Source organism: Flavobacterium sp. CS20, from assembly GCF_018080005.1.
Classification (GTDB): Bacteria; Bacteroidota; Bacteroidia; order Flavobacteriales; family Flavobacteriaceae; genus Psychroflexus.
Map to the genome: position 1 here is coordinate 2,012,501 of NZ_CP073015.1, position 57,671 is coordinate 2,070,171.

Sequence of the window (57,671 nt, forward strand, 5' to 3'; positions counted from 1 at the left end):
CACCGGGCAGGTGTCAGGCTCTATACTGCATCTCTCGATTTAGCAGAGCCCTGTGTTTTTGATAAACAGTCGCCTGGACCTCTTCACTGCGTCCTGACGTGTGCAAGCACACTCAGGAGACCCTTCTCCCGAAGTTACGGGTCTATTTTGCCTAGTTCCTTAGCCATGAATCTCTCGAGCACCTTAGAATTCTCATCCCAACTACCTGTGTCGGTTTACGGTACGGGTTGCTTTAATTGATTTTCTTGGATGTATATACGCTAGATTATCAACGCCACCGAAGCTTTGTTGTACTATCTCACAATCTCTTGTGATTCAACCTCCTATTCCGTCAGGAGGCACTAACATCTATACACCGTCTCGTTTAACTTAAAGCAAGTAGCAGAATATTAACTGCTTGTCCATCGACTTCCCCTTTCGGGTGCGCCTTAGGTCCCGACTAACCCTCAGCTGATTAGCATAGCTGAGGAATCCTTGGTCTTTCGGTGTGCGGGTTTCTCGCCCGCATTATCGTTACTTATGCCTACATTTTCTTTTGTAATTAGTCCAACAACCCTTACAGATCATCTTCTACCCAAATTACAATGCTCCCCTACCTACTGACGAAAGTAATCTTTGTCAGTACCATAGCTTCGGTAATATACTTATGCCCGATTATTATCCATGCCGAACCGCTCGACTAGTGAGCTGTTACGCACTCTTTAAATGAATGGTCGCTTCCAAGCCAACATCCTAGCTGTCTAAGCAGTTCAACCTCGTTTGGTCAACTTAGTATATATTTGGGGACCTTAGCTGATGGTCTGGGTTCTTTCCCTCTCGGACATGGACATTAGCACCCATGCCCTCACTGATTAAAAATATTTTATAGCATTCGGAGTTTGTCAGGAATTGGTAGGCGGTGAAGCCCCCGCATCCAATCAGTAGCTCTACCTCTATAAAACTATTTAATCGTCGCACCTAAATGCATTTCGGGAGCATGCGAGCTATTTCCGTGTTTGATTGGTATTTCACCCCTACCCTCAGGTCATCCCAAGACTTTTCAACGTCAACGGGTGCGGTCCTCCACTTTGGATTAGCAAAGCTTCAACCTGCCCAAGGGTAGATCACACGGTTTCGCGTCTATTGTTAATGACTATAATCGCCCTGTTAAAACTCGCTTTCGCTACGGATCCGTAACTGAATTACTTAGCCTGGCCATTAACAATAACTCGTAGGCTCATTATGCAAAAGGCACGCCGTCATACTGACACAATCGTCAATACTCCGACCGCTTGTAAGCGTATGGTTTCAGGTTCTATTTCACTCCTTTATTCAAGGTTCTTTTCACCTTTCCCTCACGGTACTAGTCCACTATCGGTCTCTCAGGAGTATTTAGCCTTACCGGATGGTCCCGGCTGATTCACGCAAGATTCCTCGTGCCCCGCGCTACTCAGGATACTACTATCCTATACACTAACTACCTATAAGGGACTATCACCCGCTATGGCCAATCTTTCCAAATTGTTCTAGTTATAATGCACAGAAATGTTGTAGTCCTACTACCCCAATATTGCCGAAACAATATTGGTTTGGGCTGTTTCACGTTCGCTCGCCGCTACTAGCAAAATCACTGTTGTTTTCTCTTCCTCTAGTTACTTAGATGTTTCAGTTCACTAGGTTTGCTTGATGAATAAATCCATCATGACATATCTTCAATATGCCAGGTTGCCCCATTCGGAGATTTGCGGATCATTTCACATGTGCTGATCCCCGCAACTTTTCGCGACTTATCACGTCCTTCTTCGCCTCTGAGAGCCTAGGCATCCACCATACGCCCTTTACAAACTTTTTAATACCTTCTGTATTTCTACTCTTTATTATTACAATATGTCAATGAACTTTTTGTAGTATAAATTAATGTTAGATTAACTTATGCTGAATATTATTATATTAAATTGACAAGTAAAGATAAACGAGTATAGACTATACTCAGCCGTATTTGCATTTAAGCAAAATACTCTAAAAAAGGAGATATTCCAGCCGCACCTTCCGGTACGGCTACCTTGTTACGACTTAGCCCCAGTTACTAGTTTTACCCTAGGTCGCTCCTTGCGGTGACGAACTTCAGGCACTCCCAGCTTCCATGGCTTGACGGGCGGTGTGTAAAGGCCTAGGAACGTATTCACCGCACCATGGCTGATGTGCGATTACTAGCGATTCCAGCTTCACGGAGTCGAGTTGCAGACTCCGATCCGAACTGTGATATGCTTTTGAGATTTGCGCCTACTCGCGTAGTGGTCGCTCATTGTACATACCATTGTAGCACGTGTGTAGCCCAGGACGTAAGCGCCGTGATGATTTGACGTCATCCCCACCTTCCTCGCGGTTTACACCGGCAGTCTGGCTAGAGTTCTCAGCTTAACCTGTTAGCAACTAACCATAGGGGTTGCGCTCGTTATAGGACTTAACCTGACACCTCACGGCACGAGCTGACGACAACCATGCGACACCTTGCTAATTGTCCGAAGAAAAATCTATTTCTAGACCTGTCAATTTGCATTTAAGCCCTGGTAAGGTTCCTCGCGTATCATCGAATTAAACCACATGCTCCACCGCTTGTGCGGGCCCCCGTCAATTCCTTTGAGTTTCATTCTTGCGAACGTACATCCCAGGTGGGTTACTTATCACTTTCGCTTAGCCACTCATCTCTCAATTGAGACAAACAGCTAGTAACCATCGTTTACTGCGTAGACTACCAGGGTATCTAATCCTGTTCGCTACCTACGCTTTCGTCCATCAGCGTCAGTGCATTGTTAGTGATCTGCCTTCGCAATTGGTATTCTGTGTAATATCTATGCATTTCACCGCTACACTACACATTCTAACCACTTCACAATAACTCAAGAATAACAGTATCAATGGCAATTTTATGGTTGAGCCACAAACTTTCACCACTGACTTATTATCCCGCCTACGGACCCTTTAAACCCAATAATTCCGGATAACGCTCGGATCCTCCGTATTACCGCGTACGCTGGCACGGAGTTAGCCGATCCTTATTCATACAGTACCGTCAACACCCGACTCGTCGGGCTTTTTCTTCCTGTATAAAAGCAGTTTACAATCCATAGGACCGTCTTCCTGCACGCGGCATGGCTGGATCAGGATTGCTCCCATTGTCCAATATTCCTCACTGTCGCCTCCCGTAGGAGTCTGGTCCGTGTCTCAGTACCAGTGTGGGGGATCTCCCTCTCAGAACCCCTACCTATCATTGCCTATGTAGGCCGTTACCCTACATAATAGCTAATAGGACGCATACTCATCCTTTACCGCAATCTTTAACCCAGACGCTCATGCGAGGTCTGCGTACTATAAGGCATTAATCCACGTTTCCATGGGCTATTCCTTAGTAAAGGGTAGATTGTATACGCGTTACGCACCCGTGCGCCGGTCGTCGCCTGAGTGCAAGCACTCAGCGTTACCCCTCGACTTGCATGTGTTAGGCCTGCCGCTAGCGTTCATCCTGAGCCAGGATCAAACTCTTCATTGTTGTTTCTGTTTATAAGTATAACTTTTCTAATCTATACTTTTAAAAACACCAAAATCTGTTGACTCGGGTATGTTTGTTTTTTTCGCTTATCTTTACGCGTTGCTGATTATCTCTAATCAGCTTGTCAATTCAATATGTCAATGTACTTTTTTAATCTTTTTGTTTCGCCCGAAAGCGGGTGCAAATGTAATACCTTTTTTCTTTTCAACAAATACTTTTTCAAAAAAAAACCATATTTTTTTTAATTATGTAAAACATTATTTTAAAACGCTGACTGTGAGGTTTTTATTTTTTTTAAAAAAACTAAAAAAATTTACATCATTAAATATATTTGTAGTCTGTAATAAAAATTTAATTTTGTCAATTATGAAAACTAAAGATATTCATACTTATAAAGAACAAATTGACAACTTAAACAAAAAGTATGCTCAATTAAGTTTAGACCAAAGAATACAGGAGATTTACAAAGATTTCTCAAGCGAAGAAATGCTTGTCACATCTTCATTTGCGGCTAACTCTTCTTTTCTTTTGCATCTATTTAGTCAAAATGCGCCCGTAAAGCCTAAAGTTTACTTTATAGATACATTTTATCATTTTGAAGAAACAATTGAATATAAAAGAGAGCTTTCTAAAAAATATAATTTGGAAGTCTATAATATTATACCAGACTATGAGGAACATTTTAAAACAAGAGATGAGAAGTTGTGGAAAAAAAACCCAGATCAGTGTTGTTATATCAATAAGGTAAAACCTATAGAAAAAATTAAAAAGCATTTTAATGTTTGGGCTTCAGGATTGATGCGGTCTCAAAATAGTCATCGGAAAAATCTTAACATTTTTGAGTTTAAAGATGATATCATTAGGTTTTATCCTATCATAGATGTTGAAATTGAAGAGAGAAACGAATACATCAAAACACATCAACTTGACACTAACCCATTGGTTTTAAAAGGCTACAATTCTATTGGGTGTAAACACTGCACAAAAAAAGGAGCTGAGAGAGAAGGAAGATGGGTTGGTCTTGCTAAAACCGAATGTGGACTACACATCTAATTTAATGTATATAAAATGAAAAACATTAGTATTAAACATATTATAAGTGAAGGTAGAATTTCTGAAGAATATCAAGTTAAGGCTTGGGTGAAATCTTTTAGAAATAATATGTTTTTAGCCTTGAATGATGGATCTTGCTTAAGCAATATTCAATGCGTTTTACCAACTGATGAATATGGTGATGAGTTTATTAAAAAATTAAATGTTGGATGTGCTGTAACAGTTGAAGGCACTTTGGTAGAAAGCCAAGGTCAGGGTCAGCGTGTGGAGATTGACGTCAAAAACATTAAAATACTTGGAGAAGCTAATAGTGAAGATGTTAGAAAAACGATTTTATCTCCAAAAAATCACAGTTTAGAAAAGCTTAGAGAACAAGCTCATCTTAGAGTGAGAACAAATACTTTTGGTGCTGTGATGCGTTTAAGGTCTAAATTATCTTTTGCGGTTCACGCCTATTTTCAAAAGGAAGATTTTCAATATGTTACTACACCTATAATTACTAATTCTGACGCCGAAGGTGCTGGAGAAACATTTAAGGTGACTAATTTTGATTTAAAATCTATTCCTAAAACGGTAAACGGCGAGGTTGATTTTAAACAAGATTTTTTTGGTAAACCTGCAAACCTTACTGTTAGCGGTCAGCTTGAAGCTGAAACTTATGCTTTAGGTCTTGGTAAAGTCTATACGTTTGGTCCTACTTTTAGGGCTGAAAACTCTAATACAACTCGTCATCTTTCTGAATTTTGGATGATTGAGCCTGAGGTGGCGTTTTGTGATCTTGAAGGTGATATGGACTTGGCTGAAGATTTTATAAAATATGTTATTGACTATGTTCTGGAACATTGCATGGAAGATTTAGATTTTTTAGAGCAACGTTTGACCAAGGAGGAAGCTAAATTGCCCAAGCTACAACGCAGTGAAATGTCGCTTATAGAAAAGCTTCAATTTATTACGAATAACAACTTTAAACGCGTAAGTTATACTGAAGCTATTGATATTTTAAAAAATTCTAAGCCTAATAAGAAAAAGAAATTTGATTACATTATAGAAGAATGGGGTGCAGATTTACAAAGTGAGCACGAACGGTTTTTAGTGGAAAAACACTTTAAATGTCCCGTTATTTTATACGATTATCCAGCTAATATTAAGGCATTTTATATGCGCTTGAACGACGACAAAAAAACAGTGAGAGCTATGGATGTTTTATTTCCTGGCATTGGTGAAATTGTCGGCGGCTCTCAGCGTGAAGAAAGACTTGAGGTTTTGGTTGAAAAAATGAAAGCTTTAGACATTAGTGAGGAGGAATTATGGTGGTACATTGATACAAGACGTTTTGGTACTTGTGAGCACAGTGGTTTTGGTTTAGGCTTTGAGCGCTTGGTTCAGTTTGTTACAGGAATGCCTAACATTAGAGATGTTATTCCTTATCCACGATCGCCTAAAAATTTAGACTTTTAATTCACTTTATTTTTTAATCATTTTGCTGTAAGCTTGTGTTCTTGGCTTAGGGATTCTTGAAAAAATATTTATCTTGACCAAGATACGTGGCATCTCCAACACGAGCTTAAATATAGCAGATAGCCTGTCTTTGCCACTAGGCAGGTTCGATTGAAGCCCTAAATTATTTTTTGAAAAGCTTTGTTAAATAGAGTATTGAATAAGCTTTTTTTGTATTTTTATAATAAACTATTTTAGATGTTAAAGCAACAACTCAGTCAAAAATTATCTCAAAAGTTGTCTCCACAACAGATTCAGCTGATGAAGTTAATTCAACTACCAACTTTGGCTTTTGAGCAGAAAATCAAACAAGAGCTTGAGGAAAATCCCGCACTTGAAAGTGGAAAAGAGGAAGAAGATAACTTTGAAGATATGGATAATAGTCAAGATGATGAGCACGAAGTTATTGAGACTGAGTTTGATGTGGATGAGTATTTGAGTGATGATGAAATACCGAGTTATAAAACTTATTCTAACAACTACAGTGCTGACGATGATGATAATAAAGTGCCTTATGCTTCGGGAAAATCGTTTTTTGATCATTTAAAATCTCAAATTCATACATTTAGGCTTGATGAGGAAGAAGAACAGATTGCGGATTTTTTGATTGGTAGTATTGATCAAGCGGGCTACATCAGAAGAGATATTGAAGATATTATTGATGATTTGGACTTTACACAAAGCCTTTATGTGACTAAGGAAAAGGTTTTGAGGGTTTTGAAAATTGTTCAAAGATTGGATCCAGCTGGCGTTGGTGCTAAGGATTTGAAGGAATGTCTTATTATTCAACTCAAAAGAAAACCAGAAAATAAAGATGTGAAAATTGCTATAGATATTCTAGAAAACGCATTTGATATGTTTTCTAAGAAGCATTATGAAAAGCTGAAGCATAAATTTAAACTTTCGGATGAGGAATTAAAAGCGGCTATTGAGCAAATTGAACATCTTAATCCTAAGCCTGGGGCATCTTATTCGTCAAGGTCAAAACCAGTAGATCAGGTTACGCCTGACTTTACGATTAGAATTAAAAATGACGAGCTGGAGTTAACTCTAAATTCAAGAAATGTTCCGCATATGCATATTTCAAGGGATTATAACAATATGCTCAAGAGCTATAAAGAGAATGCACTAAAGACCAAAGATCAAAAAAAGGCTTTGCTTTTTATCAAGCAAAAATTGGATTCGGCTAAATGGTTTATCGATGCGATTAAACAGCGACAAAATACGTTGATATCAACAATGTCTTGCATTATGGATATTCAGCGTGAGTATTTTTTAACCGGTGACGGAAGAAATCTTAAACCTATGATTCTTAAAGATGTTGCTGAAAAAATCGATATGGATATCAGTACGGTTTCAAGGGTTGCCAACAGTAAGTATGTAGATACGCCTTATGGCACTATACTGATAAAAGATTTTTTCTCAGAATCAATGAAAAACGATAAAGGCGATGACGTCTCTACTCGAGAAATAAAAAATATTTTGCAAAACATTATTGACAATGAAGATAAACAAAACCCTTACACAGATTCTAAACTTGTTGAAGCCTTGAAGGAAAAAGGTTATCCTATTGCTCGCCGAACGGTAGCCAAATACAGAGAGGTTTTGGATATTCCTGTAGCGAGACTTCGAAAAGAGTTGTAATGAAAACTTTTCTTGATTTAGGGTCTTATATCTTCCATCCTTTATGGCTCTCTACATATGCCATGTGTTTTTATTTTTATCACGTTAATTTTATGTTTACTTATGAGAATATGATAGCTAAAATTCTATCGGTGATTTTGCTGACGGTTTTTATTCCAATTTTCTTTTTAATATTATTGAAACCTTTGAGAATTATTGATAGTTTTCATCTTAAAAAAATCAAACAAAGGCGACTTCCGCTTTTGTTTTATACAACTATGAGTGCCATTATAATCAACTATATTTTTGACCCTGTGCATTATAAGGTTCCGTTTTATTTTTTTTCGGCTGTATTTTTTAGTGGTTTAGTCTGCGTAATTCTGTCTTTTTTGAATTATAAAATCAGCCTTCACACCACTGCTATATCAAGTTTTTCCTACTTTATTATCAGCTTTAGTCTTTATTATCAAATTGACAAATTATGGATAATAAGTTTGAGTGTGTTTGCTGTTGGTTGGGTGATGAGCTCAAGATTGTCAATGAAATCTCACAAATTGCACGAATTGGTATCAGGTTTAATACTTGGGGTCGTGTCTCAATTGATATTTTTGAAATTCTGGTTTATTTAAAGAATATAGAAAACCACACCAGTTTTGATGACATTGAGTTTTAGGTCTTCTTGTGTATCTGATAATTTAGCATCAAAAATAGAATTAAGATTATATCTAAAAAAGAAATTGATTTTACTTTTACCAAATGAAAAGTAATAATCAAATCTGGCTCTGTTAAGTTCGTCTAAATCTGTTTGGTTAACGGTATTGTTTGGCTGTTCAAAAGTAGATTTGAAATGATACATATAACCAATATTAAATCCGGTATTGTTTCTCCAAAAAGCAGAATCATCACCAATTGCTGAAGTACGCCATCTAAAATGAATTGGCATTTCGATGACTTGAGTTGAAAATCTATTGGTATTAAATTCAACCCCACTATCAATCACGTCAAAAATACTTTGGTCTGTATCGGTTTCTCCTATAAAAAGGTTATGTGAATATGTGTCAAAAGAAAAACCTAACCCGATGCCTATGGCAATATTTCTTTCTTGATTTAATGGCATATCTCTGATATACCCAAAATGTAAACCGCCAGAGAATCCAGACTGAGACATATCTTTCGGTTTATTGACTAAAATATCTATCCCCAAACCAACATAAAATTGATCTTCACGGTATAGGCTATCGACTTCAGCAAAGTTTTTATCAATTAAGTTTTGGCTTACAGAAGTTAGAAATATAAAAAAGGTAAAAAATGTTAATAATCTCTTCATCAAAACAAATATACACTGAATAAAAAAAAGCACCTACATTTAGGTGCTTTTCTGAAAATTTATAAAAACTAATTATTTACTCTAAATTTTTAAATGCAGATCCTTTTCGCGTGATATACGTAATTTTTAGAGCTTCGGCTTCTCTCAATTCAGTTTTGATATCTGAAACTAAACCCATATTGGTTTCTTTATCTACTTTAAGACCAGCAATTAAAGCTTGTTTCAATTCTTCACGTGTATCTTGACGTTCTTCAAAAACAAATTGTTTGATATCTTTTAAGCTCGCATATTTATCATTAAGCTGAATACGAGCCTCTGTACCAGCAATGGATTGATAGCGTTCAGAAGGTTCGCCTGCATAGATATACATAATTAAATCTTTTTTCTCAAGTTTCTCGACCTGATCAGCATAAGGTAATCTATTTTTCACCTTAATTGAAGTATCTCTCATTACAGTTACCACCATAAAGAAAAACAAAAGCATAAAAACTATATCGGGTAATGATGCAGTAGAAATAGCTGGTAAATCACCACTTTTTTTCTTTTTAAATTTAGACATAATTAAATCTTTAAATGTTTAATTTGAAGTACGTTTAGGTTCGGCTTCAGACAATTTTTGAGGATACATATCTTTAATTTGCTCAATTCGTTCTTTCAATTTATCCTTGTCAACAGTATAGCTTTCACTCTTGAATGCCTCTTCCATTTCTCGGAAAGTTACACCAAATAATCGTTTTGCTTCTCTATCTCTTAACTCATTGTAAGCGACAACTAATTCATTTTGAACAGCAATATAATCCGAATATTTTGTCAACCTATTATTTTGTAGTGAGATAACAGCTTTTACTGGATTGTCAGATGAATTCGGATTACCAGGACCTTGACAGTAATTGCATGCTTCGTCGCCTTTTCCTCCACCATTATCTAAAAACTGAATGGCGACTGTTTTGAGATTTTTTAAATCCATAGGTTCATCTTCAACTAATAAATCTCCATTTGAATTTATCAAAACTATAAAGATGTTTTTTTCTTTCAATGGTGGTGGATCTTGTTGATCTTCGATAGGTGGTAGTTTTCTATTAATACCACTATCAGTTTCTATAGTTGTTGTTACTAAGAAGAAAATGAGGAGCAAAAAAGCAATATCTGCCATTGATCCTGCATTGACTTCTGGTGAGCTTCTTCTTGCCATAATTTAAGAGATAATTGCTTTTTTAACTGTTGAAACAAACATAGTTGCAATGGCTACTAATGCAAGTATATAAAATGTGTAAAGCCCTGCACCAACCCATAAAGCACCGTTTTCAGACAATGTATTGGTATCACTAACCGCAAAACCCGTACCATAATCTCCTGAAAGTCCAAAATAAGATATTAGAACAACTAATACAAATAAACCAACAGAAATGAGTGTTTTCTTAACATTACCTCGTAAGATGTCTTTTAAGGTAAATATAAGAACCAATAAGATCGTTATTCCTAAAACGATATAAGCAAGGTAAAGATCTGGGCTAATCAAGCTAGTTTGCAGACTGGCTTGTTCTTTAATCGCATCATCAGATTCTATCATAATTCTCGCAAAGAAAAATGTCTTAAGAACTCCGATAACTATTTTGAAAATATTTAAAAATCTTGTCATTATTTATTTTTTATTATTGTGAGCAACTAATATATCAACTAATGTAATTGAAGCATCTTCCATATCATTTACAATACTATCAATTTTAGCAACTATAAAGTTATAAAATACTTGTAATATAATTGCAACAATCAATCCAAATACAGTTGTCAATAAGGCGACTTTAATACCTCCTGCAACAAGTGAAGGTTGCATATCACCTGCGGCTTCAATTTTATCAAAAGCATTAATCATACCGATTACAGTTCCCATAAAACCAAGCATCGGAGCTAAGGCAATAAATAAAGAAACCCAAGAGACGTTTTTCTCTAATTGTCCCATTTGAACACCTCCGTAGGCTACAATAGATTTTTCAGCGACATCAATACCTTCGTTTACGCGATCTAAACCTTGATAGTAAATTGAAGCCACAGGACCGCTTGTATTTCTACAAACCTCTTTTGCAAGATCTACACCACCGCTTTCAAGAGCATCTTCAACTTTTTGAGCTAATTTTTTAGAGTTTGTTGTAGAGGCATTGAGAAAAATAATTCTTTCAATGGCAATAGCAAGACCAAGGATTAAACATAAAAGTACAATTCCCATAAAAGTTGGTCCTCCTTCTATAAAACGTTTTTTAAGTTCTTGATGGAAACCTAAATCTTCTTCTGCAGTTGTTTCTCCTTCTGGCTCTTCTTGAATTACAGGGTTTTCTCCAACTACAGCAGTAGTCTCTAATTCTACAGCTGATTCATCTGTTAGAATAAATGCTGGCAAGTTGTCATAGTTTGAGTTTGAAGCGTTTACATTTGTCGCGTAAATACCAAAAACCATAAAAAACAGAATGGTTAAAGTTGAAAATAATCTTTTCATTGTTGTTTGTCTTAGAGTTAATATTTGATTTTATAAATTTTGGTTAAATATAGAAAAAATATATATCCCACAAAAAAAAAATTAAAATGCTTCTCTTTTTATGATTTTAGATTTAGCATTTTATATAGTATATAGTCATTTAAATTACTGTATATGTAATAGGTATAGAAATAAAGTCTATAATAAAAATCCTATTAATTTTTTTGGTATTTTCTCACTTAAAGTTTTAAATAGACTTTAAAATACTTGCATTTGTCTATTTAACCTCCAACAGCAACCGCAATACAAAGTCAAACAACACAACACTCTTATACAATTAGATTCTTTTTAATAAACAAAATCAAGTTGTCACTCATTTGTTCATTTTCAAAAGTCAGGTCATTTAAACCAAGTATTCTTTACATATAGATAAGTCCTTTTACACTTTAGGAGTCTAAAATCAGTCTTCAAAATATGCATCCAATAAATCTTGAGCTTTTTTCTCATCTTTTTTTTTCACATAAAATTCAATATCACCAAACACGGAAGCATAAGACGAATCGGTTTTATCTATCACCTCATAATATTGATTGTTTGCTGTAAAATAATTTTGTAAGCCCATAGATTCTACCGAAGATTTTGTACTAAAAATTCTAACTTTTGACATGGTTTTATTTTTGTACTAAGATAATGCTTTTTATACTAATTTGAATAAACAATATCGCTAATAAAAAAATGTAGAAATAATACCGACGTATATTGTAAGGCTTCCTTATATACAGGAGATATCTAAAATAACATTTGATATTAGAATACAACGAGACGTTTTACTAATAGCAAGGCTTATAAAAAAACCAAACTTAAAACTTTAGAAACAAAAAATAATATAATGAAATTGAAAGAACAAACTCAACGTCTTTGTTTAAATCAATTTTAATTTAAAAAAGCTCTATAATAAGAAACTTGTTTTATAGCGTTTTTAATATCCGTTTGATTTGTTTTATTAAACCTTCTAAAGAATTAATAGAGTTAAACTTTTCTGAACTTATAAGCACTTCCAAATCATACTGATTTTCTAACAATATCACAGGCAATTCAAAGTTGGGTCTAAATTTAGAGTTATACAGTTTAATAAATTCATCGGCATGCAAAAATTTCATATCTACATCAGAATTTTCTCTAAACTCTTTCCAAGCTTTTTTTTCTTTAAATACACCATAGGTTAATTCACACAACTTACATTGATAGGTTTTTGGACTTAATATTTTGTGAGCAGAATCTAATAACGCATTTTTAAGACCTGAATCGGCATTGTAAACAAAAATGAGTTGTGGTTTGCTTTTATTTTCCATTGTCTTTTAATTCTAACTTTTCGGCGAAATAATCACAAAAATCTTTCATAGTTTCACTCATTTTTTCATCTTGTGTTGCTCTATAATAGGTATCGCTCATAGTGAGAAGAGTTTGATGAAAAAAATGCTTCATCTCATCAACGGGCATATCTTTTGTCCATAAATCAATACGCAGACTTTCTTTAGCTTTATGATCCCAAATAGATAAAAAAGCGACTTTAGCTTCTGCCTGTTCAACGCCACCGTCTTCTGCAGACCAAGTTATGCTTTCTGGAATTTTGTTTTCGTCTGTTGTAACACGCAAAAGAATATCTGATGTTTTATTACTCATAGTTTAAGGTTTATACTTTGATTGATTAAACAAGTCTTGTTCTGGTATTTCTATAATTTCTTTTAAGCTTTTGTCTGGATGTTTTTCAGCATAAGCTTTTACGATTTGCCACCCGATATACTGCCCTAATCTTGGCGGTGTTTCATTATCTATTTCTAAATAAAATTTAGTGAACGATCCTGATTGCAAAAATCTTCGTCGTAAATCAGATTGACTTGAATACAACAAATCTCTTTCTACAAAATATTGCCAAACCATAAACTCTTGGTTTTTTGCCCATTGAAAATCATCTCTTGAATAGCCTATCAATTGATGTTGTTCAACCCAAGGCAAAAGTTGAGATTTAAAATAAAGTTTTTTTCCTTCATAAATCATTTGACTTAAAAATGTACGTGACTGTGGAAAATCAATGAGTTTATTGGCATATTGTGTTGCGATGTCAGGTAAAATTTGTTCTGGGGTTTGTAAAATAGAAATATAATTTTGAAACCCTTTATAAAATCTATGATCTTGACCCAAATAATTATCTAAAGAAATGTATAACAGTTCATCATTTAAAACAACTTTCGACTTGTAATCGACATATTCAGCCAAAGTTACCACTCTAGGAATTGATTGATTTGGAAAATAATATTTTAAATGTTTAAAAAATAACGTGATTTCACTTTGATATTTTGAAAAATCAGAAAATGTGACCAACACCTCTTTTTCTATTTCTTGTTGTAAAGAATCTTGCATTTTCAAAAGCCACAAACTATCAGGAATTGATTTTTGAAACATAAAAGGATACTCCGTTTGTAAACGTTGTAAATCTTGCGGTTCAGCATCAGAAAAAATACTATCAAAACGAATGAAATCAACTTCTAATTTCATCTCAGCAATTTCAGGTTTAATTTGTTTTGAATCTTGGCATGAAAACAAAATGCCAAAACATAAAACAAAAAAGACAAATGATATTTTTTTCATAAAAACTATTAAGGCTTAGGAGTGAAACTTAGTTTTCTTTACTTTTAAACAAATTTTCGCAAATATACCAAAATACAAACGCATGAATACACAAGCTATTATTAATCATATTGTAAAATGGTTAAAAGATTACGCCGAACAAAGTCAACAAAATGGTTTTGTGGTAGGTGTTTCTGGTGGGATAGATTCTGCTGTAACTTCCACTCTTTGTGCAAAAACTGGACTTCGTGTTTTGTGCCTTGAAATGCCAATTCATCAAGACCCCAATCAAGTGAGTCGAGCTGAAAAACACATTAACAATTTAAAACACCAGTTTGCCAATGTCAGCAGTCTTAAGATAGATTTGACTGAGACTTTTGACACCTTTCAATCTACAATTCCACAAACACCTGATACTGATCAAAAAGCATTAAGTTTAGCCAACACACGAGCCCGTTTTCGTATGAGTACGTTATATTATTTTGCTGGGTTGCACGGCTATTTAGTAGCAGGCACTGGCAATAAAGTTGAAGATTTTGGAGTTGGTTTTTATACCAAATATGGCGATGGCGGTGTGGATCTCAGTCCTATTGCCGACTTAATGAAGTCTGAAGTTTACGCCTTAGGCAGAGAACTCAATATCATAGATGAGATTTTGAATGCCACCCCAACCGATGGGCTTTTTAGCGATAGCCGAAGCGATGAAGATCAACTCGGTGCCAGTTATGACGAATTAGAATGGGCAATGACTGCTGATGACAAAGACCTCACAGATTTGAATCCAAAACAACAGCAAGTTTTAAAAATTTATAAAAAACTTAACCAAGCCAACCAACATAAGATGCAATCTATTCCGGTTTGTAAGATTCCACCTGAATTGAAGTAATAGATAAAGTTCTGTTTTTTTATATGTTTTAAACCATTAATAAAACCTGCAACTCAATAGCAACAGGCTAAATTTAATACAAACTAATCCTTAAGATTTATAGTTGTTATCGCCATCCAAAAAAAAAGAAGTTTTAAAAATTGTAACGCACTTGTATTATGACTTGTTAAACATAAATTGTATATTTACATTAGAAAAAAAATATGATGTCAACAATAGATTTAAGAAATACTATTAAGGAATACATAGATACAGCAGACATAAGACTATTAAAAATGATGAAAGCCTTAGCTGAAAGTTATCAAAACGATAATCAAGAAATCACTTTAAGCGAGGAACAATACAAAATGATTGACAAACGCAGAGAAGCCCATTTAAAAAATAAAAGTCAATCTTTAACATGGGAACAAGTCAAACAAAATGCAAGAAACGTCAGCTAATAGATGTCTTATATTTTAGAAATTAAACATGAAGCTAACTTAGAAATCGTTCAAGCCTATCTTTATTATGAAGAAAACGCTTAGGTTTAGGCGAAGAATTTTTAGAACATTTAGATACTTATTTTGAGAGAATAACAGCAAACCCAACACACTTTCCACAAAAACGAAAACCCTATAGAGAAGCATTTATAAAACGTTTTAAATTTATAATTATTTACGAGATGATTAAAGATAAAGTGATTGTATATTCTTTATTTAACACTTGTCAAGACCTCAACAAAAAGAAGAGCAAATAGCATTTTTTTTAAGTTACAGTCTGAAAAGTTTTTTAAAAAATTGAATTAAATGATAAAACAAATGTTTTTTAAAATATGGAAGAGATACACTACATAAAAAATCAGGCAGTTTAAGCGTTCATTTAAAACGAGTAGGTTTGGACAACACTATCATTGATATGCATTTCTATGATTCAGATAAACATAAATAGAGATTCTTTAGACGGTAAGAAAACTATGACTTTAGTCCATAGTGATTTAGTGATTCAACAACTAAAGAATTTCTTGTTATTTCGTCATTCTTTTTATGATTAGCAACAGACATACCTTGACAAGGTGGCGTTGCAATTAAAACATCTGGTGTTTTAATTTTATGTTTTTCTTGCCAAAATTCTAATTCATCAAGAAGTTTTTGTTTTACATCATGTTTTGTAATATCTCCATCAATGTAACCACTATCGTATTTACATTTGTTGTTAAAAGTCTGTATTTTTAGCCTTTTTGTAAGAAGTTCATTTGTAGCAATGCATTCAAAACCATTTTGTTTAAAGCCATAACACCCAACTCCTACACTGCTAAATAGACTAATGTATGTTAATGGTTTTTTCATAGTTCTAATTTTTGTGAATTCCATTGAGTTTCTTCAGGATTGTTCCATAATGCGGATAATTTGATAAAGTATCACGGTTTTTTAGTCATAAGAATATCCAAAATCAAGCTCTTTACGAATTTTGGGGTCTTTTCGTATGGATTCAACAAATGATTTTATGGTTGTTTCGTTAATATCAATTTGCTTTATCTTTATTTTTTTTGATTTGTTCTTCAATATTTTTTTTGATTTGATCTTGCATTTCATCATTTCTTTTAATTCTAGATTTTGTCTTTTCAATATCTTTATCATCTTTCAAATCCTTTAGCTTCTCTTTTAAAGCCGTTTGTTTTTTGTCAATTTCTTTAAGATAATCTTTTTTTGTCTCCAGTTTTTCAGATTTGATCGCTTCATCAAATATTAAATCCTCTGGTGGTTTTTCATTAACAGCTTTTGTTTTACTAGCTATTTGTTTTGGAATAAATTCTACATTATCTATTCGTCGTTGGTTCATAAAAGCTGGTGATACAATTTCTATGTTCTCAGCATGAAGTTTATCTATTACTTTAGCGTTAAGTAGTGATGTCGTACTAAAATATTTACTACTATCTTCTAAAAATCCGTGAATTTTATATGCAACTGAGTAATCGCCTAAGTTTGTTATGTACATATAAGGATCGGATAAACCAGTTTCATTGGTCGCATTCTTTAAAGTTTTCTCTACTTTTTCACGAGATATGTCATATCCTAATGAAACTGAAGTGGAAATTACGGTATTCGTTTTTCTTGTTAGTTTAACGGGATAACTGGCTATATAGAGATTTGGAATTGTAATGAAATTGCTATCTTCCAGTTGAATTTCCGTATGAAAAATACTTTTTTCAATTACCCTTCCTTGAAAGTCTCCAATTTTTATCAAATCTCCATTTCTGAAACGATTCATAGAATTATTCATAATTCCTGCTATTATGTTACCTAGAAGAGTGGTTGAACTCAAAGCAATTCCTGCACTAATAATAATTCCGAGAAAGCCCAATATTTGTCCTTTTAAAGCTTTATCAATTGGCAAGACTAAAATAAATGACAATGTACTAACAAGAACTATAAATAATGAAATTGCACCTTTTATAATATTTCGATTCGATTTTGTTGATTTAAACCTCTTAAAAATCCATGAATTAAAAATCAGTAGGATTACCAATATAATCAATACAACAGTAGGCTTAATTAACGATTCTATTATATGATTCATTTTTAATGATCTTTGATAAGGTCAAATTTCGTTAATTTTATTATGATTATCTTCATTATTATGTAGTTTTATCAATTTTAGTTATCAGAAGTATATCATTGGTTTTTAAAGATTAGATTAATTCCTTTCTAATCTTAATTTGATGGTTGTTAAGTGTGTCTTGAAAATTGATATTGATTATGAGCATAAAAAAACCTGCAGTTATAAAACTACAGGTTAAATTTTTAACAAAATAATATTTAAAACTTATATGAATTATCTTCAATCACACGTTTAGCGATAGTTTTACGTAACTCAACAATATTAGGATAATTGTAATATTTCGTAAAACGTTTTAATCCCATCAACATCATTTTTTGTTCATCGCCTTCCGCAAATGAAATAATAGCTTCTTTGGCTTTTTCACTGATTTTTTCTACAGTGTGATACAATTTTAGTTGAGCCATTGCAATTTGAACTTTTTGAGTGTCCTCGCCTTTAGCATTAGCGTTCTTTTTAGCTCTCAAAATAGCAGATTCGACCATATAAATTTCTATCAAAATATCAGCTGATGCAAGAAGTAATTGCTGTTGTTCTTCCAACTTTGTTTCATATTTTTGAGCAATTGCACCAGATACCATCAAAAACACTTTTTTGAGTTTTTTTATCATATCTAATTCTTCAGACAACAATTCTGAAAAATCAGGCGTATCAAAAGACGGAACACCTGTCAATTCGTCTTTGACGGCTTGAGCTGGTCCCATAAAATCAACATGACCTTTCATTGCTTTTTTTACCAACATACCTATAGAAAGCATACGGTTGATTTCATTGGTGCCTTCGTAGATTCTAGAAATACGTGCATCTCTCCAAGCAGACTCCATCGGTGCATCGGCAGAAAAACCCATTCCGCCATAAATTTGAATACCTTCGTCAGTGCATCTTTGAATGTCTTCTGAAACCGCAACTTTTAAAATTGAGCATTCAATGGCAAATTCTTCAACGCCTTTCAGTTCGGCTTCTTGGTGAGAATTTCCGCTTTCTTTTCTAAGGTTGATTCTATCTTCAATATTTTTAGCGACTCTGTAGCAAGTCGCTTCATCTGCATAAACTGCAGTAGCCATTTCTGCAAATTTCTGCTGAATCGCTCCAAATTGAGATATTGGTGTGTTGAATTGAACGCGGTCGTTGGCATATTTAACTGCTGAACCAATCACTCGACGTTGGGCATCAAGACAAGCTGCTGACTAATTTGATTCGCCCTACATTTAAGGCGTTCATCGCAATTTTAAAACCGCCATTTCTTTCGCCTAATAAATTTTCTACTGGTACTTTAGTTTCATTAAAAAACACTTGACGTGTTGACGATGAATGAATGCCGAGTTTCTTTTCTTCATCACCTAGAGAAATTCCGTTTTCTAAATCTTTTTCAACGATAAACCCTGTGATGTTTTTATCGTCTTCTATTCTTGCAAACACGATAAACAAGTCGCAAAATCCAGCATTTGAAATCCACATTTTTTGACCAGAAATCTTGTAGTATTTACCATCATCAGATAAAACGGCTTTGGTTTTTCCAGAATTGGCATCTGATCCAGCGTCAGGCTCGGTTAAACAATAAGCTCCAAACCATTCACCCGTAGCGAGTTTTGGGATATACTTTTTTTTCTGCTCTTCTGTGCCATAGAGTAAAATAGGTAGAGTGCCAATGCCAGTATGTGCTCCAAAAGCTGTGGCTATTGAACCCGTTGCTCCAGAAATATAATCACATACCAACATTGTAGAGACAAAATCCATTCCTAGACCGCCATATTCTTCTGGAACAGCTACACCAAGAAAACCGAGTTCACCGGCTTTGTTCATAATTTCTTCGGTGAGAGCGTAGTTTTTCTTTTCAAATTCTTCTTTTTTAGGCCAAATTTCTCTGTCCACAAATTCTTTGATGCTGTCGCGCATCATTTTTTGCTCTTCTGAAAAATCTTCTGGTGTGAAGATATCTTCTGCCTTTGTATCCTTAACGATAAATTGACCGCCACGAATCATTTCATTTTGTTTTTCTGTTGTTTTCATAATCCTCTTATTAGCCTCTCCCCAACCCTCTCCAAAGGAGAGGTAGAAAAGAGAATGTTTAATTATACTTTATTTTAAATTCATTTTATTATACACATTATCCTTAGTTCCTCCCCTTAGAGGAGGCTATGTGAGGTTTTTTTAATACACTTCATAAACCCCAGCTGCACCTTGCCCAGTTCCGACACACATTGTTACCATAGCGTGTTTGTTTTTAAGGTTTCGTTTTTTCATTTCATCAAATATTTGAACGGATAATTTTCCGCCGATGCAACCCAACGGATGACCTAATGCTATGGCACCACCGTTCACATTTAAAATGTCTGGATTGATATCTAATTCTCTTCTAACGGCTATCGATTGAGATGCAAAAGCTTCGTTGAGTTCAATCAATTCCATATCCTTGAGCTTTAGTCCTGCTTGTTCTAAAGCTTTAGGAATGGCTTTTATTGGACCAATACCCATTATGCGTGGTTCTACACCAGCTACTGCATAGCTTACCAATCTCGCTACAGGTTCAAGATTGAGTTCTTTAAGCATTTCTTCGCTCATAACCATTACAAAAGCTGCACCGTCGCTCATTTGAGATGAATTACCTGCAGTTACGCTTCCGCCTTCAGCAAATACAGGACGAAGTTTGTTTAAGACTTCAATTGAAGTATCAGCTCGTGGGCCTTGGTCTTGGTCAACGGTGTAAGTTTTTGTTTGCTTTTTATTAGACTCATCCACAAATATTTCTTCAACTTCAATCGGCACAATTTGATCTTTGAAACGGTTTTCTTTTTGAGCCTTAATGGCTTTTTGATGGGATTGAAATGCAAATTCGTTTTGGTCTTCTTTTGAAACTTTATATTCATTGGCAACGGCTTCTGCAGTTAAACCCATTCCCCAATAATAACTTTCGTGACCTTGTTTTGCGACTTCATAATTTGGCACTGGTTTATAACCACCCATAGGAATGTAACTCATACTTTCTGCACCACCTGCGATGATACAATCAGCCATTCCTGTTTGGATTTTTGCTGATGCGATGGCTATAGATTCGAGTCCTGATGCACAATACCGATTGATGGTTACGCCTGGAACTTCTTCAGTCTTTAATCCCATAAGAGAAATTAATCGCCCAACATTTAATCCTTGTTCGGCTTCGGGCATTGCATTACCGACAATGACGTCGTCAATACGAGATTTGTCAAATTCTGGAAGTTGCTTCATCATATAATTGATGGTTTCAGCGGCCAAATCGTCTGGTCGCTTAAATCTAAATACACCTTTTGGTGCTTTACCAACTGCTGTTCTGTATGCTTTTACTATATATGCTGTTTTCATAGGAAGCCCCCTAACCCCCAAAAGGGGGAATTTACCTACAGGGGGTTAAATAGGTTTTTAATCATTATTATACAATTTTTCAAATACTCAAACATTTAAATCTTATTTAATTCCCCCTTTGGGGGTTAGGGGGCACTTAATTTCTAAGCGGTTTCCCGTTGTTAATCATATGTTGTAAACGTTCTAATGTTTTTCGTTCGCCACAAAGCGATAAAAAGGCTTCGCGTTCAAGGTCTAATAAATATTGCTCTGACACGTAATTGGCTTCTGACAAGTCTCCACCAGACATTACATAAGCCAGTTTATTGGCTATTTTTTGGTCATATTCGCTGATATAATGACCAGCTTTCATTTGATCGGTACCGACTAAAAATGCCCCTAGAGCTTGACGACCAAGCACTTTAATATCATTGGTTTTTACTGGTTGAGAATAGCCATTATCAGCCATTAATCTGGCGTGTTGCTTAGCAATAGCAAGTTGTCTATCTCTACTGACTACGACGATATCTTTGCCTTGTTCCAAAATGTTTAAGTCATAAGCTTCATGAGCAGATTTGGAGACTTTTGCCATACCGATAGTGAGAAAATTTTCTCTTAATCGATTGACTTCAACATCGTCTTTTTTATAGGTTTTGGCGGCACGACGTGTCATTTCTTTTGAGCCACCGCCACCAGGAATGACACCAACGCCAAATTCTACCAAACCGATATAAGTTTCAGCGTGAGCTACAACTTTATCGGCGTGCATTGATAATTCACAACCACCGCCGAGAGCCATTTGATGTGGGGCGACCACCGTTGGAATAGATGAATATCGCATACGCATCATTGTATCTTGAAAATATTTTATAGCACCATTGAGTTCTTCATATTCTTGTTCTACGGCAAACATAAAAATCATTCCAATATCAGCACCAACTGAAAAATTTTGTCCATTGTTAGAAATCACAACACCGTCGTATTCTTTTTCAGCTATATCCATTGCCGTATTGATACCATTCAAGACATCGGCACCTATGGAATTCATCTTACTGCGAAATTCTATATTCAAAATCCCATCGCCTAAATCTGTAGCAACTAAATCTTTGTTGCTCCAAACTTCTTGGCTTTCGCGAATATTATCTAAAATAATGAACGCATCTTGACCAGGTATTTTGACGTGTTCTTTTTTATCAATGTCATAAAAATAGGTTGCACCATTTTTAACTGAATAGAAACTTTGGGCATTATCAGTAGCTAATTCTGAAATCCAATCTGCAATGTCGTAACCTTCATCTTTCATCAGTTGAATGCCTTTTTCTAAACCTATGGCATCCCAAATTTCAAATGGACCGTCTGCCAACCAAAGCCAGCTTTCATTGCATCGTCAATTTTGTATAAGGCGTCTGTGATTTCAGGAATCCTATATTGGACATATGCAAATAAGGCGACGAAATTTTTTCTGTAAAATTCACCTGCTTTATCTTCACCTTCAATTAAAATAGAAAAACGTTTGGCAACGTCATCAACTGATTTTGTTTTGTCTAAAGTTGAAAATTTTGCACGTTGTTTTTCTCGATATTCCAATGAATTTAAATCTAAAGATTTGATTTCACTTGAACCGTCTTTATTTTTTATTTTCTTATAAAATCCTTGGCCTGTTTTACTGCCATACCATTTGTTTTCCATCATTTTTTTGATAAAATCTGGAAGTTTGAACAATTCGTGACGTTCATCTTTGGGTACGTTTTCATACAAACCATCAGCGACGTGAACTAATGTATCTAAACCGACGACATCAACAGTTCTAAACGTAGCTGATTTGGGTCTGCCGATGACTGGTCCAGTGAGTTTATCGACTTCTTCTATGGTCATATCCATATCTTTTACCATATGAAATAAGCTCATAATGCTGAAAATACCAACGCGATTTCCGATAAATGCTGGTGTGTCTTTGGCAATAACCGTGGTTTTACCAAGGAATTTTTCGCCGTATTCGTTTAAAAACTCTAAGACTTCTTTGGAAGTATCTGGTCCAGGTATGATTTCTAAAAGTTTAAGATATCGTGGCGGATTAAAAAAGTGCGTGCCACAGAAGTGTTTTTTAAAGTCATCACTTCTGTCTTTTGCCATAAATTTGATAGGAATACCTGAGGTGTTTGATGAAATGATGGTTCCTGGTGTTCTGTGTTTTTCAAGGTTTTCAAAAACTTGTTGCTTGATGTCTAAACGCTCAACTACCACTTCAATGATCCAATCTACATCTTTCACTTTGGCAATGTCGTCTTCGAGATTACCTGTTGTGATGCGGTTGGCAAAATCTTTATGATAAATTGGTGATGGGTTTGACTTCAATGAATTTTGTAGAGCGTCGTTGACAATTCTGTTTCTTACGACTTTGTCTTCAAGGGTTTTGCCTTGCTTTTTTTCTTTGTCGTTGAGTTCGCGTGGAACGATATCGAGTAGTAAAACTTCTACGCCAATATTGGCAAAATGGCAAGCAATACCGCTACCCATAATTCCTGAACCAATAACTGCTACTTTATTAATGCGTCGTTTCATGTGTTTATTTTTAAGTCGAAATTGTTTTGGTTTGATTATATATTTTTCGATTAGATATCATATCTATAATCGTGTTAGCAACTTCTATAAATGTTTTTAAGTCATTTTCACTTATGTTTTCTCTTACTTTTTGATCGAAAGTTAGAACCACTTCTTTGGAATATTCTCTCATTTCTTTACCAAATTCTGTGAGGCAAATTAGAATGCTTCGACCGTCTTCTGGGTTGGGTTTTCTTTCGATGAGATTTTTGTCTTCCATTGTTTTTAGTGTTCTTGATAATGATGTGGCTTCCATGCCCATTTTTGGTCCTAAGGAGGTTGATGGTGTGCCATCTTCAGGGTCTATATTGAGCAAAACAAAACCAGTTGCCATAGTTGAACCTTTTTTGCCTGCTTCTTCGTTATACATTTTTGCTACGGCAATCCAAGTTGCTCTTAAAACATAATCAATGGTCTTATCTCTCATTTTATTTTATATGTTCAAATGTAATAAAAATTTATTATGCACGCATAACAAATTTGTAAATTTATTGTTAATTGATTTTAAATTCTAATAATGTTGGTGTTAAACGAATTTTGTTTTTTAATGCCACTAATGCACTAATGTTTTTGTCGAATGAATTGTGTTTTTTAATGCCACTAATGCACTAATGTTTTTGTCGAATGAATTGTGTTTTTTAATGCCACTAATACACTAATGTTGATGTAAAATGAATTGTTTTTTTTAATGCCACTAATGCACTAATGTTGATGTAAAATGAATTGTTTTTTTTAATGCCACTAATGCACTAATGGTGATGTAAAATGAATTGTGTTTTTTAATGCCACTAATGCACTAATGTTGATGTAAAATGAATTGTGTTTTTTAATGCCACTAATGCACTAATGTTGATGTAAAATGAATTGTGTTTTTTAATGCCACTAATGCACTAATGTTTTTGTCGAATGAATTGTGTGTTTTTACGAAAGTTGTGATGGCTTAGGGGTTTCTGATGAAATGTTAATTATAAAAATTTGTCGGGACAAGATGTACGATATGGGAATATAGCGATAACCCAGTTCGAAGCCCAAAACAATTATGCTATTAAGGTCTAAACATTTGCCAATCGAGTTTGATAGAAAACACATTGGAATAGAGACCGACGCTTTGATCGCCAATGTCGGTGAAAGCGTAGTCAATTTGGATGCCTTTGTATTTGAAACCGACGCCAAAATTGGGCTGAAATCCGATGTCTTCTGAGCCGTCGAGTTGTTTGACGTTTTGAAAATTACCTACACCACCACGGAGAAAAACCATACCAGTATAGTCGGCTTCGAAGCCAAATGCTGGGGTTGCACTTGCGGTTGATGTGGAAAAAATATCATTAGTTTCGGCAAATCTAACATCTAAGTTGAGGGCGGTTTTGAGACCAAAATCTCTGTTGATTTCAAACTGACGTGCCATTCCCATTTGTAGTTTTGGAAGGGTAATTTCTGTATCTTCGGGCAACTCTTGGTTTTGACCTGCAACGGCATTTTGGATTGTAGCGAATTCATCTTCGTCGATGGTCCATGTGTTGTAGGTAGTTGTGATGTCACGAGCCATAAAGCCAAACTCCCATTGTTTTGATGAGAATTGCACACCGACATCAAAGCCGAATCCCCAAGCTGTGGCAAAATCGCCAATAACTCGTCTTATGACCTTGGCATTTACACCATAACTGAGTCCTTGTATGGGTAAGTGTCTGGCATAGGAAATGGTGAATGCGTAATCTGCTGTTGAAAATAAGCTGATACGGTCATAGTCTATATTGCCTTGCTGATCAATGAGTTGTGTGGTGTTCAATATATCGTCAACACCAAAACGGATAATGCTAAAACCAATGGCACTTCTGCTATCCAGAGGCTTGGCACCAGCAATGTAGTCGTAATTAGCGATGTTGGCAAAATAACTGGAATGCATAGCTGAAAATTGCCAGTCTTCAAGATGAATGAGTCCAGCGGGATTCCAATAAACAGCGTTGACATCTTTGGATGTTGCGGTTACAGCGTTGACCATACCAAAGGCACTGCATCGACACCTATGTTTAAAAATTCGTTGGAATATTTACGGGTTTGTGCCTGAAGTGCGAGTGATGTCAATAGAAATAAAATAATTACGCCTTTCAACTGAAACAATTTTTTTTTGACAAATATCTTTAATTATATGGTATATAAAACTTATTTTGGTCAATCATATTGCATTTAGTTGATATTTATGCTCTAAAAATAACAAAATCAGAATTTTGAAAGCTTTTATACCGAATTTTATTACGTTATTAAATTTGTTGATGGGTTGCATAGGAATTTATTTTGCGATGAAAGGCGAGTTGATTTTTGTCGCATATTGTTCTGCACTTGGTATTTTCTTTGATTTTTTTGATGGGTTAGTAGCAAGATTATTAAAAGTGAGTAGTGAATTAGGCAAACAACTTGACTCATTGGCTGATTTGGTTACGAGCGGTGTTGTGCCATCTTTGGTGGTTTTTCAATTATTCAGAAAAGATCTCATCGGATTAGGTTCATTCCACATTTCAATTAATGAGCAAACACCTTGGTTTGCTTTTACAGCCTTTGCTATTACATTAGGTTCAGCATATAGGCTTGCTAAGTTCAATATTGATAGCAATCAAACTGATAAATTTATAGGATTACCAACGCCTGCAAATGCGATTTTGATTTTGAGTTTGCCTTTTATTTTGAATTATGAGCAAATCGACTGGATAGATGAGTTAATTTTAAATGATATGTTTTTAATTGGGCTGAGTTTGGTTAGTGTCGTTTTGCTTAATATGAAAGTAGAATTGTTTTCATTGAAGTTGAAGTCATTTCGGTTTTCTGAAAACAAGGTTGTATTTGTGTTTTTGATGGTGTCTTTGGTATTACTGGTTTTATTGAAATTTCTATCAATACCGCTTATTATTCTATCCTATATTTTAGTTTCGATTTTATTCAAAAAAAATACAGCTAAGCATTAACTTAGCCGTATTCTAATAAAATAATCAATTAATTTGATTTTATTTATTTTGTTTATGTAAGTGCACATCCATTTGAGGGAAAGGGATATTGAGTCCTTCTTTAGCAAACTCATTATAAACTTTTTCGTTCAAATCAAAATAAACAGGCCAGAGATCTGCGACTTTAGACCAAGTTCTCACTACGATATTGACAGAGCTATCTCCAAGTGAATGTAGTGCTAAGAAAGGCTCTGGATCTTTGTAAATTCTATCGTCTTCTTCGATTAATTTTTTGATAACTTTTTTAGCCTTTGCTACATCATCGCCATACGCGATGCCAAATTTCCATTCATTTCTTCTATCTTCTTGTTGGGATAAGTTAGTCATATCTGAATTTGCGAGAGCTCCATTAGGGATATAAACTACTTTTTTGTCAAAGGTATGAATGATTGTATAAAAAATTTGTATTTCTTGAATTATGCCTAAATAACCCTTAGCATCGACTACATCTCCAACTTTAAATGGGCGAAGAATTAAAAGGACAACTCCACCAGCAAAGTTTTGTAGCGTACCTTGCAAGGAGAGACCAATAGCAAGACCTGCGGCACCAAGTATAGCAACAAAGGAAGTTGCTTCTACTCCAACCATTCCAATTACACTTATAAAAAGAATAATTTTGAGTAAAACAGAGGTAATTGTTGATAAAAAAGGCACAAGACTCTCATCAATTTTTCTTTTTACCATAGTTTTCCTTACTGCTTTCACAATAATTTTGATGAGCCAAAGCCCTACAACAAGTGTAATAATTGCACCTAATACTTTGGGTGCATAGGATATTAATAGATCAACAAATTGGTCTAAGTGCTTTTCCATATTTTAATTATTAGTTTGAATGTTAAAGTACAAATTTAATTTATTTTGATTTTTTAATTCAGGTTTTTTTAATCATAATGATATAAAATTGTTTTCTGCAAAATAGTGAATAAAAATATTTAACCCTTTTTTGGTCCACCATTCGTGATTTCTTGGCTTGCGTAAGGTTCAAATTTTTTAAAGTTTTTGACAAATGAATCTGCAAGTTGTTTAGCTTTTTTATCATAAGCTTCTTTATCTACCCAAGTATCTTTTGGGTTAAGTACTTCAGGTGGTACGTTAGGGCAAGTTTTTGGCATTTGTAAACCAAAAATATCATGTTCTTTATAATTTACATTATCCAATTGATTTTCCATGGCGGCAGAAATCATAGCTCTGGTATATTTGAGTTTCATTCTGCTTCCAGTGCCGTAAGCACCTCCTGTCCAACCTGTGTTAATGAGCCAAACGTTAACCTTGGCATCTTGCATTTTTTGACTTAGCATTTCTGCGTATCGTGTTGGATGAATGGGCATAAAAGGTGCTCCAAAACATGCTGAAAAACTTGGTACAGGCTCATCAATGCCAGCTTCTGTACCAGCAACTTTTGCCGTGTAACCACTTATAAAATGATAAGCGACTTGACCTGGTGTTAATTTGCTTATTGGAGGTAAAACCCCAAAAGCATCAGCGGTCAAGAAAAATATATTTTTAGGATTATGACTAACTCCTGAAAACTCTGCGTTTTCAATAAAATCAATAGGATAGCTAACACGGGTATTTTGAGTTATGCTATCATCTTCATAATCTACATCGCCATTATCTTTAAGGACAACATTTTCTAAAATAGCTCCTTTTTTAATAGCTCCAAATATTTCTGGTTCATTCTCTTCTGTTAAATTAATGACTTTTGCATAACATCCACCTTCAAAATTAAAGATTGTATTTTCATTTGTCCAGCCATGTTCATCATCACCAATTAGTTTTCTATTGGTGTCAGCAGAGAGTGTAGTTTTGCCCGTTCCAGAAAGACCAAAGAAAATAGCTGTATCACCATCACGACCTAGATTAGCAGAACAATGCATTGGCAGGGCGTTTTTTTGAACAGGTAATATAAAATTTAAAGCTGAGAAAATTCCTTTTTTAATCTCGCCTGTGTAGCCTGTACCACCAATGATAACAATCTTTTTAGTGAAATTTAGAATCGCAAAATTTTCTTGACGTGTACCATCAACTTTTGGATCAGCTTTAAAACCAGGTGCATTGATTACAAGCCAATCTGGATTAAAGCCATTTAGCTCCTCTTTAGTAGGTCTAATAAACATATTGTAGCAAAACATATTGCTCCACGGATATTCGTTGATGTGTCTGATTCCAATTTTATAATTGTCATCAGCACAAGCAAATACATCTCTAGCGTAAACCTCTTTGCCAGATAAATAAGCCGTTATCTTTTTATAAAGTTGGTCAAATTTGTTTTTGTCAAAAGGGATATTGATGTCGCCCCACCAAATTTCGTCTTTTGTGATGTCATCTTTTACGATAAAGCGGTCTTTGGGAGAACGCCCTGTAAATTTACCTGTGTTTATTTTTAACGCACCATTACTTGCCTCTTCACCTAAACCTTTTTCTAAAGTGATTTGATGAAGCTTTTGTAGTGAGAGTTGATAATTAACTTTAGCATGTTTAATGCCATAAGACTCAAGAGAAATGGTTTTGAGATTTTGTGAAATAGAATCCATAATTTTAGATTTAATTCTAAACAAATTTAAAGAGATTCTTTAATAAAAAAATTGATTTACTGTTATATTTTTAATTTTTCTTTAAAAAACTGATAATCATCAATATCCAACCTAGTATCATTAAACTTCCACCTATTGGGGTTAGAAAGGCGAGTTTTGTGAAATCAAAATTGTAAAGCTCATTTGTTGCTAACCCATAGATAGAAAAAGAGAAAAAGATAATTCCAAAACACAACAAGTAAAAAATTGCTTTTTGGTATTTAGCATTTTTACCTAAGGCAAAACTTAAAATTAGCATCAACAAAGCATGGTACATCTGATATTTTACTCCTGTTTCAAAACTCTGCAACTGATCAACACTTAAAACATCTGATAATCCGTGCGTACCAAAAGCTCCAATGATTACAGCCAATAATCCAAAAAAAGCTCCAAATATTTTAAAATTATCTCTCATGTGTTTAAATTTTTATTTCTTCTAAAATCAATTAGAAAGAACATGCACCTTAGTATGAATAATTGTTGGTATTTATGATGTTTTACAATTTTAGATTTAAACAAATATAAACAAAGTGGTTTGATTGCCATGTCAAAACATCAAAAGTAAAATTGAAAAGTGATAAGAGATAGTGATTTATATTTGAATTATTTTTACATCAATGGCTAAATATTTTTAATAATATTGGCGGCTTGTTCTAAAGTTTCATCGGTTTTTGCAAAACAAAATCTAATATAACCTTGCTGAATATTTTTATGATTAAACACAGAAACTGGAATAGTTGCTAATTTATGAGTTTTGATCAGTTCTATGCAAAATTCATTGTCGGGCAAATCTGATATTTCTGTGTAATCTGCCAATTGAAAATATGTCCCTTGTGTAGGTACACATTTAAACCGAGAATTTTTAATAAGACTTAAAAACCTATCGCGTTTTTGTTGATAAAATTTAGATAAATTCAAATAATGTTCAGGTTGATCTAAAATCTTACTTAAGGCAAATTGCAAAGGGTGATTAACGCAAAACACATTGTATTGATGCACTTTTCTAAATTCTTTCATCATAGCTTTGGGAGCAACAGCATAACCTAATTTCCAACCTGTTACATGATAGGTTTTTCCAAAAGAAAAGGTCACTATGCTACGTCTTGCTAGTTCTTCTTCTTTACAAATGCTGTGATGTTTTCTGTCATCAAACACCATATGCTCGTAAACTTCATCGCTTAAAATATAGGTTGAAGTATCTTTAACAACGGCTTTTAATTGCTTAAAATCTTCTTCGGTCCATACATAACCTGTTGGATTATGTGGAGTGTTGATAATAATAAGCTTGGTATTGTCAGAAATCAAATCTTTAACCTTATCCCAAGGTATTTTATATTCAGGTGCATCCAATTGAATAGGTTTTACAATGCCACCATATAGTTCTACCGCTGGTTCATAGCAGTCATAAGCAGGTTTAAACACAATGACTTCATCGTCTCGATGCACTAATGCAGAAATAGCAGTAAAAATAGCTTGCGTCGCTCCTGCGGTGATAGTAATTTCACTTTCCCAATCGTAACGATGATGGTATAGGTTGTAAAATTTGTCGGATAATTTTTGTCGTAGCTCAGGTAAACCACCCAAAGGAGCATATTGATTTCTGTGTGAGTTTAAAGCATCTTCACTATATTTTATGAGTTCTTTGTCAGGCATAAAATTAGGAAAACCTTGAGACAAATTAATGGCTTGATGCTCTTGTGCTAATTGACTCATTTTGGTAAAAATAGTCCTTCCGATATGAGGTAATTTAGACTTGAGTTGATGCATGAAAATTTTATTTTATCTAAGTTAGTGTATTTTATACTACTTCTTTATGATGGATTGCAATGTAGCTTGTTTTAAATTCTTCATAATTTTGGTGTCTATACGGTTGCATTACAATAACGTGAGTTCGATATAAATTCCAATAAAATATATTCATATAAAATACAGATATTTAATCATTTGTCATGTCGATAGATCGAAGCATGAGCGTCGAGACATCTCAGTAGGATGAGATTTCTCCTCATTCTTTGTTACCAATGACAAAATTTGCTAACAAAAATATGTAATCATCTGATTTACAGCTTTCAATAAATCGGACTCGCGTTACAATAATCATAAATCATATTAAAAAAAGATAATTATATAGTCGCAAATTGAAATAAATATAAGGGTTTTAGAACAATTTAAAGGGCAAAATACACAAAACTTTATCAAAGAACTTCCTACTGATAAAGCTTGCAAAGCTTATTTGGCAAAAACAAAATGGATTGCAAAGAATTGCCGAGAAACTGTTGAAACTATCAAATCAAAAAGCAAATAAAAAACCTCAAAGATTTAATATAAACTCAATACAGAATTAGATCTAAATCTTTGAAGTCAATTATGTTTTCTATGTGAACTATCTATCCAGCCATAGAAGCCGATAAATATTCTCTATTCATTCGGGCAATATTTTCAAGAGAAATACCTTTTGGACATTCAATTTCGCATGCACCTGTGTTGGTGCAATTCCCAAATCCTTCTTTATCCATTTGATTCACCATATGCATCACACGGTCAGTAGCTTCAATTTCACCTTGTGGTAAAAGTGCAAATTGTGATACCTTAGCCGAAGTAAACAGCATTGCTGAAGCATTTTTACAAGCGACAACACAAGCCCCACAACCAATACAAGTTGCAAGATCAAAAGACATATCGGCTTTTTCTTTTTCTATTGGGATGGTGTTGGCATCAATGGTGTTTCCAGAAGTATTGACAGAGATAAATCCGCCTGCTTGTTGTATGCGATCAAACGCAGAGCGGTCAACAATTAAATCTTTTATAACAGGAAAGGCTTTGGCTCTAAAGGGTTCAATCACAATAGTATCACCGTCATTAAACCGACGCATATGCAATTGACAAGTCGTAATACGTCTATCTGGTCCGTGAGGTTCACCGTTGATTTGCAAAGAGCAAGTTCCACAAATCCCTTCACGGCAGTCGTGGTCAAATTCTACAGGTTCTTTGTCTTCTCTTACTAAATTGTCATTTAATACATCCAGCATTTCAAGGAAAGACATGTCGCCTTCAATACCATCAATATTATAGGTCTCAAAACGACCTTTTGCACTTGAGTTTTCCTGTCTCCATATTTTCAGTGTAAGTTTCATTTCAATACAATTTTTTGGTTATTTATAACTTCTCGTTTTGAGTTCAATATTTTCATAAACTAATTGTTCTTTATGCAGAATGGCATCTTTAGGCTCACCTTTATATTCCCAAGCGGCAACATATCTAAAGTTTTCATCATCTCTTAGGGCTTCGCCATCTTCGGTTTGGTATTCATCTCTAAAGTGTCCACCGCAAGATTCATTTCTATGTAGAGCATCTTTAGCAAACAATTCTCCTAATTCTAAGAAATCGGCTACACGAGTCGCTTTTTCTAATTCAGCATTTTTAGAATCTACTTTGCCTGGCACTCTAACCTTGCTATAAAATTCTTCTCTCAATTCTGCTATTTCTTTAATGGCTGATTTTAAATCTTTTTCATTCCTTGCCATACCGCATTTGTTCCACATAATTTTACCCAGTTTTTTATGGAAATCATCAACTGGTGTATCACCTTTAATATCAATTAATTTTTGTAATAGAGTTTTTACAGCATTTTCTGCTTCATCAAAGGCTTTATGATCAGTTGGTATTGGTCCAGTTCTAATGTCGTCAGACAGGTAATCGCCAATGGTGTACGGTAAAACAAAATAACCATCAGCCAAACCTTGCATTAAGGCTGACGCCCCAAGCCGGTTAGCACCGTGATCTGAAAAATTAGCTTCACCAGCAAGATAGCAACCTGGAATGGTGGTCATCAAATTGTAATCTACCCAAAGTCCGCCCATTGTGTAGTGAACCGCTGGATAAATCATCATTGGGGTTTCGTATGGATTTTGGTCAATGATTTTTTCATACATTTCAAATAAATTACCATATTTATCTTCAATAGCTTCATCGCCAAATTTCTTAATTTGTTCTTTTGTTGGATTTTCAATACCAGAGCTAAAAGCTTTTTCCTTGCCGTATCGCTCAATAGCTGAAGCGAAATCGAGATAGACTGCTTCACCTGTTTTATTGATACCAAATCCAGCATCACAACGCTCTTTGGCGACTCTTGACGCCACATCACGTGGCACTAAGTTACCAAACGCAGGATATCGTCTTTCAAGATAATAATCTCTGTCTTCTTCTGGAATTTCAGTGGGTTTGAGTTTTCCTGCCCTAATGGCTTCAGCGTCTTCTTTTTTGGCAGGTACCCAAATTCGACCGTCATTTCTTAACGATTCTGACATTAAAGTCAATTTAGATTGCAATTCACCAGAAACGGGAATACAAGTTGGGTGAATTTGTGTAAAACACGGATTAGCAAAAAATGCACCTTTTTTATGGGCACGCCAAGCGGCTGTAACATTGCTTCCCATGGCATTGGTCGATAAAAAGAAAACATTGCCATAACCACCAGAAGCCAAAACTACGGCGTGAGCCGAATGTCTTTCTATTTTGCCACTAATCATATCTCGGGCAATAATTCCTCTTGCTTTGCCGTCAATCAAAACCACATCCATCATTTCGTGGCGTGTATAGGATTTTATTTTTCCGCGATTAATTTGTCTGTTCATCGCAGAATAAGCACCGAGTAAAAGTTGTTGACCTGTTTGTCCTTTAGCATAAAATGTTCTGGATACCAAAACACCTCCAAAAGAGCGGTTGTCTAGCAAGCCACCATATTCTCTAGCAAATGGCACACCTTGAGCAACACATTGGTCGATAATGTTTCCTGAGACTTCAGCGAGTCTATAAACATTAGCTTCGCGAGAACGGTAGTCTCCACCTTTTACAGTATCATAAAACAATCTGTAATCAGAATCGCCATCGCCTTGATAGTTTTTTGAAGCATTGATTCCTCCTTGAGCGGCAATAGAATGTGCTCTTCGTGGTGAATCTTGAAAGCAAAAGGTTTTAACATTGTAACCCAATTCGGCTAATGTTGCGAAGCAGAAGCCCCAGCCAGACCTGTTCCTACAACAATGATATCAATCTTTCGCTTGTTAGCAGGATTGACAAGGTTGATGTCGTTTTTATGTTTGGTCCATTTTTCAGCAAGTGGGCCTTTTGGTATTTTGGCATCTAATTTTGACATAATCTAAAATTATAAATGTGTTACGTAATGATATATAGCAATAAAAGCAAACCCCAGTGGAATGACAATAGCAAAAGCTTTGGTAAAAGATTTTAAGCCTTTAGAATACTTATTGTTAAAACCCACAGATTGAAAAGATGATGAAAAGCCGTGCAAAAGGTGAAATATCAAGAAAATAAAAGCTAAAACATAAATTCCAGTTCTTACAGGATGTCCTGCAAATTTAGCAACGGTTTCTCCATAATATCTCAAATCACCATTGTGCATACCAGACATATCGCCTTCAACATATTTGGTTACAATTTCTGGTATCCAAAAATCGTAAAAATGCAAACCTAAAAAGAGTAAGATTACAACCCCAGAAATAATCATATTTCTAGAAAACCAGCTGGAGTTGGTCGATCCTTTATACTGTGAATAACCAACAGAACCTCGAGCTTTTCTGTTTTGAATTTCTAAGACAAAACCCAACACAAAGTGTAAAATAACCCCAAATATCAAAATAGGTTGCAAAACCCATTGGACCAAAATATTGGTTCCCATAAAGTGAGACCATTCATTAAAAGTGTCTGGATTGATAACCGAAGTAATATTGATAGTGAAATGTTGAGCTAAAAAAAGCACTAAAAACAAACCTGATAAAGCCATGGCAAATTTTCTGGCAATTGAAGACTTGATAATTCCTCCCATTATAAAATATTTTTATTTGACATCAAAAATAAGTTTAAATGCATTATTTGCCAACTTTAGAGTTGTTTTTAAATTTAATTTAGAATTGATTTAAACGCAAAAGGGATTTCTGAAAATATATTTTAAAATTTTGTTATTCTTTTGTTTTCAATAATTTATAATGATACTTTAGAAAAAAAAAAGAAATATGTCAGCATTAAATGTAACACAAAAATTAATAGAATCTCATCTTATTGAAGGCGAGTTAAAGCCTGGAAACGAAATTGGATTAAAAATAGATCATGCTTTATTGCAAGATGCTACAGGCACATTGGTTCAACTTGAGCTTGAAGCGATGAATTTAGATCGTGCTAAAACCGAAGTAGCAGTGCAATATGTAGATCATAATCTTTTACAAACCGATTTTAAAAATGCAGATGATCATAGATTTTTAAAATCAGTCGCCCAACGATTTGGTTTGTGGTTTAGTCGCCCTGGTAATGGTGTTAGCCATCCCGTTCATATGGAAAGATTTGGCAAGCCAGGCAAAACTATGGTAGGTTCAGACTCGCATACTTGTGCCGCGGGTTCATTAGGGATGTTAGCTATAGGAACTGGTGGACTTGATGTGGCTACTGCCATTGCAGGAAAACCTTATTATGTAAAAATGCCTGAAGTGATGGGCGTAAAATTAACTGGAAAATTACCAGATTGGGTGAGTGCAAAAGATGTGATTTTAGAAATGCTTCGCCGTTATGATGTCAAAGGTGGTGTTGGTAAAATTATTGAATATTACGGCGATGGATTAAAAGAATTAAGTGCCATGGATAGACATGTTATTGCCAATATGGGTGCTGAGCTTGGAGCCACTACAACGGTTTTTCCAAGTGATGAAGAAACAAAAAAGTTTTTAAAATCTCAAGAAAGAGAAGATGATTGGATTGAATTAAAAGCCGATGAAGGTTGCCAATATCAATATTATGAAGAAATTGTTTTGGACGATTTAGTCCCACTGATCGCTTTACCAACGAGTCCGGGCAATGTTGTCCCTGTTGAAGAAGTTGCTGGAAAACCTATCAGCCAAGTGGTTATTGGGTCGTCAGCCAATCCTGGTTTGCGTGATTTTTGGATAGCTGGAAAAATTGTGGAAGGTAAAAACGTGAGTCCAGAAGTGAGTTTTGACATCAACCCAACTTCTCGTCAAGTGATGCAAAATATGATTGAAAACAGAACTTTCGCAAATTTGATAACAGCAGGTGCTCGTTATCACCAATCGGGTTGTATGGGATGTATTGGCATGGGTCAAGCCCCAGCAAGTGGAACCATCAGTTTACGAACTATGCCGAGAAACTTCCCCGACAGAAGTGGTACAAAAGACGATCAAGTGCATTTGTGTAGTCCCGAGACCGCTGCAGCTTCGGCTTTAACTGGAAAAATTACCGACCCAAGAACTTTAGAACAATCTTATGGTATGTCTTATCCAAAATTTGAATATCCAACACACGAATTAATCAATCGTGAAATGCTTGTTGCACCAATTGATGATAATAAATCTGTTGAACTTGAAAAAGGCGAAAACATCAAAAGTTTACCTGAAATACCAAAATTAAAAGACAGCTATCGCGTTCCTGTTTTGCTAAAAATGGGCGACAATATCTCGACTGATGAAATTCTCAAAGCTGGTGCAGAAGTTTTGCCTTTTAGAAGTAATCTTCCTGAAATCAGTAAATATTCCTTTACGGTAATTGATGATACTTTTTACGACCGTGCTTTAGACGCCAAAGAAAGTCATGGTGGTCACGTTGTTGTGGCAAGCGAAAATTATGCCCAAGGCTCAAGTCGAGAACATGCGACTTTAGCACCAAAATATTTGGGTCAAGTAGCCGTTTTAGCCAAAAATTATGCACGAATCGCATGGCAAAATATGATAAATTTTGGCATTTTACCCCTTGAATTTATAAACGAATCCGATTATGATAAAATTGAACAAGGTGACGAAATATCACTTGACAATTTGATTGAACAAGTAAAAAAAGGAGACCAAATCAATATCAAATTGATTAAAACTTCTGGTGAAGAAAAACATATAAAAGTAAAACACACCATGAGCGAAAGACAAATACAGGTTATGCTTAAAGGCGGTATTATCAATGATTTTAAGGAAAAATTAAATTAATGTTGGTTTGACTTAATAATTTTACGTAAGTTCGATTAATAACATATAATGGCTTTTGTCCTCATTATTTAATAGGAAATTTTCTATTGAATAATTCGGGTTAAATGATTTTATTTAATTTGCAAGGACTCAAAATGTTGTGATTTTCTTAGAGTAAAGATTTTTTCAATCCTTCAAAATGAAATATCCAAACATAGTTCCAAAAGGATTTAGTTTTGTTTCTTTTGACGTTTTCAAGCTTAAAGCTTTCTTCTACATCTTTATGTTTAACAAAAATGTTGCTGATCAAACTTGCAAAATTATTTTTGGAATCATCTTTTTTGAGAATGTTAAGTTTTAGTTGTTTATAAGCCATCTTAAAATCGCCATTGAGCTCAGAATTATTTCCATTGAAAGAGGTCCTTATTTCGTCTATTTGTCCGTCTAATTTCATCCGCATTGCAGGAGCAAAAAAGCTGTTAATGGATTTATCTTCAACTTTTTTTATAAGTGTAGAAAGATAGAAACGTTCATGATCTGGCACAAAACTTAAATTGAAGTAAATGTCAGACTGCTCTGTAAACTTAGCTTTTAATTTTGCTTTGATATCTGGATTTTCGTTTTTCAGAAAGTTATGCAGATTAACAACATCACCTTGAATTGCATTGAATTTGATAGTACCAGGTTCTCGATTTTTGTTCAACAACTCCTGATAAGTGAGATTCAAATCTAAAACCGAAAGGGAATCAATTTTTAGTTTCATTCCAAGCTCTCTTAAAGCCTTACTGTATAAAGGTTTTATAGTAGTGTCGTCAGCAATTGTTTTGTCTCTATAAATATTGAAGTTTGAACTATCGATTTGGATTTTCTTTGAAGTGATGTAAATAATACTGTCTTTCTTTTGAAAATTAAACTGAGAAAATTTTAAAAATTTTGTTTCTAAATCCATCAAATCTCTTTCAGTTTTGATATGATTGATGTAATCTGATTTTGAAAATTTAGGCTCTATTTTAAAGTTTGAAAGTTGTATTGAATGATTTTTAAAAGTAAACCTTTCAGATTTTAAAACATGTAAATTATCAAGGTCATAAAATAAAGAATCTGCTTCTGCCTGTAAACTTTTGTTTTCTAACCATTTGTAATTATCGATTAAAGGCATAGAAATATCTTTTACTTTTAAATCGATATGAGATGCTTCAAAAACAGTTTTGTCGCCATCTTCTAAGGTGATTTTTGCATTCTTCAAATTGATTTTTTCAATACTTATAATATCTAACTCTGAGTTGCTTTTGTTTTCTTTTTTTGAATTTGAAGATAAGTCAAATACTAAATCTAAACCTTCTGCATCAATAATTTCAATTTTGATTTCTTTGTGAATTAAATAATGAATTATGTCAACATTAATATCGATTTCTTTTATGCGAATTGTTTTGGCAATATCTATGAATTCAACATCTTCAAGATTCAAATTTCCAGAAAAACTGTTCACTTGAAAAATACTGTAAGAAAAAGTTGAATTATCATTTAGCAGACCTTTTATTTTTTTTGAAACAAAGTAGTTAGCAGTAAAAAAACTTAAGACAAGGAATAGAATTATAAAGAAAAGATAACGTATAAATTTTTTCATTCATTTCAGATTAGAATGCTGAAATTACGTAAAATTTTTTAAATAAAACTTAAAAAATAATTCACCGTATGCACTTCTATGAAATCATAAAACATTTGTTAAGATAATGAATTTTAATACATTTGCGATATGCAAAAAAGATTTGTCATATTATTACTTTTACCCGTATTGTGTATAGGGCAAACCAACTTAGACTTTGGCATCAAAGTTTTTGAAAATAAAGAATATGCAAAGGCTCAATCTATCTTTGAAGATATCGCTAAAAGCGAGCCAAACAATTATAAAGCTTATGAATATCTGGGCGATGCTTATGCCGCTCAACACCTATGGGATAAAGCTATAAATACTTTTGAATATTTGATTGACAAACAACCTGACAACGCCGATTATAATTACAAATACGGTGGTTCAATTGGTATGAAAGCTAAAAGTTCAGATAAATTCACAGCTTTATTTTTACTCAACGATGTCAAGAAGTATTTAAAACGTTCTGCTGATTTAGACCCTAATCATATTGATGTGCGTTGGGCTTTACTTGAATTGTATTTAGAATTACCTGGCGTCATTGGTGGCGACATTGATAAAGCCAAAAATTATGCTTCACAACTTCAAAATATCAGCCCAGTTGATGGAGCTTTAGCTTATGGCAGAATTGCAGATTATGAAAACGATTTTTATACTGCTGAAAAACACTTCAAAAAAGCAGTTGAAATTGGTGGTTCTAAAACTTGCTACAACAAATTAATAGATCTTTATGTTCAAAATAATCATTATGATAAAGCACTTTTGACAACCAAAGAAGCTATTCAAAATTTGAACCACATCGACTTTAATTACAGATTTGCAGCAATTGCTTTGCAAGCCAATTCAAACTCAAGTCAAGCTTTAAAAAATATTGATGTTTTTATTAAAAATCATAATTCATCACTGATTTCTTTAGACAAAGCTCTAATTTTGAAAGCAAAATTACACTACAGATTAGGTGATGTTGATGAAGCAAAATTTTGTTTGAATCAAGCTCTATCTGATAATCCAGATTCTATCCAAGCAAAAACAGAATTGAAACGCATACAGCAACTCTAATTCTTTATATTTGTTGTTTTAATTTTCAACAACTATGCATATTCATTTTATAGCCATTGGCGGAAGCGCTATGCACAATTTAGCCATTGCCTTAAAACTTAAAGGTGAAACTATAACTGGTAGCGATGATGACATTTTTGAACCTTCGTATTCAAGATTAAAGCAACACGATATTTTACCCCATCAAATGGGCTGGCATCCTGAGCAAATTTCAAATGAAATCGACTTAGTCATTCTTGGTATGCATGCCAAATCTGATAATCCCGAATTGTTGAAAGCTCAAGAATTAGGTTTAAAAATCTATTCGTATCCTGAATATTTATATGAACATTCTAAAAAGAAAACCCGCGTGGTTATTGCAGGTTCACATGGCAAAACCACAATCACTTCTATGATTTTGCACGTGTTGAATTATCACGAAAAACCTACTGATTTTATGGTTGGTGCTCAACTTGATGGGTTTGACAATATGGTGCATTTAACCGAAGAAAACGATTTTATATTGCTCGAAGGTGATGAATATTTGTCCTCTGCTATTGATCCTAAACCTAAATTTTTATGGTATCAACCCAATATTGCACTAATTAGCGGAATTGCTTGGGATCACGTTAATGTTTTTCCGAATTTTGAAGTTTATAAAAACCAATTTGAAAAATTTGTAGAATCGATGACTAATGGTAGCACATTGGTGTATAATGAAGGAGACGATGTGTTAAAAGACATCGCTTTAAATGCGACAAAACCTACACGCAAACACGCCTATCATATTCCAGAGCATCATATAGAAGACGGCGTTACTTATCTTGAAACCAACGAAGGTCCGATGCCAATTGAGGTTTTTGGTGAGCATAATTTACAAAATATTGCTGGTGCCAAATGGATTTGCCAACATATGGGCGTCGATGAAGATGATTTTTATGAAGCCATTGCCAGTTTTAAAGGTGCATCAAAACGCTTAGAAGAAGTCATAAAAACACCGAGATGTCTAGTTTTTAAAGATTATGCTCACAGCCCGTCAAAAGTTGAAGCAACCACTAAGGCGGTAAAAGCACAATTTCCGAATAAAACTTTATTGGTGTGTTTTGAATTGCATACTTACAGTAGTTTAACAGCTTCTTTTTTAAAAGAATATCACAAAACTTTAGACAAAGCAGACGAAGTGGTGATTTTTTATTCAAAAAAAGCTTTGAAAATCAAACAAATGCCAGAGTTGACAAAAGAGCAAATTCAAGAGGCTTTTAACCGAGATGATTTAAGCGTTTATACCAATGCTGAAGATTTTAAAGCTTTTCTGAAAGCTAAACATTTTAACAATCATGTTTTGTTATTGATGAGTAGCGGGAATTATGGCGGATTAGATTTTGATGAATTGAAAGAGTGGGTTTGATATTTTTTTCACGCAGAGTCGCAAAGTTGATAAGGTTTTACTGAACTTTAATATTTTCACGCAGAGTCGCAAAGTCGCTAAGAATTAGACAAAGTGCATAGAAAAAAACACTTATGAAAAATTCAATCCGATAAAATACTAAAAACTGCTGACTGCTCACTGAAAACTGCTAACTGTTCACTGAAAACTGCTGACTACCAACTAAAGCCTAAATTCTTAAAAAGATAAATCAAATATGATTTCAAGGTTAGCTTTAACTTTATTGGCCTGTTTTTTGGGAAGTTGCCCTATTTTTTCGACTAATCTGTTATTATCAATAGCTCTTATCTGGTCAATCATAATATCTGATGGTTTTTTTAAATTGACGATATCTTTGCCGATATGAACTCTTAAAATGTCAACGTTTAATTTCACGTTTGTTGTCAATGGACATATTAGTGTGGAAGGATGTTTCAATTTGTTCAATAAATTAGACTGAATGATCAAAACTGGTCTTTTTTTGCCAGGTTCTGTGCCAATTCTTGGGTTTAAATCAGCAATCCAAATTTCAAATTGCTTAATTTCCATAATCTATATCCTCAAATTCTTTCAAAACGCTCATAGAATCTTCTCTGATCAATTTTGATTCTTTTTCCATTTTCTCTTCAATGAGTTTTCTTCGCTGAATTTTGTTATAATACTCAAGTGCTTCATTGATGTATCTATTTCTTGGCTTTTTTAGTTGTTCTAAGATTTTTTCAGTTTCGCCAAAAATTTCCTTATCTAATTTTAATGAGAGTGTTTTCATGCTTTTTATTTCAAATATATACTATTTTAATAAATAAAGTATATACTTTTAGTATGTTTATTCAATATTATAAAATTTATTTCACGCAAAGACGCAAAATCGCAAAGATTTTTGAGTAATGCACATAAAAAAACCCCCATGAAAAATTCAATCCGATAAAATACTGAAACTGCGACTGAAAACTGCTGACTGCTCACTGAAAACTACCAACTACCGACTAATAGCTAATTCAACATTGCCCAAAGTCTATCTTTTAAATCCTGCAAGCCTTGTTGAGCCACAGAAGAAATAAACAAATAGGGAATATCTTTAAAAGATTGCTTCAATTCGCTGTCTAATTCTTGTTGCAATTCTTGATCGAGCAAATCGCTTTTGGAAATGGCAATTAAACGGTCTTTGTCTAACAATTCTGGGTTGTAGCGTTTTAATTCATCGAGCAAAATATCGTATTCTTTTTTGATATTTTTGGCATCGGCTGGAATTAAAAACAGCAAAATAGAATTGCGTTCAATATGTCTTAAAAATCGATGTCCGAGGCCTTTTCCTTCGGCGGCACCTTCAATAATTCCAGGAATATCAGCAATCACAAAAGTTTTGAATTCTCTGTATTTAACGATGCCTAAATTGGGCTTGAGCGTTGTAAATTCATAATCGGCTATTTTGGGTTTTGCGGCAGTGATTACCGAAAGTAAAGTAGATTTGCCTGCATTTGGAAATCCAACCAAACCGACATCTGCCAAGACTTTCAGTTCTAAGGTAATGTCTTTTTCTTCGCCTTCCATGCCAGATTGGGCATAGCGTGGTGTTTGGTTGGTAGAGCTTTTATAATAAGTATTACCTAAACCACCTTGACCGCCTTTGGCGGCGATATATTCCTGCCCATCTTCAGTCAACTCTTTGATAACTTTTTGGGTTTCAGTGTCGCGAATCACAGTCCCGAGCGGAACTTCAATATATTGATCTTGACCATCAGCACCAGTGCTGGTTTGTTTTCCTCCATTACCGCCGTGTTCAGCACGAATGTGGCGTTTAAATTTAAGGTGAAAAAGCGTCCATAAGTTTTTATTAGCTTTAACAATGACATGACCACCACGACCACCATTACCACCATCTGGACCGCCTTTTGGGATATACTTTTCTCGACGCAAATGTGCAGAGCCTCTGCCACCATTTCCAGAATTGAGGTGTATTTTTACGTAATCTACAAAATTGCCTTCGGTCATAAATGTTTGAATTTGTACTTCATTTTGATAGTAATTTTAAATGAAGTTGTCTCAACCTGAGATCAGTTAACTGAGTCCAATCACAAACAAGCCTTCATCTGTTTTATCTACTTTTGCTAATTCTTTAGCCCGTAAACTTTTTAAAGCTTTATCCCATTTTTTATTAGATAAACCACTTTTAGTTTTTGCTTTATTCAGTTCTATCATTTCAGAATTTTTCAAGATTTCAACAATGGTTTTTTCTTCGGCAGATAGCTCTACTTTTTTCTTTTCGGGTTTCATTTGTGGGAAGAATAACACCTCTTGAATAGATGGATTGTTGGTTAAAAACATGATAAGCCTATCCATTCCAATACCAAGTCCAGAAGTTGGAGGCATCCCATATTCTAAGGCACGTAAGAAGTCGTAATCAATAAATTCTGTGGCTTCTTCGTCTCCTTTTTTAGCAAGTTTGAGCTGTTCTTCAAAACGTTCTCTCTGCTCAATTGGGTCGTTAAGTTCAGAATAGGCATTGGCAACTTCTTTTCCGCAAACCATCAGTTCAAACCTTTCGGTCAATTCTGGATTGTCATGATGTGTTTTACATAACGGACTCATTTCCTTTGGGTAATCGGTAACAAAAGTTGGTTGAATGAAATGCGGCTCGCATTTTTCACCAAATATTTCATCAATCAATTTGCCTTTGCCCATACTATCATCTATCTCGATATCTAAATCTTGACAAGCTTGACGTAATTCTTCTTCAGATTTACCTGTGATATCAAGACCTGTATATTCTTTGATAGCATCTGTCATCGTAACGCGTTTATAAGGTGCTTTAAAGTCGATATGGTGTTCTTTAAAAGTCGCTTTGGTTGTGTTGTTGACAGCCTTTGCACAGTATTCTAATAGTTGCTCGGTAAACTGCATCATCCAGTTGTAGTCTTTGTAAGCCACATAAATTTCCATGGCTGTAAATTCTGGGTTGTGTGTTCTGTCCATACCTTCATTTCTGAAGTTTTTAGAAAACTCATATACGCCATCAAATCCACCGACAATCAAGCGTTTGAGGTACAATTCGTTGGCAATTCTCAAATATAAAGGAATGTCTAAAGCATTGTGATGTGTGATAAAAGGTTTAGCGCAACACCACCTGGTATGGGTTGCAAAATAGGTGTTTCAACTTCTAAATAGCCTTTATCATTAAAAAATTCCCGCATCGCTGTAAAGAGTTTTGTGCGTTTGACAAAAACGTCTTTAACATGAGCATTCACAACAAGGTCGGCATAGCGTTGGCGATAGCGTTGTTCTTCGTCCGTAAAGCCATCGTATTGGTTTCCTTCTTTGTCTTTTTTAGGAAGCGGCAAAGGTTTTAAGGCTTTGCTTAAGAGTTCAAAATCTTTGACCATAACGGTCATTTCACCGACTTTGGTTTTAAATAATTTACCTGTGATGTGAATAAAATCACCTATGTCTAATAATTTTTTGTAAGTGTCGTTATATTTTGATTTATCTTCGTTTGGGCAAATTTCATCGCGATTAAAATAAACTTGAATACGACCTTTGGCATCTTGAAGTTCGGCAAAAGAAGCTTTGCCTTGAATACGTCTCGACATTAATCGCCCTGCAATTTTTACGGTTTTGCCTTCTACAAAATTTGATTTGATGTCATCGGTATGAGTATCAATATCAACGTGATGAGCTGGATAAGGATTTATGTTTTTTGATTTAAGCTGAGCTAATTTTTCTCGTCTTACGCGTTCTTGTTCAGATAATGCCATTTATAAAAAATTTGAAAATGCAAAGATAAGGTGTTTTCAGAAAATAGAAGTGTTTTCTGATTTTACATGATAATCTTAAAAGGATGTTTAAGACCTTTAAAATTATCCAATTTAGCGGTAAGTGATCCAACAGCTAAGTCAGCTTTAACCTGAATAGGGATTTTGTTTTTATCATCAGAAATCCAAATGGTTAAGCTTTCTTGTTCTTCAAAAACGCGACCAGATTTAACATAAGGCCTAAATATGAGACATTTTATTTTACCGAACTTGGTTTCAAGAATTTCTCAGCTAAGAAATATTGTTTTGAAATCAAAATTTTGTTCGTCAAAAAACATATTCAATTTAAACTCATCGTCTTTTTTTAACTCATCATTTTTAACCTGATTCCGAAGAAAATAAAGTGCAGAGAGCATGTCTTGCGTGTTTTTTGTAAATTTATGTTTCTGAATAGTGTCGTATTTATAGTTGTGAACTGTTGCTATGTTTTGATCATGATCAAAGCGAATCATCTTGTTTTTGGTATAACCACCTTCGTAAAGATTTCTTATAAATTTATAAGGTTTAATATCTTGGGTATCGACATATGTTTCATAGCGGTCATTGACTTTAAAAAACATATCGAGTAAACCTGTAGTTTTGCCATAACCTTTAATATGATAAACACTTTTGCCATCAAGGGTGTCGAGCTTTACCTCTAAGGTTGCTTTGCTGGCATTAAACCAACCGTATTTGATTCTATAATTCAACCATTCGCCTTCTTGAAAAGCTTTTTCTTGAGCTGAACTATAAGATAAACTGAAAACTAAAACTAGGAGAACAAGTATTTTTTGTCGAGACATAATTAAATTGATGTTTGGCAAAATTATAAATATAATTAGGCTAAACGGCTAAAGTTAGTGAAAACTTTACAAAACAATTTTTAAATTATAAAAGCTCAAGATGAGAGACGAAAAATAGACTTGATTATCTTCATTTTAAATTCTTATACTCATTCAAAACAAATTGCTTGAAAGTATCAGATAATGATTTTATTTGTGTCCTTTTTTGTTGAGTTTTTGAAAGTAAAAGGCTGGAATTAAGACGATAACTAAAATCGGTTGAATTAAAAAACGCCTGATATAAAATAACAGCATAAAATCTTTAGATTGAATATTATGTGCTATAATCCAAAATGTTATTAGACCGATAATAAAGACAGCAATGTATATTAAAACACTAAATTTTATGTATGTTTTATTTTTAAAGAGATACCAAATTATGCCAATAGACACTAAAGTATTTAGCAGATATCTAAAAGTTAGGTTTAAATTGTAAGCCCAAAACTTTAGCTCTGGAAAAGGCTTTAAATGAAATCTACCATTATAAAAATCAATTAAAGGGTCATAAAATAATGAAGTTTCGTAAAATCTGATTAATGCCAAGCAACAAGCTCCAAAAACGATAACAGCTATTTTGAAAAGTAGTTTGTGTTTCATTTAAGTTTTTTTATAATTTCTAATCCATAAAATCCATAGCATAAAAACGACACCGTATATAAAAAGAGGAAACAACACTTCGTGCATGAAATTACTATACTGTGGATAGTAATACAAACCTAGTGTTAATAGAGCTATCCGAATTAAATTTAAAATATAAATCAATAAAATTCCTAGAATACTGTAAATCAAAGTTTGTTTTAAACCCTTGCTGAATGCCAAAATAAACGACAAAAATAAAATAATAACACTTACACCGTTACATCCTTCTATAACACTGGCAACATATTTATCATTGACAGCCAAAACCATGGAAGGTTTTCTAGGATGTTTTGTTATATAAGTTTCATAACCAAGCATATCAATAAGATGATAGCTTTGCTGGGCGACTTGATGAGTTATATAATCAGGATAAAATTGCTCTGAAGGATAATATTTTAAATAAGCTTGATATATCAGAGCTAAAACAATATAACTCCCAAAAAAGACTGATAAGAACTTTATTACCGCTTTGTTTTTTTTTATTATTTCTTTAATTTTCACTCTAATGAAATTTTTAACAAAGTTATATAAATACTTTTCAACCTCAATTAGCTTATAATAAATACTTTTGAAAATAAATTTCTTTGAAATGAGTAATTCTAAAGTTCTAGCAAAATCAAAGAAAATACTAGATGATACTAAACTCAATCTAGTAGAACGTTTACAAAAGCTTGTTGATTTATTAAACCATGAAAAAGACAAGTACGATTGGGTTGGGTTTTATTTTGCTAAACATTCTGAAAAAACATTGCATTTAGTACCATTTTCTGGTGAACCAACAGATCACATTGTTATTCCTTTTGGTAAAGGAATTTGCGGTCAAGTGGCTGAAAGCAACAATACTTTTTTGGTTGATGATGTCAATGCTCAAGGCAACTACATTGCTTGTAGCCTTAATGTCAAATCAGAAATTGTAGTGCCTATATTTGTCAACAACCAAAATATCGGTCAAATTGATATAGATTCTAATACAGCTAATGCCTTCTCTAAAGAAGATGAAGCCTTGTTAGAAAGCATCAATCAAATGATAGCCCAAGTTATTGAAAAAGAAAATATTCAGGTTTTGGATTTGGTTGAATATAAATAAAAGATTTACTTAAACTTGTAATTTAAACCCACACCAAGTACTTCTCTAATTTGAAATGCACCGATAGCATTGTCGTCATAAATGGCTTGGAAAGTGAAATTGGTGGTGATGTATTTGTTGACGGTTAAATTGAGATTTAAAGTATAGTCGATATCTACATTTTGTGGGTCTTCAAGATAGTTTGAATACAGGTTTAAAATATTTTCTAAGGTAATATTTTCCATAATAGGAAATTTAGCATAAGCCCCAACTGAAGCCCCAAATTCTGTTCTAATTGTTTCGCCTTGATTTAAACCATAAAAATCACCATCAACATAACCTGGTGTAGTAGTAAATCTATCATCGGCAGTAATAAATCTCACGGTTGCAGGAGCAAAATTCACTTTAAGATTGTCGCTTTTTTTCCAAAGCGTACCTAAACCAAGTTTAAAGAAACCTGGTGATAGAAATTTGGTTTCTAAGGTTCTGATTTCCTGTCCGTTGTTGTCTTCACTATATTCATATCCACGATCAAACTGAGTCAAGATATTAGCGAAAGCAGAAAAATACCAATGGCTTTCATTGATTTGGTGACCCAAAACCGAATTGATTTCGAGACGGTCGCTGGTTTTTCTTAAAAACTCTTGGTCCTTGTTTTTTGAGATACCATAGTCAGCTAATAATTTAGTATCCCATTCCCATTTATCTTTTGAATATATAATTTCATAATTGATGACGGCATTAGCAAGATAGTTTGAAGTTCCGCCACTTTGCCATTCGTTATTAAAAGCAGATTGGCTAAAAAGCAGAGAAAAATTGCCTTTGTTTTTCCATATTTTTGGCACTGAATCGTTTTGTGCAAAGCTGATAATTGGGAAAATTGCTAAAAGTAAAAACTTCTTCATATTTGATTTTTTTTGCAAATATAAGATGCTAAATAAATTGACCAACTATTTTTTGGGCTTATACAATGGCACTGCCGAACAAGCTTCGCCAAACATTAAGTTTTTTACGATAGGTTGTAAACGTTGAATTAATAGGAGATAAGCCGTTTGTGGAACGGGTTTATCGCTACAGCCTTTGACGATGACAGGCTTATTTTTATAATCAGTCAAGTCTAAATCTTTAATGGCTTCTGCATACAAAATGCTGTTTAAATCTTCTATATGACCCACAACAACTTTTTTTGAAATAGGATGGAGATATGTAGAAACCAGCATATAAGCCCAAGCAGGAATTATGGCATCGGTAGAGCAGTTCAAGGCTATAAAGCCATTTTGATATTGTGACCAATCATGATTTTTGAGGGCTTGCCTAAATTCTTTTTCTTTGAGTATAAAACCTTCATCAAGCCATTGGCTCAAGTCGATTTCAAAGCGTTGCCCATCTTGATAAAGCGCTTCAAGATTAAAAGTCTTTATCGGACTTTTGGCAACTCTATTGATGATTTCTTCTGGCATGAATATTTGTTTATAACATTCCAAGTTCTAACTTGGCTTCTTCACTCATAATGTCTTGAGACCACGGTGGGTCAAAGGTCAATTCAATTTCTACATCATTGACCATATCAATAGACTTCACTTTTTCCTGAACTTCTTGAGGTAAAGATTCTGCTACTGGACAATTAGGTGAGGTTAAAGTCATGATAATTCTTACATTATTATCTTCATTGACAAACACATCGTAAATTAAACCCAATTCGTATATATCAACTGGGATTTCAGGGTCGTAAATGGTTTTAATCACTCTGACGATTTCATCGCCTAATTTTTCTGTATTGACGGTATCATCTGCCATGATATTTTAGTTTTGAGGTTGTTTGTTTTCGTATGCTAAGGCATACATTTTCAGCTGTTTAATCATGCTCACCAAACCATTGGCTCGGGTTGGTGAGAGGTGTTCTTTTAATCCAATCTTATCAATAAAATCAGTATTGGCTTCAATAATGTCTTTAGGTTTTTGATTTGAAAAGACACGAATTAATATCGCAATAATCCCTTTGGTGATGATGGCATCGCTGTCTGCGGTAAAAACCACTTTATCATCTTCCATATCGGCATGTACCCAAACTTTAGATTGACAACCTTTGATGGTATAGTCGTCAGTTTTGTATTGGTCATCTATCAACGGTAGAGATTTGCCGAGCTCTATCATATATTCATAGCGTTGCATCCAATCGTCAAACATTGCAAACTCATCGACAATTTCTTCTTGTATTTGTTGAATATTACTCATCTTTCACATATTTTAATTCTACAATTAAATCATTTTCTTCGCTAAATAACTTTAAAGTTTTGTTTTGATAACTAAAGGTTTTAATGGCATTGAGTTTTCCAAAAAAAGCATTTTCATTATGCATTTTTCCTTCACAATACATTTTTGTAGAAATGGCATAACCAAAATTAATGCTGTTTTTTTCTTTTTCATATTCCACTGTGTAATTGTTACAATCAAATTTTCCGCCGAGTCGTTTTTCTTCTGAATTAATATTTACGAAATAATTTTTTTCAGGATTAAATTTATCAGCATTTAAGGTAACAATTTTATATGTTCCAGAAGGAAAATTTTGGTTAATTTTATTTGAAACTGTTTTGCAAGACATAAAAATCAGCAATAAAGTAAGGATTATTGGTTTCATAGTAACATCGAATTTGCTTTTTGTAAGGCTTCAGTCATCAAATCGATTTCAGCTTTAGTGTTGTAAAATGAAAATGAGGCTCTAATCGTGCCAGGAATTTTAAAAAAGTCCATGATCGGTTGTGCACAATGATGTCCTGTTCTTACTGCAATTCCCATTTTATCGACCAAGGTGCCAACATCATAAGGGTGAAGACCTTCAAAATTAAAAGAAATCACCGCTGTTTTTTGCTCAGGAGTTGTGCCGTAAATAATGATATTATCAAACTCTTCTAAGCGTTTTGTGGCATAAAGTAGAAGTTCGTGTTCATAAGCTTGAATATTTTCAAAACCTATTTCATTCATATAATCTAAAGCTCTGCCAAAAGCTATTCCACCGCAAATATTGGGTGTGCCAGCTTCAAATTTATTAGGTAAATCAGCATAAGTGGTTTTTTCAAAACTGACTTGATCTATCATTTCGCCACCACCTTGATAAGGCGGTAGGGTTTCTAATAATTCTCTTTTGCCATACAACATACCAATGCCCGTTGGGCCACAAATTTTATGTGCCGAACAAGCATAAAAATCGGCGTCTAAAGCTTGAACATCAGCTTTGATATGTGGAGCCGCTTGTGCTCCATCGACTAAGACTTTTGCACCGACTTCGTGAGCTTTTTCAATAATCTCTTGAATGGGATTGATAGTGCCAAGTGCATTTGAAACGTGATTGATTGTAACCAACTTGGTTTTGCTATTGAGCATAACTTCAAATTGGCTAAGATTCAGAATGCCATCTCTTGTCATAGGTAAAACTTTGAGCTGAGCTCCAGTTTTTTCACACAACATTTGCCAAGGCACAATATTGGAATGGTGTTCTAAACCTGAGACTAAAATTTCATCATCTGGGTTTAAAAATTTTTCAAAACCACTGGCAACCAAATTTATACTATGGGTTGTCCCTGAAGTTAGAATAATTTCTTTGGCTTCTTTGGCATTAAAATGCTTTTGAATTGTGATTCTGGCATTTTCATAAGCTTCTGTAGCTTCTTGAGATAAAGCATGAACGCCACGATGAATATTGGCGTTGTAGTTTTGATAATAATCTACAATGCAATCTATAACTTGTTGGGGCGTTTGAGAAGTTGCAAGATTGTCAAAATATACCAAAGGATTTCCGTTAACTTTCCTGTTGAGTATCGGGAAGTCTTGTCTTATTTTTTCTACATCAAATTGTTCTGCAACCTTCATAGTTATTAAATTTTATAAATCAAATCCAAGTTGAACGCCAATTTTTGAAGCGATTTGCCCAGTAATGCGTTTTTTGATTTCAGGTATTTTTACACTGTTCAACACATTATTGGCAAAAGCAAACATCAGCAATGCACGTGCTTCTTTATGAGGAATACCACGGGTTTTCATATAAAATAAAGCTTCTTTGTCTAACTGTCCAACGGTACAACCGTGGCTACATTTGACATCATCTGCAAAAATCTCGAGTTGAGGTTTTGAGTTTATAGTTGCTTGATCATCGATTAAAATATTGTTGTTGCTTTGATAAGCATCGGTTTTTTGAGCAATTTTATCAACTAAAACCTTACCGTTAAAAACCCCTGTGGATTTTTCAGCAAAAATACCTTTATAGTCTTGATGGCTTTCGCTATGTGGTTTTCTGTGATGCACTAAAGTGTTGTGATCGACGTGTTGTTTGCCTTCAATGATAGTGACTCCTTTTAAAATAGAGTTGATATTGCTACCGTTTTGATAAAAGTTTAAGTTATTTCGAGTCAATTTTCCTCCAAAAGAAAACGTATGCATAGACACTTCAGAATCACGGTCTTGACTGATAAAAGTATTATCAATCAAAGAAGAAGTGATTTTATCATTTTGAATTTTGTAATAATCTATATTGGCATTTTTGCCTGCAAATATTTCAGTTACTGAATTGGTTAAAACCGCATTGTCGGTCAAACTTTGATGGCGTTCTATAATTTGTACTTGAGCGTTGTCTTCAGCTATAATCAAATTGCGCGGTTGAACCATTAAAGCGTGTTCATTGCCTGTAGAAAAGTTTAAAATCTGAATAGGTTTTTCGGCAATAATGTCTTTTGGAATTTTGATGTATGCACCTTCATGAGAAAAAGCCGTATTGAGAGCTGTCAAACTTTCTTGTGGTGCAACTTTGTTAAAATATTTTTTGATAATAGACTTATACTTGGCTTTATTAAGTGCTGAAGACATCAAACACGCATCAAATTTGTCGTGTGTGGTTTGCGATAAATGTGAAGCATAAATCCCATCGATAAATACAATTTGGTAGGTGTCGATATCGTGGACGCAATATTTTTTGATATCGCGATATTCAATGGTTTCTTCCTTTTTAGGAAAAATACTGTAGTCTTCTTTCAAGATAGAATTTAGCGAAGTGTATTTCCAAGCTTCTTGTTTTTTATGAGGAAAACCAGAATGCTCAAAAAATTTTATCGCTTCATTTCTTATATTGTGAATATCGTTTTCCAAATCGATATTTTCTTCAAAAGCCAAATAAGAAGATAGTAATTTTTCTTTAAGTTTCATTTTTAAAAATGTTTCAAGTTTTGTATTTCTCGTTTCTCGTTTCTGGTTTTCCCGAATCGCTTAAGCTCTCGGGATCTTTGACTCGTTTCTGGTTTTTGGTTGTTTGTTATTACAATTGTTTAAATTTATTGCCTTTATGGTCTTTTAATGAGATGTTCAAAATGAATAATTTTCGCCATAATTTTAAACTTTAAATTAGAAACCATAAAACTTTAAGCTATTTGTTCTTCTTTAAGCCAGTCGTAGCCACGGACTTCAAGTTCTTTAGCCAATTCTTTATCGCCAGATTTGATAATTTTTCCATCGACTAACACGTGAACCACATCGGGAATGATATAGTCTAAAAGACGCTGATAGTGAGTAATCACTAAAGTTGCGTTATCTTTGGTTCTCAGCTTATTGACACCGTCGGCAACAAGTTTTAGAGCGTCGATATCAAGACCCGAATCAGTTTCATCGAGAATAGCTAATTTAGGTTCAAGCATAGCCATTTGAAAGATTTCGTTTCGTTTTTTTTCACCACCTGAAAAACTTTCGTTGAGTGAACGCGATAAAAATTTTCTATCCATATTTAGCATAGCCGACTTTTCTCTGATTTTTTTCAGCATTTCATTAGCTGGCATATCTTTTAAACCTTGAGCTTTTCTGATTTGATTGATAGCGGTTTTGATAAAATTGGTTACCGAAACGCCAGGTATTTCAACAGGATATTGAAACGACAAAAATATACCTTTGTGAGCACGTTCGTCAGCTGAAAGTTCAGAGATGTTAGATTTGTCGAATAAAATTTCTCCTTCTGTAACTTCATATTCATCATTGCCTGCTATAACTGAAGCTAAGGTACTTTTGCCAGAACCATTTGGGCCCATAATGGCGTGAACTTCTCCTGGATTAATTTCTAAATTGATCCCTTTGAGAATTTTTTCTCCTTCGACTTCAGCGTGTAGATTAAGTATTTTTAGCATATTTATTCGTTTTGTTTTGAGCTGAATTTAACAACTTTGGTTTCTTTTTTAAGTTCGGGTTTATAAATGCTATCGATAGATTTGATGGTTAAAATCTCATCCCAACCTTCTTCTGTATTAGGATGGAGTTCACCTTTTACAATGACTTTAATCACATCATAATCATCTTTTTTGATGGCATCGACTTTTTTGATTAAACGTTTGGCTTGCTCATCCATTTTGACGCCATAAATAAAACTATTACCATTTAAAACCATGACTGTATCAACATCGATAAATTCGCCGTGATAGGTTTTAAATTGGCTTTCAACAATTTCTTTAGCATTATTTTCATCTGATTTGTTTTTAGAATCAGACTTGCGACTAAATAGAAAGCTAAGCGTAATTAAACTGACAACAAATAATAATTTTAGGTTTTTCATTTTATAAAGATTAAGATTATCCGACTGAACCTTCGAGTGAGATTTCAAGTAATTTTTGAGCTTCAACGGCAAATTCCATTGGCAATTTATTTAAAACTTCTCTGCTAAAACCGTTTACAATCAGAGCAATGGCTTTTTCTGTATCTATACCACGCTGATTGCAATAAAAAATTTGATCTTCACCGATTTTGCTCGTTGTGGCTTCGTGCTCAATTTGAGCCGTTTTATTAGACACTTCTATATAAGGAAAAGTATGTGCACCACATTTATTGCCCATTAGCGATGAATCACATTGAGAAAAGTTTCTTGCATTGTTTGCACGCGGACTCACTTTGACCAAACCGCGATACGAATTTTGAGAACGACCCGCAGAAATACCTTTAGAAATGATTGTCGATTTGGTATTGTTGCCCAAATGAATCATTTTGGTTCCGGTATCCGCTTGTTGAAAATTGTTGGTTAAGGCAATGGAGTAAAATTCTCCAATAGAATTATCGCCTTTTAAAATACAACTCGGGTATTTCCAAGTTACCGCAGAGCCTGTTTCTACTTGTGTCCAACTAATTTTAGCATTTTTTTCGCATAGACCACGTTTGGTAACAAAATTATAAACACCGCCTTTGCCTTCTTTGTTGCCAGGAAACCAATTTTGAACGGTGCTGTATTTTATTTCAGCATTATCGAGAGCAATCAACTCTACTACAGCGACATGCAATTGATTTTCATCACGCATTGGTGCAGTGCGACCTTCAAGGTAACTGACATAACTGGACTCTTCAGCAATAACCAAAGTTCTTTCAAATTGGCCAGTGCCAGCTTGATTGATTCTAAAATAGGTTGACAATTCCATCGGGCATCTTACGCCTTTTGGAATATAGCAAAATGAACCATCGCTAAACACAGCAGAATTTAAAGTCGCAAAAAAATTATCTTTATGTGGCACAACCGTTCCTATATATTTTTTAACTAACTCAGGATGTTCTTTTATGGCTTCAGAAATGGAACAAAAGATGATGCCTTTTTCAGCTAATGTTTTTTTAAAAGTTGTGGTTACAGAAACTGAGTCCATGACCACATCAACAGCAACTCCAGCCAGTTTTTTTTGTTCATCAATTGAAATGCCTAATTTTTTGAATGTATCTAACAATTCAGGATCAACTTCGTCAAGGCTTTCGTATTTTGGTTTTTTGTTTGGGGTAGAATAATAAGAAATGTTTTGATAATCAGGTTTTTCATAACCGACATTTGCCCAGTTAGGTTCTGTCATAGTTTTCCAATGGCGATAAGCTTCAAGACGCCATTGGGTCATCCAATCGGGTTCTTCTTTCTTTTTAGAAATGGCAATAACGATATCTTCATTCAAACCTGGAGGTAAAGTATCTGAATCAATATCGGTATAAAAACCATATTCGTATTCTTTGTTTTTCAGGTCTTTTTCAAGTTGTTGTTCAGTATAAGCCATTTTTAATAGTTTTTAGTCATTAGTAATTAGAGGGTAGTTATATTGAGTGGATTAGCTTGTAGTATTCTACTAACTACCAACTATCTACTACCCACTTATAGGCTAAAGCTTTCACCACATCCGCAAGTTCGTTGTGCATTGGGGTTGTGAAATACAAATCCTTTGCCATTTAAACCACCAGAAAATTCTAAAGTGGTACCGGCAAGGTAAAGAAAACTGCTTTTGTTGACAGCAATTTTTATGTCGTTATCTTCAAAAATTTTATCGTTGTCTTGGTGGTTTTTGTCAAACTTTAATTCGTATGATAAGCCTGAGCAACCACCGCTTTTTACGCCAACCCGCACAAAATGAACTTTGGGATCAAAGCCTTCTTCAGTCATCAGACTGACGAGCCTTGATTTGGCTTGGTTACTTACTTTAATCATAATTAAAACTTATTTAGATTAAATGCAAATATAAGATTTATTAAAGGAAATGTGTTTTGTATTAACATTTTCCTAAAAATGAAAAAAAGGCTACGTTTCCGTAGCCTTTTGAGAACAAAATATTTAATTATAATTAGTTAGTTGCCCAACTAAAGTCAGCTTCTGTAACTGTAGCAGTATCGTAAGTAGCATTAGGGTCACCATCAGCTCCGTCTATTTGGACGTTAGACAATGGACCATTATCTCTCATATCGATAATAGTGTTATAGCCTGTTAATGATAAACCATTAAATGTAGCTCCTGAAGAAGCTTTAAATTGCAATGCTGTACCTGAATTATTAGTATTTTCAGCGACAAAGTTATTGATTGTTGGATTGTTGTTGAAGCCATCTGCTTCTAATGCAGTTGAAAAGTTAGTGTCTGTGTGCTTAACAAATGTATTAGTTAATACACCATCCCAGCCTTCAGTCCAATCTACAGCATCGTCTTCCATATTTAAAGCATAAAAGTTAGTCACATTAGCAGAGCCACCAAAGAACTCAACACCATCGTCTTGACCACCTAATACAGCAATATTTTCTAGTGTAGTTCCTGAGCCAACAGCATAGAGTGTTAAGCCATTAAATTGAGATTCTGGATTAATTTGGGCACCAGTATTTTTCAATACTAAATAGTTAATAGAACCTGAATTGTCTGTAGCATCAGTACCACCGTAAAGGATACCACCAACTTCAGCGACAGCATCTATGCCTTCAGTAGTTATAGCCTTACCAGCAATAACTAAGCCACCCCAAACGCCACTAACGCCTGGTTCCATAACCACTGGGTTAGTTTCAGTTCCATTTATATTAATAGTTCCACCTTTTTGAACGACTAAATAAACATCTGTACCAGTTCCAGTTGTGATATTAGTACCTGCTGGGATAGTTAAAGTTGCTCCATCCTCGACGCTTAAAATACCAGGTAATTGATAATTTACATTAGCATCTAGGGTTTTGTTTCCAGAAATGTTACCAGAAAGCACTTCTGTTACACTACTATCATCTCCAGTTGCCCATTCAAACATGGTTACGTCAACTGTTGCAGGTCCAGTATAACCAAGAGCAGGATCTGCATCAGCCCCATCAATTTGAACATTAGCTAATGGACCATTATCTCTCATATCAACTGATGTCTCATAGCCTGAAAGAGAAATGTTATTAATTGTAGCCCCAGATTGAGCTTTAAATTGTAAAGCAGTACCACCAACAGTAGAAACTGCTGTTAAATTTTGGAGGGTTGGGTTACCATTTTGACCATCTGCTTCAACTGCAGTAGAAAAGTTAGCATCAGTATGCAGAATATAAGCATTAGTTAAAGTACCGTCCCAGCCTTCAGTCCAATCTACAGCATCGTCTTCCATATTTTCTGTATAGAAGTTAGTCACATTAGCAGAGCCACCAAAGAATTCAACACCATCGTCTTGACCACCTAATACAGCAATATTTTCTAGTGTAGTTCCTGAACCAACAGCATAGAGTGTTAAGCCATTAAATTGAGATTCTGGATTAATTTGAGCACCAGTATCTTTCAATATAAGGTAATTAATAGAACCTGAATTGTCTGCAGCATCAGTACCACCGTAAAGGATACCACCAACTTCAGCGACAGCATCTATACCTTCAGTAGTTATAGCCTTA

The 57,671-nt window shown here is 34.3% G+C and carries 48 protein-coding genes, 2 rRNA genes and 7 pseudogenes (2 of these 57 running past the window's edge); 12 read left to right on the forward strand and 45 right to left on the reverse strand.

The window, feature by feature from the left end; all coding sequences use genetic code 11:
• Window positions 1-1,831: ribosomal RNA gene (locus IGB25_RS09500) — 23S ribosomal RNA — on the reverse strand (it extends 1,046 nt beyond the left edge of the window).
• A 172-nt stretch (window positions 1,832-2,003) separates the two neighbouring features.
• A 16S ribosomal RNA gene (locus tag IGB25_RS09505) occupies window positions 2,004-3,529 on the reverse strand.
• The 16S and 23S rRNA genes sit together here, the layout of an rRNA operon.
• Window positions 3,530-3,895: 366 nt before the next feature.
• On the opposite strand from IGB25_RS09505, the gene IGB25_RS09510 reads away from it, so the two are divergent.
• The 4 genes from IGB25_RS09510 to IGB25_RS09525 all read left to right on the forward strand — a co-directional run bounded on the left by IGB25_RS09510 (window position 3,896) and on the right by IGB25_RS09525 (window position 8,331).
• Window positions 3,896-4,582 carry a phosphoadenylyl-sulfate reductase gene (locus IGB25_RS09510; protein ID WP_211064802.1) on the forward strand — a complete coding sequence of 229 codons (687 nt, stop codon included), beginning with the start codon at window positions 3,896-3,898 and terminating at the stop codon, window positions 4,580-4,582.
• Window positions 4,583-4,597: 15 nt separating this feature from the next.
• The gene (gene asnS / locus IGB25_RS09515) at window positions 4,598-6,040 is read left to right on the forward strand and encodes an asparagine--tRNA ligase (RefSeq protein ID WP_211064803.1); all 1,443 of its coding nucleotides are present in this window, start codon (window positions 4,598-4,600) and stop codon (window positions 6,038-6,040) included.
• Between the two features lie 237 nt (window positions 6,041-6,277).
• Complete coding sequence (rpoN, locus tag IGB25_RS09520) at window positions 6,278-7,723, forward strand: RNA polymerase factor sigma-54 (RefSeq protein WP_211064804.1); 1,446 nt, start codon at window positions 6,278-6,280, stop codon at window positions 7,721-7,723.
• Window positions 7,723-8,331: a hypothetical protein gene (locus tag IGB25_RS09525; RefSeq protein WP_211064805.1), complete on the forward strand. Its 609-nt coding sequence runs from the start codon at window positions 7,723-7,725 to the stop codon at window positions 8,329-8,331. Before rpoN ends, IGB25_RS09525 begins: the two co-directional genes overlap by 1 nt.
• Here IGB25_RS09525 and IGB25_RS09530 read toward each other — a convergent pair.
• From IGB25_RS09530 to gldB, 9 genes are all read right to left on the reverse strand, one after another.
• Window positions 8,328-9,029 carry a porin family protein gene (locus tag IGB25_RS09530; RefSeq protein WP_211064806.1) on the reverse strand — a complete coding sequence of 234 codons (702 nt, stop codon included), beginning with the start codon at window positions 9,027-9,029 and terminating at the stop codon, window positions 8,328-8,330. The genes IGB25_RS09525 and IGB25_RS09530 overlap by 4 nt on opposite strands.
• A 76-nt stretch (window positions 9,030-9,105) precedes the next feature.
• Complete coding sequence (locus IGB25_RS09535) at window positions 9,106-9,588, reverse strand: biopolymer transporter ExbD (protein WP_211064807.1); 483 nt, start codon at window positions 9,586-9,588, stop codon at window positions 9,106-9,108.
• An 18-nt stretch (window positions 9,589-9,606) separates the two neighbouring features.
• Window positions 9,607-10,221 carry a biopolymer transporter ExbD gene (locus IGB25_RS09540; RefSeq protein WP_211064808.1) on the reverse strand — a complete coding sequence of 205 codons (615 nt, stop codon included), beginning with the start codon at window positions 10,219-10,221 and terminating at the stop codon, window positions 9,607-9,609.
• Between the two features lie 3 nt (window positions 10,222-10,224).
• Window positions 10,225-10,668, reverse strand: coding sequence for a hypothetical protein (locus tag IGB25_RS09545; RefSeq protein WP_211064809.1), 444 nt, complete (start codon window positions 10,666-10,668; stop codon window positions 10,225-10,227).
• Between the two features lie 3 nt (window positions 10,669-10,671).
• Window positions 10,672-11,520 carry a MotA/TolQ/ExbB proton channel family protein gene (locus IGB25_RS09550; protein WP_211064810.1) on the reverse strand — a complete coding sequence of 283 codons (849 nt, stop codon included), beginning with the start codon at window positions 11,518-11,520 and terminating at the stop codon, window positions 10,672-10,674.
• Between the two features lie 439 nt (window positions 11,521-11,959).
• Window positions 11,960-12,166 (reverse strand): hypothetical protein, encoded by a 207-nt coding sequence (locus tag IGB25_RS09555; RefSeq protein WP_211064811.1) that lies wholly within the window; start codon window positions 12,164-12,166, stop codon window positions 11,960-11,962.
• 301 nt (window positions 12,167-12,467) lie between these two features.
• Complete coding sequence (locus IGB25_RS09560) at window positions 12,468-12,851, reverse strand: GTPase (RefSeq protein ID WP_211064812.1); 384 nt, start codon at window positions 12,849-12,851, stop codon at window positions 12,468-12,470.
• The gene (gene gldC, locus IGB25_RS09565) at window positions 12,841-13,182 is read right to left on the reverse strand and encodes a gliding motility protein GldC (protein WP_211064813.1); all 342 of its coding nucleotides are present in this window, start codon (window positions 13,180-13,182) and stop codon (window positions 12,841-12,843) included. The genes IGB25_RS09560 and gldC overlap by 11 nt, the downstream gene beginning before the upstream one ends.
• A 3-nt stretch (window positions 13,183-13,185) precedes the next feature.
• Entirely contained in the window at window positions 13,186-14,148 is a 963-nt protein-coding gene (gene gldB / locus IGB25_RS09570) for a gliding motility lipoprotein GldB (protein ID WP_211064814.1), read from the reverse strand.
• 82 nt (window positions 14,149-14,230) lie between these two features.
• Here gldB and nadE point away from each other — a divergent pair, with 82 nt between their 5' ends.
• Together nadE and IGB25_RS09580 are read left to right on the forward strand one after the other, a co-directional pair.
• Window positions 14,231-15,013, forward strand: coding sequence for an NAD(+) synthase (gene nadE, locus IGB25_RS09575; RefSeq protein ID WP_211064815.1), 783 nt, complete (start codon window positions 14,231-14,233; stop codon window positions 15,011-15,013).
• Between the two features lie 203 nt (window positions 15,014-15,216).
• A complete protein-coding gene (locus IGB25_RS09580; protein ID WP_211064816.1) occupies window positions 15,217-15,453 on the forward strand; it encodes an addiction module protein in 237 nt (78 codons plus the stop codon).
• A gap of 510 nt (window positions 15,454-15,963) precedes the next feature.
• Here the strand turns inward: IGB25_RS09580 and IGB25_RS09585 are convergent.
• The 7 genes and pseudogenes from IGB25_RS09585 to IGB25_RS09615 form a co-directional block, all read right to left on the reverse strand.
• Window positions 15,964-16,338 (reverse strand): DNA cytosine methyltransferase, encoded by a 375-nt coding sequence (locus IGB25_RS09585; RefSeq protein ID WP_211064817.1) that lies wholly within the window; start codon window positions 16,336-16,338, stop codon window positions 15,964-15,966.
• Window positions 16,339-16,513: 175 nt separating this feature from the next.
• Window positions 16,514-17,569: a mechanosensitive ion channel family protein gene (locus tag IGB25_RS09590; RefSeq protein ID WP_211064818.1), complete on the reverse strand. Its 1,056-nt coding sequence runs from the start codon at window positions 17,567-17,569 to the stop codon at window positions 16,514-16,516.
• Window positions 17,570-17,808: 239 nt separating this feature from the next.
• Window positions 17,809-19,618, reverse strand: a pseudogene (locus tag IGB25_RS09595) (acyl-CoA dehydrogenase family protein).
• A 141-nt stretch (window positions 19,619-19,759) separates the two neighbouring features.
• The gene (locus IGB25_RS09600; RefSeq protein ID WP_211064819.1) at window positions 19,760-20,947 is read right to left on the reverse strand and encodes an acetyl-CoA C-acyltransferase; all 1,188 of its coding nucleotides are present in this window, start codon (window positions 20,945-20,947) and stop codon (window positions 19,760-19,762) included.
• Window positions 20,948-21,083: 136 nt separating this feature from the next.
• Window positions 21,084-23,488: pseudogene (locus IGB25_RS09605) on the reverse strand (3-hydroxyacyl-CoA dehydrogenase/enoyl-CoA hydratase family protein).
• A gap of 10 nt (window positions 23,489-23,498) precedes the next feature.
• A complete protein-coding gene (locus IGB25_RS09610) occupies window positions 23,499-23,954 on the reverse strand; it encodes a MarR family winged helix-turn-helix transcriptional regulator (RefSeq protein ID WP_211064820.1) in 456 nt (151 codons plus the stop codon).
• A 618-nt stretch (window positions 23,955-24,572) separates the two neighbouring features.
• A pseudogene (locus IGB25_RS09615) lies at window positions 24,573-25,636 on the reverse strand (PorV/PorQ family protein).
• A 116-nt stretch (window positions 25,637-25,752) separates the two neighbouring features.
• Here IGB25_RS09615 and IGB25_RS09620 point away from each other — a divergent pair.
• Window positions 25,753-26,484 (forward strand): phosphatidylcholine/phosphatidylserine synthase, encoded by a 732-nt coding sequence (locus IGB25_RS09620; RefSeq protein ID WP_211064821.1) that lies wholly within the window; start codon window positions 25,753-25,755, stop codon window positions 26,482-26,484.
• A gap of 39 nt (window positions 26,485-26,523) precedes the next feature.
• On the opposite strand, the gene IGB25_RS09625 is transcribed toward IGB25_RS09620, so the two are convergent.
• From IGB25_RS09625 to IGB25_RS09640, 4 genes are all read right to left on the reverse strand, one after another.
• Window positions 26,524-27,336, reverse strand: a complete 813-nt coding sequence (locus IGB25_RS09625; RefSeq protein ID WP_211064822.1) for a mechanosensitive ion channel family protein — start codon at window positions 27,334-27,336, stop codon at window positions 26,524-26,526.
• 119 nt (window positions 27,337-27,455) lie between these two features.
• Complete coding sequence (pckA, locus tag IGB25_RS09630; RefSeq protein WP_211064823.1) at window positions 27,456-29,057, reverse strand: phosphoenolpyruvate carboxykinase (ATP); 1,602 nt, start codon at window positions 29,055-29,057, stop codon at window positions 27,456-27,458.
• 70 nt (window positions 29,058-29,127) lie between these two features.
• Entirely contained in the window at window positions 29,128-29,511 is a 384-nt protein-coding gene (locus IGB25_RS09635) for a DUF423 domain-containing protein (RefSeq protein ID WP_211064824.1), read from the reverse strand.
• 206 nt (window positions 29,512-29,717) lie between these two features.
• Window positions 29,718-30,863 carry a methionine aminotransferase gene (locus tag IGB25_RS09640; protein WP_211064825.1) on the reverse strand — a complete coding sequence of 382 codons (1,146 nt, stop codon included), beginning with the start codon at window positions 30,861-30,863 and terminating at the stop codon, window positions 29,718-29,720.
• Window positions 30,864-31,245: 382 nt separating this feature from the next.
• Here IGB25_RS09640 and IGB25_RS09645 point away from each other — a divergent pair.
• Window positions 31,246-31,347 (forward strand): annotated as a pseudogene (locus IGB25_RS09645) (IS1595 family transposase); the annotation flags it as partial.
• Between the two features lie 136 nt (window positions 31,348-31,483).
• Here the strand turns inward: IGB25_RS09645 and IGB25_RS09650 are convergent.
• The 3 genes and pseudogenes from IGB25_RS09650 to IGB25_RS09660 form a co-directional block, all read right to left on the reverse strand.
• A complete protein-coding gene (locus tag IGB25_RS09650; RefSeq protein WP_211064826.1) occupies window positions 31,484-32,230 on the reverse strand; it encodes a succinate dehydrogenase/fumarate reductase iron-sulfur subunit in 747 nt (248 codons plus the stop codon).
• 18 nt (window positions 32,231-32,248) lie between these two features.
• Window positions 32,249-34,251, reverse strand: a pseudogene (locus IGB25_RS09655) (fumarate reductase/succinate dehydrogenase flavoprotein subunit).
• Between the two features lie 9 nt (window positions 34,252-34,260).
• Window positions 34,261-34,941, reverse strand: coding sequence for a succinate dehydrogenase cytochrome b subunit (locus tag IGB25_RS09660; protein ID WP_211064827.1), 681 nt, complete (start codon window positions 34,939-34,941; stop codon window positions 34,261-34,263).
• Between the two features lie 187 nt (window positions 34,942-35,128).
• On the opposite strand from IGB25_RS09660, the gene IGB25_RS09665 reads away from it, so the two are divergent.
• A complete protein-coding gene (locus IGB25_RS09665) occupies window positions 35,129-37,096 on the forward strand; it encodes an aconitate hydratase (protein WP_211064828.1) in 1,968 nt (655 codons plus the stop codon).
• A 148-nt stretch (window positions 37,097-37,244) separates the two neighbouring features.
• Here the strand turns inward: IGB25_RS09665 and IGB25_RS09670 are convergent, their stop codons facing one another.
• Window positions 37,245-38,702: a hypothetical protein gene (locus IGB25_RS09670; RefSeq protein ID WP_211064829.1), complete on the reverse strand. Its 1,458-nt coding sequence runs from the start codon at window positions 38,700-38,702 to the stop codon at window positions 37,245-37,247.
• Between the two features lie 129 nt (window positions 38,703-38,831).
• On the opposite strand from IGB25_RS09670, the gene IGB25_RS09675 reads away from it, so the two are divergent.
• Complete coding sequence (locus tag IGB25_RS09675) at window positions 38,832-39,785, forward strand: lipopolysaccharide assembly protein LapB (RefSeq protein WP_211064830.1); 954 nt, start codon at window positions 38,832-38,834, stop codon at window positions 39,783-39,785.
• Between the two features lie 34 nt (window positions 39,786-39,819).
• Window positions 39,820-41,172: a UDP-N-acetylmuramate--L-alanine ligase gene (gene murC / locus IGB25_RS09680; protein ID WP_211064831.1), complete on the forward strand. Its 1,353-nt coding sequence runs from the start codon at window positions 39,820-39,822 to the stop codon at window positions 41,170-41,172.
• A gap of 216 nt (window positions 41,173-41,388) precedes the next feature.
• Here murC and IGB25_RS09685 read toward each other — a convergent pair whose 3' ends face one another.
• The 7 genes and pseudogenes from IGB25_RS09685 to xrtF all read right to left on the reverse strand — a co-directional run bounded on the left by IGB25_RS09685 (window position 41,389) and on the right by xrtF (window position 46,960).
• The gene (locus IGB25_RS09685; protein WP_211064832.1) at window positions 41,389-41,739 is read right to left on the reverse strand and encodes a type II toxin-antitoxin system PemK/MazF family toxin; all 351 of its coding nucleotides are present in this window, start codon (window positions 41,737-41,739) and stop codon (window positions 41,389-41,391) included.
• Window positions 41,729-41,959: a hypothetical protein gene (locus IGB25_RS09690; protein ID WP_211064833.1), complete on the reverse strand. Its 231-nt coding sequence runs from the start codon at window positions 41,957-41,959 to the stop codon at window positions 41,729-41,731. Before IGB25_RS09690 ends, IGB25_RS09685 begins: the two co-directional genes overlap by 11 nt.
• Before the next feature lie 224 nt (window positions 41,960-42,183).
• A complete protein-coding gene (gene obgE / locus IGB25_RS09695) occupies window positions 42,184-43,182 on the reverse strand; it encodes a GTPase ObgE (RefSeq protein WP_211064834.1) in 999 nt (332 codons plus the stop codon).
• Window positions 43,183-43,248: 66 nt separating this feature from the next.
• Window positions 43,249-44,942 (reverse strand): annotated as a pseudogene (lysS, locus tag IGB25_RS09700) (lysine--tRNA ligase).
• A gap of 62 nt (window positions 44,943-45,004) precedes the next feature.
• Window positions 45,005-45,781 (reverse strand): annotated as a pseudogene (locus IGB25_RS09705) (DUF3108 domain-containing protein).
• Window positions 45,782-45,970: 189 nt separating this feature from the next.
• Window positions 45,971-46,417, reverse strand: coding sequence for an exosortase F system-associated protein (locus IGB25_RS09710; protein WP_211064835.1), 447 nt, complete (start codon window positions 46,415-46,417; stop codon window positions 45,971-45,973).
• Window positions 46,418-46,960 (reverse strand): exosortase family protein XrtF, encoded by a 543-nt coding sequence (gene xrtF / locus IGB25_RS09715; protein WP_247653473.1) that lies wholly within the window; start codon window positions 46,958-46,960, stop codon window positions 46,418-46,420.
• A gap of 88 nt (window positions 46,961-47,048) precedes the next feature.
• Between xrtF and IGB25_RS09720 the strand changes: the two genes are divergently transcribed.
• Window positions 47,049-47,546, forward strand: coding sequence for a GAF domain-containing protein (locus IGB25_RS09720; RefSeq protein WP_211064836.1), 498 nt, complete (start codon window positions 47,049-47,051; stop codon window positions 47,544-47,546).
• 5 nt (window positions 47,547-47,551) lie between these two features.
• Here the strand turns inward: IGB25_RS09720 and IGB25_RS09725 are convergent, their stop codons facing one another.
• From IGB25_RS09725 to IGB25_RS09780, 12 genes are all read right to left on the reverse strand, one after another.
• Entirely contained in the window at window positions 47,552-48,430 is an 879-nt protein-coding gene (locus tag IGB25_RS09725; RefSeq protein WP_211064837.1) for a DUF3078 domain-containing protein, read from the reverse strand.
• A gap of 45 nt (window positions 48,431-48,475) precedes the next feature.
• Window positions 48,476-48,985: a DUF2480 family protein gene (locus tag IGB25_RS09730; protein ID WP_211064838.1), complete on the reverse strand. Its 510-nt coding sequence runs from the start codon at window positions 48,983-48,985 to the stop codon at window positions 48,476-48,478.
• Between the two features lie 10 nt (window positions 48,986-48,995).
• Window positions 48,996-49,322, reverse strand: a complete 327-nt coding sequence (locus tag IGB25_RS09735) for an SUF system Fe-S cluster assembly protein (protein WP_211064839.1) — start codon at window positions 49,320-49,322, stop codon at window positions 48,996-48,998.
• Between the two features lie 6 nt (window positions 49,323-49,328).
• Window positions 49,329-49,760, reverse strand: coding sequence for a SufE family protein (locus IGB25_RS09740; protein WP_211064840.1), 432 nt, complete (start codon window positions 49,758-49,760; stop codon window positions 49,329-49,331).
• Window positions 49,753-50,163: an META domain-containing protein gene (locus IGB25_RS09745; RefSeq protein WP_211064841.1), complete on the reverse strand. Its 411-nt coding sequence runs from the start codon at window positions 50,161-50,163 to the stop codon at window positions 49,753-49,755. The genes IGB25_RS09740 and IGB25_RS09745 overlap by 8 nt, the downstream gene beginning before the upstream one ends.
• Entirely contained in the window at window positions 50,160-51,392 is a 1,233-nt protein-coding gene (locus IGB25_RS09750) for an aminotransferase class V-fold PLP-dependent enzyme (RefSeq protein ID WP_211064842.1), read from the reverse strand. The genes IGB25_RS09745 and IGB25_RS09750 overlap by 4 nt, the downstream gene beginning before the upstream one ends.
• Before the next feature lie 12 nt (window positions 51,393-51,404).
• Window positions 51,405-52,718, reverse strand: a complete 1,314-nt coding sequence (gene sufD / locus IGB25_RS09755) for a Fe-S cluster assembly protein SufD (protein WP_211064843.1) — start codon at window positions 52,716-52,718, stop codon at window positions 51,405-51,407.
• A 212-nt stretch (window positions 52,719-52,930) separates the two neighbouring features.
• Entirely contained in the window at window positions 52,931-53,683 is a 753-nt protein-coding gene (sufC, locus tag IGB25_RS09760) for a Fe-S cluster assembly ATPase SufC (protein ID WP_211064844.1), read from the reverse strand.
• A 2-nt stretch (window positions 53,684-53,685) separates the two neighbouring features.
• Window positions 53,686-54,105, reverse strand: a complete 420-nt coding sequence (locus IGB25_RS09765; RefSeq protein ID WP_211064845.1) for a hypothetical protein — start codon at window positions 54,103-54,105, stop codon at window positions 53,686-53,688.
• 16 nt (window positions 54,106-54,121) lie between these two features.
• Window positions 54,122-55,567, reverse strand: a complete 1,446-nt coding sequence (gene sufB / locus IGB25_RS09770; protein ID WP_211064846.1) for a Fe-S cluster assembly protein SufB — start codon at window positions 55,565-55,567, stop codon at window positions 54,122-54,124.
• Window positions 55,568-55,662: 95 nt separating this feature from the next.
• Window positions 55,663-55,992: an iron-sulfur cluster assembly accessory protein gene (locus IGB25_RS09775; RefSeq protein ID WP_211064847.1), complete on the reverse strand. Its 330-nt coding sequence runs from the start codon at window positions 55,990-55,992 to the stop codon at window positions 55,663-55,665.
• A 133-nt stretch (window positions 55,993-56,125) separates the two neighbouring features.
• Window positions 56,126-57,671, reverse strand: partial view of a hypothetical protein gene (locus IGB25_RS09780; protein ID WP_247653475.1) — the 3' portion only. Its footprint extends 1,292 nt past the window's final position; only the last 1,546 of its 2,838 coding nucleotides appear in the window; its start codon lies beyond the right edge, outside the window — the gene reads right to left on this strand; the stop codon is at window positions 56,126-56,128.

Coding starts and splice junctions, on each gene's coding strand:
- IGB25_RS09510 (WP_211064802.1), top strand. CDS start 3,896: ATGAAAACTAAAGATATTCATACTTATAAAGAACAAATTGACAACTTA.
- asnS (WP_211064803.1), top strand. CDS start 4,598: ATGAAAAACATTAGTATTAAACATATTATAAGTGAAGGTAGAATTTCT.
- rpoN (WP_211064804.1), top strand. CDS start 6,278: ATGTTAAAGCAACAACTCAGTCAAAAATTATCTCAAAAGTTGTCTCCA.
- IGB25_RS09525 (WP_211064805.1), top strand. CDS start 7,723: ATGAAAACTTTTCTTGATTTAGGGTCTTATATCTTCCATCCTTTATGG.
- IGB25_RS09530 (WP_211064806.1), bottom strand. CDS start 9,029: ATGAAGAGATTATTAACATTTTTTACCTTTTTTATATTTCTAACTTCT.
- IGB25_RS09535 (WP_211064807.1), bottom strand. CDS start 9,588: ATGTCTAAATTTAAAAAGAAAAAAAGTGGTGATTTACCAGCTATTTCT.
- IGB25_RS09540 (WP_211064808.1), bottom strand. CDS start 10,221: ATGGCAAGAAGAAGCTCACCAGAAGTCAATGCAGGATCAATGGCAGAT.
- IGB25_RS09545 (WP_211064809.1), bottom strand. CDS start 10,668: ATGACAAGATTTTTAAATATTTTCAAAATAGTTATCGGAGTTCTTAAG.
- IGB25_RS09550 (WP_211064810.1), bottom strand. CDS start 11,520: ATGAAAAGATTATTTTCAACTTTAACCATTCTGTTTTTTATGGTTTTT.
- IGB25_RS09555 (WP_211064811.1), bottom strand. CDS start 12,166: ATGTCAAAAGTTAGAATTTTTAGTACAAAATCTTCGGTAGAATCTATG.
- IGB25_RS09560 (WP_211064812.1), bottom strand. CDS start 12,851: ATGGAAAATAAAAGCAAACCACAACTCATTTTTGTTTACAATGCCGAT.
- gldC (WP_211064813.1), bottom strand. CDS start 13,182: ATGAGTAATAAAACATCAGATATTCTTTTGCGTGTTACAACAGACGAA.
- gldB (WP_211064814.1), bottom strand. CDS start 14,148: ATGAAAAAAATATCATTTGTCTTTTTTGTTTTATGTTTTGGCATTTTG.
- nadE (WP_211064815.1), top strand. CDS start 14,231: ATGAATACACAAGCTATTATTAATCATATTGTAAAATGGTTAAAAGAT.
- IGB25_RS09580 (WP_211064816.1), top strand. CDS start 15,217: ATGATGTCAACAATAGATTTAAGAAATACTATTAAGGAATACATAGAT.
- IGB25_RS09585 (WP_211064817.1), bottom strand. CDS start 16,338: ATGAAAAAACCATTAACATACATTAGTCTATTTAGCAGTGTAGGAGTT.
- IGB25_RS09590 (WP_211064818.1), bottom strand. CDS start 17,569: ATGAATCATATAATAGAATCGTTAATTAAGCCTACTGTTGTATTGATT.
- IGB25_RS09600 (WP_211064819.1), bottom strand. CDS start 20,947: ATGAAAACAGCATATATAGTAAAAGCATACAGAACAGCAGTTGGTAAA.
- IGB25_RS09610 (WP_211064820.1), bottom strand. CDS start 23,954: ATGAGAGATAAGACCATTGATTATGTTTTAAGAGCAACTTGGATTGCC.
- IGB25_RS09625 (WP_211064822.1), bottom strand. CDS start 27,336: ATGGAAAAGCACTTAGACCAATTTGTTGATCTATTAATATCCTATGCA.
- pckA (WP_211064823.1), bottom strand. CDS start 29,057: ATGGATTCTATTTCACAAAATCTCAAAACCATTTCTCTTGAGTCTTAT.
- IGB25_RS09635 (WP_211064824.1), bottom strand. CDS start 29,511: ATGAGAGATAATTTTAAAATATTTGGAGCTTTTTTTGGATTATTGGCT.
- IGB25_RS09640 (WP_211064825.1), bottom strand. CDS start 30,863: ATGCATCAACTCAAGTCTAAATTACCTCATATCGGAAGGACTATTTTT.
- IGB25_RS09650 (WP_211064826.1), bottom strand. CDS start 32,230: ATGAAACTTACACTGAAAATATGGAGACAGGAAAACTCAAGTGCAAAA.
- IGB25_RS09660 (WP_211064827.1), bottom strand. CDS start 34,941: ATGGGAGGAATTATCAAGTCTTCAATTGCCAGAAAATTTGCCATGGCT.
- IGB25_RS09665 (WP_211064828.1), top strand. CDS start 35,129: ATGTCAGCATTAAATGTAACACAAAAATTAATAGAATCTCATCTTATT.
- IGB25_RS09670 (WP_211064829.1), bottom strand. CDS start 38,702: ATGAAAAAATTTATACGTTATCTTTTCTTTATAATTCTATTCCTTGTC.
- IGB25_RS09675 (WP_211064830.1), top strand. CDS start 38,832: ATGCAAAAAAGATTTGTCATATTATTACTTTTACCCGTATTGTGTATA.
- murC (WP_211064831.1), top strand. CDS start 39,820: ATGCATATTCATTTTATAGCCATTGGCGGAAGCGCTATGCACAATTTA.
- IGB25_RS09685 (WP_211064832.1), bottom strand. CDS start 41,739: ATGGAAATTAAGCAATTTGAAATTTGGATTGCTGATTTAAACCCAAGA.
- IGB25_RS09690 (WP_211064833.1), bottom strand. CDS start 41,959: ATGAAAACACTCTCATTAAAATTAGATAAGGAAATTTTTGGCGAAACT.
- obgE (WP_211064834.1), bottom strand. CDS start 43,182: ATGACCGAAGGCAATTTTGTAGATTACGTAAAAATACACCTCAATTCT.
- IGB25_RS09710 (WP_211064835.1), bottom strand. CDS start 46,417: ATGAAACACAAACTACTTTTCAAAATAGCTGTTATCGTTTTTGGAGCT.
- IGB25_RS09720 (WP_211064836.1), top strand. CDS start 47,049: ATGAGTAATTCTAAAGTTCTAGCAAAATCAAAGAAAATACTAGATGAT.
- IGB25_RS09725 (WP_211064837.1), bottom strand. CDS start 48,430: ATGAAGAAGTTTTTACTTTTAGCAATTTTCCCAATTATCAGCTTTGCA.
- IGB25_RS09730 (WP_211064838.1), bottom strand. CDS start 48,985: ATGCCAGAAGAAATCATCAATAGAGTTGCCAAAAGTCCGATAAAGACT.
- IGB25_RS09735 (WP_211064839.1), bottom strand. CDS start 49,322: ATGGCAGATGATACCGTCAATACAGAAAAATTAGGCGATGAAATCGTC.
- IGB25_RS09740 (WP_211064840.1), bottom strand. CDS start 49,760: ATGAGTAATATTCAACAAATACAAGAAGAAATTGTCGATGAGTTTGCA.
- IGB25_RS09745 (WP_211064841.1), bottom strand. CDS start 50,163: ATGAAACCAATAATCCTTACTTTATTGCTGATTTTTATGTCTTGCAAA.
- IGB25_RS09750 (WP_211064842.1), bottom strand. CDS start 51,392: ATGAAGGTTGCAGAACAATTTGATGTAGAAAAAATAAGACAAGACTTC.
- sufD (WP_211064843.1), bottom strand. CDS start 52,718: ATGAAACTTAAAGAAAAATTACTATCTTCTTATTTGGCTTTTGAAGAA.
- sufC (WP_211064844.1), bottom strand. CDS start 53,683: ATGCTAAAAATACTTAATCTACACGCTGAAGTCGAAGGAGAAAAAATT.
- IGB25_RS09765 (WP_211064845.1), bottom strand. CDS start 54,105: ATGAAAAACCTAAAATTATTATTTGTTGTCAGTTTAATTACGCTTAGC.
- sufB (WP_211064846.1), bottom strand. CDS start 55,567: ATGGCTTATACTGAACAACAACTTGAAAAAGACCTGAAAAACAAAGAA.
- IGB25_RS09775 (WP_211064847.1), bottom strand. CDS start 55,992: ATGATTAAAGTAAGTAACCAAGCCAAATCAAGGCTCGTCAGTCTGATG.